This is a genomic window from Luteimonas sp. J29, from assembly GCF_000472505.1.
GTDB lineage: Bacteria > Pseudomonadota > Gammaproteobacteria > Xanthomonadales > Xanthomonadaceae > Luteimonas.
Map to the genome: position 1 here is coordinate 166,785 of NZ_AWZR01000006.1, position 57,027 is coordinate 223,811.

Consider the following 57,027-nt stretch of genomic DNA (forward strand, 5'->3'; position numbering starts at 1 on the left):
TCCGGGTGTCCGACGGTTCCCAGGCGCTGTCGGTCATGCTCGGTCGCGAGGCGACGTTCCGGCCGGACCGCAACCTGCGTGCGAACGAGGCGAGGATCGACGGGCACAAGGTGCGCTGGTACCGCGGCGAGGTGGCCACGCGGCGCGACGTGCACGTGCGCGAGACCGTGGTCGAACTGGGCAAGCGCAGCACCGCGCACATCGTGGTGCGCGCCGATTCCGAGGACGCCCTGGCGCAGAACCTGCGGTTGGCCGAGCGCATGCACTTCCGTGCCACCGCGATCGGCGGGGACTGATCCGCGCCTGTTTTCCCGTGTTTTCCGGCCCGCCCGGCCGGTGGACGGCGCGCCCGGGGCGGCCCGCGCCGCGCGGCCCGGCATGCGCGCCGCAAGCGCGCGCACGCGATCGCGCGGGCCTGTCAGTTGCTGCCGATGCGGCTGTCGTTGAAGCGCATCTGCTCGGCGAGGCGGAGGCTGTCGGCCAGCTGCGCCTCGTCCTCGACCCGCAGCATGATGTGCGCCTTGAGGTCCTTGCCCAGTTCGATCAGCGTCTCGCGCACGATGGCTTCCTCGTTGGGGAGCTGGCCGCGGTACCAGCGCACCTTGTGCCCGTCGATGCGGCCGGCCTCCTCGCGCAGCGACATGCGCTCGCGAAACGGCGAGTCGGCACGCAGCATCACCGAGAAGGCCTGGAAGCCGTCCTCGCGCACGGCCTTGCAGAACAGGAAGTCGTCGCCGGCGACGGTTTCCCAGGCCAGTCCGGTCGTGGCCGGCAGTTCCGGGCAGGTGGTCGGCAGTTCGGCCAGGGCCTGGAGCGGCAGCAGCGCCGCCATGCAGAAGAGAAGTCGTCTGGTTCGCATGGTGACCGTCCTTGAGTGGTGGCCCGACCATGCCATGCCGCCGTTCATGATGCAACGCACAAAAGTTTGAAGTGCGTCACTGTCTTGCGCTGTCAGGCCAGTCGCCGCGTGCGGGACCGACGCGGCGGGTCAGCCGGCCGTCCGGGTTCGGGCGGTTCTCAGGGGGCGGCGGCGTCCTGGCGCGCGACCTGGAGCGAGGCCCGGCCCGCGGCATCGACGCGGACCACGCTGAGCCGGTCGTACTCGTCCTCGTCCATCGGCTCGGCCGGGCAGGCGCACAGCGCCGACACGATCTCCGGAACGGTATTGCTGTGACCGGCCACGAGCACCGTGCCGCGCGGATGGTCCGCACGCAGCCTGGACGCGAACTCGCCGGCCGCCAGGTGCGCGTCGTACGCCACCGGCTCCAGCCCATGGCGGCGGGCGGCGGGTCCGATCGTCTCCTGTGTGCGCCGGTAGCCCGTCGCGTAGGCGGCGACCAGGGGTTCGGCGGCCATGCGGTCGGCGAGCCGGTCGGCGCGGGCCCGTCCGGCCTCGGACAGGCCCGGGTCGGCGCCTCCCGCGGAGTCCTTCTCGGCGTGGCGGACCACAACGAAGGTCGCGCCGGCGGCGTCGTCGGGGGGCGGGGTCGCGGCGCAGGCGGCCAGTGGCAGGAGCGTCGCCAACAGGGCGGCGCGGAGGCGGATCGGGTGCATGCCGCCATTGTGCGGCATTCCCGGCCCGGTCCGGGCGCCTCAGTGGTGCCGGCGGGGGCGCCAGCGGCCCTGCTCGTCGCGAGCGTAGTTGCGCTTGACCGCGGCCCAGGCCACGCGGCGCGCGGCTTCCTCGCGGGTGGCTGCGACGCTCCCCCCGTCGGGGTCGATGTAGTGGTCCCAGGCGCTGTTGAACGCTTCCAGCCAGGCCAGCTGGGCGGGCCGTGGCACCTGGTCGCGCACCGGCGCGGGCAGTTCCTTCAGGTGTATGTAGGGCACCGTGATGCCTCCGGGAGGGGGGGCGGGGATTCTCGCGCCGCGCCGGTGAGAACCGGGTGAGGCTGGACGTGGCTCAGGCCACGCCCGCCGCCGGCGCGAGCGCGATCAGCAGGCCGCGCGCCGCCTTGAGCCGGGTGTCGAAGTCGGGCAGCTCGAGGGTGATTCGCAGCTTGTCGGGGCCGTCCATGCGGTAGTGGCGGGGTTGGCCCTGGATCAGCCGGATCACCGCCATCGGGTCGACCTGCGGCTTGTCGACGAACTGCAGCCGCCCGCCCGACTCGCCCAGGTCCAGCTTGCGGATGCCCAGGCGGGTGGCCTGGAGCTTGAGTTCGGCGGTCGCGAACAGCTGCCTGGCCGGCTGCGGCAGCAGGCCGAAGCGGTCGATCATCTCCACCTGCAGTTCGCGCAGCTCGCCCTCGTCGCGGGCCGAGCTGATCCGCTTGTACAGGGTCAGGCGGGTGTGCACGTCGGGCAGGTAGTCCTCGGGGATCAGGGCCGGGACGTGCAGTTCGACCTCGGCGCCGCGGTCCACGGGCTCGTCGACGTCGGGCAGCTTGCCCTGGCGGATCGAGCGCACCGCGCGTTCGAGCAGCTCGGTGTAGAGGCTGAAGCCCACCTCGGCCATCTGCCCGCTCTGCTCTTCGCCCAGCAGCTCGCCGGCGCCGCGGATCTCGAGGTCGTGGGTGGCCAGGGTGAAGCCGGCGCCGAGCTCGTCCATCGAGGCGATCGCGTCCAGGCGCTTCTGCGCATCGCTGGTGATCGAGCGCCCGTCGGGCACCACCAGGTAGGCGTAGGCGCGGTGGTGCGAACGGCCGACGCGGCCGCGCAGCTGGTGCAGCTGGGCCAGGCCGAACTTGTCGGCGCGGTTGATGATGATGGTGTTGGCGTTGGGGATGTCGATGCCCGACTCGATGATGGTCGAGCACAGCAGCACGTTGAAGCGCTGCTTGTGGAAGTCGAGCATCACCTTCTCCAGCTCGCGTTCGGGCATCTGGCCGTGGGCGATGCCGATGCGCGCGTCCGGCACCAGTTCCTGCAGCTGGCGCTGCATGCGGCCGATGCTCTCGACGTCGTTGTGCAGGAAGTAGACCTGGCCGCCGCGCGCCAGCTCGCGCTGGAAGGCCTCGCGCAGCATCGCGTCGTCCCAGGCGTGGACGAAGGTCTGCACCGCCAGCCGGTGCGCGGGCGGGGTGGCGATGATCGACAGGTCGCGCAGCCCGGCCATGGCCATGTTGAGCGTACGCGGGATCGGCGTGGCGGTGAGGGTGAGCAGGTGGACGTTGGCGCGCAGCGCCTTGAGCGCCTCCTTCTGGCGTACGCCGAAGCGCTGCTCCTCGTCGACGATCACCAGGCCCAGGTCCTTGAACCGCACGTCCTTCTGCAGCAGGCGGTGGGTGCCGACGATGACGTCGATCTTCCCTTCCGCCAGCTTGTCGAGTTCGGCCTTGATCTCCTTCGTGCTCTTGAACCGCGACAGCACCTCGACCCGGATCGGCCAGTCGGCGAAGCGGTCGCGGAAGTTGCGGTAGTGCTGCTCGGCGAGCAGGGTGGTTGGCACCAGCACCGCGACCTGCCTGCCGGCCGCCGCGGCGACGAAGGCCGCGCGCACCGCGACCTCGGTCTTGCCGAAGCCGACGTCGCCGCAGACCACTCGGTCCATCGGCTGGCTGGAACCCAGGTCGCGGATCACCGCCTCGATCGCGGCGTGCTGGTCGGGCGTTTCCTCGAACGGGAAGGCCGCGGCGAAGGGCTCGTACATGGCGCGGTCGAGCGGCAGCGCGAGGCCGGCGCGGGCCTGGCGCCTGGCCTGGATCTCGAGCAGCTCGGCGGCGACGTCGCGTACCTTCTCCTGCGCCTTGCGCTTGGCCTTGCTCCACTGCTCGCCGCCGAGGTTGTGCAGCGGTGCGGTCTCGGGCGAGGCGCCGGAGTAGCGGCTGACCAGGTGCAGCTGCGCCACCGGCACGTAGAGGCGGTCGCCCTTGGCGTACTCGATGTCGAGGTATTCGCCGGGCTGGCCGCCGGCCTCCAGCGTCACCAGGCCGCGGTAGCGGCCGACGCCGTGGTCCTCGTGCACGATCGGCGCGCCCTCGGCGAGCTCGCCCAGGTCGCGGATGATGGCTTCCGGCTCGCGGCCGGCGCGGCGCCGGCGACGCGGTTGCGCGGCGCGTTCGGGGAACAGCTGGCGCTCGGTGAGGATCGCCAGCAGCGGATCGTCCAGTGCGAAGCCGTCGTCGAGCGGCGCGACCGCGATCGCGAAGCGCGACGCTCCACCGCCGGCGACGAATGCCGTGAAGTCGGGAACGACGTCCGGCTTGAGCCCGGCGGCGTCGAGCATTTCAAGCAGCGCCTCGCGGCGGCCCGCGGAATCGGCGGCCACCAGCGTGCGGCCCGGATAGCTGGCGAGGAAATCCTTCAGGGCGGTGCCGGGCGCGGACTCGCGCAATGCCAGCGGCAAGGTCGGCGCCGGCTGGTCGCCGAGCGCGGCTGCCTGCGCATGCCGCGGATGGCCGGCGCCGCACAGCTCGATGCGGCTGCCCTGGTTGAGCCGCTCGCGCAGCGCGTCAGGCGGCATCCACAGCTCGTTGGGCGGCAGGATCGGGCGCTCGATGTCGTGGCGCAGCTGCTCGTGACGCTCGCCGGCCTGGGTCCAGAACGCGTCCGCCGCCTCCAGCGCACCCTCGTCGACGAGGGGCAGGGTGCCGTCGGGCAGGTAGTCGAACAGGGTCGCGGTGTCGTCGAAGAACAGCGGCAGGTAGTACTCGATGCCCGCCGGCGCGATGCCGGCGCGCAGATCCTGGGCGAGGGCGCTGCGGCGGGTGTCGATGTCGAAGCGTTCGCGCAGCACGTCGAGCACGTCGCCGAGCGCCTCGGCGTCGGTCGGGACCTCGCGGCCGGGCAGCATGCGGATCGCCTCGACCCTGTCGAGCGAGCGCTGGGTCTCGGGATCGAAGGCGCGGATCGATTCGATTTCCTCGTCGAACAGCTCGATCCGGAACGGGCCCGCGGCGCCCATCGGGTACACGTCGAGCAGTCCGCCGCGCACCGCGAAGTCGCCCGGGTCGTAGACCTGCGGCACGTTGCGGTAGCCGGCGCCCTCGAGCCGCCGCTTCTCCGCATCGAGGTCGAGGGTCTGGCCCACCTTCATGTCGAACGCGCCGCCGACCGCGTAGCGCAGCGGCGGCAGGCGCTGGAGCAGGGTCTGCACCGGGACGATCACGACCGCGGCGCGGTCGAGCGACGGCAGCCGCAGCAGCGTGGCCAGGCGCTGCGAGACGATGTCAGGATGCGGGCTGAAGCGGTCCCAGGGCAGGGTTTCCCAGTCGGGGAACAGCACCACCGGCAGGTCCGCGTCGCGGCCGAGCAGGGTGTGCAGGTCGGCTTCGAGCTGGTGCGCGGCATGGGTATCGCGCGCGACCAGCAGCAGTGGCGCGCCGTGGGCCCGCGCCGCGCGCGCCGCGTGCCAGGCCAGGGCGCTGCGGCTGGCGGGAACGCGCCACCAGGCGCGGGGCTGGCCGCTGCGGGGCAACGGCGGGGCGGGGGACTTCGCGGGCATCAATGGAATCCGGACAAGCACGACTGCGCCGGCAACGGCGTTGCCAGCGTGCGAAAGCGCGGATCTTACCGTGCCCGGGCGTGGGGGTCAGGGCATGTCCGCCCGGTCGTCACGTTTCCTCGCGCAGCCACTGCAGGCGGTGCGCGCCGCGCCCGGGCGCCAGCGCGGCCTGCAGCGCGGGCAGCAGGGCCTGGAGCGTGGCGTCCAGGCGCCAGGGCGGATTGCACACCAGCACGCCGCTGCCGTTCATGCGCAGCACCGATTCCTCGGCCCGCACCATCAGTTCGGCCAGCAGCACCGATTTCGCCGGCAGCTGCGCCGCGCGGCGCAGGAACGGCCCGAGCGCCGCGCGCTGCTTGACCGGGTACCAGAGCATGAACATGCCCTGCGGCCAGCGGGCCAGGCCTTCGCGCAGGGCGGCCAGCACCGGGTCGAACTCCCCGCGCTGGGCTTCGTACGGCGGATCGACCAGCACCAGGCCGCGACCGATCCGCCGTCCGCCGTGCCTGGGCGGCAGCAGGGCGCCGACCGCGGCATAGCCGTCGCGCTGGTGCACGCCGATGCGGCGGTCGCCGGCGAAGCAGCGCCGCAGCGCGGCGGCCTCCTCCGGCTGCACTTCGCAGCACGCGATCGCGTCCTGCGGGCGCAACGTGTGGGCCAGCAGCCAGGGCGAACCCGGGTAGGCGCTGCCGCCGTGGGCTGCGCGGCAGGCGGCGATCGCGGCGCGGTAGGGCTCGAGGGCCGGGGGCCGCGCATCGTGGCCGAGCAGGGCCTCCACGCCCTCGTTGGCTTCGCCGGTCCGGCGCGAGGCCTCGTCGTCGAGGAAGTACAGCCCGCGCCCGGCATGGGTATCGAGTGCGAAGCACGGCGCCGGCTTGGACGCCAGCGCCTCGCACAGCGCCAGCAGCACGCTGTGCTTGAACACATCCGCGTGGTTGCCGGCGTGGAAGGCGTGGCGGTAGTTCATCGGGGCGCAGACTCGAAAAGGCGTGCGGCGCGGCGGACGAGCGCCGGCGTTGCGGGCATGATGGCATCGCGCGCCGTCCACGGTCAGCTCCCCGCCCGCGCACTCCGCCCGGGTTCCATGCCTGCGACCCCTGGTCGCGAGCGGGCCTGCCATCGTCGCACGTGCCATGCGCATCGCGCAGGGAGGGCGCCAGGCCCGGCGCTGCCAGGCCGGCCGCGACGGCCGGAGGACGATGCGCGGCCGCTCGGCGTGGTGTTGCCGTTCCAGGTCCCGGCGCCGACGGGCGGTAGAATCGCCGCCATGCAAGCGCTCGGCGGCCTCGTCCTCCACCGCATGACCGGTGATCGCGCGCGGCGGCATCTGGCCGATGTCGCCGCGCTGCGCATCCGCGTGTTCGCGGATTGGCCGTACCTCTACGCCGGCGACCTGGACTACGAGCAGGACTATCTGGCCGCCTACGCCGCCTCGCCACGCGCCGTGTTCGTGCTGGCCCTGGACGGCGAGCGCGTGGTCGGCGCGTCCACCGGGCTGCCCCTGGTCGATGAAGCGGCCGCGTTCCAGGCCCCGTTCCTCGATCGCGGCCTCGATCCGGCCCCGGTGTTCTACTTCGGCGAGTCGGTGCTGCTGCCGGAGTATCGCGGTCGCGGCGTCGGGCACGCGTTCTTCGATGCCCGCGAGGCGCACGCGCGGGCGCTGGGCGGATTCACCACCACCGCCTTCGCCGCGGTCGACCGCGATCCGGACGACCCCAGGCGCCCGGCCGGCCACCGCGACAACGAGGCGTTCTGGCGGGGCCGTGGCTACGTGCGCCAGCCCGGGCTGACCATGGCGCTGGACTGGGACGAGGTGGGTGTGGGTCCGACGACCCACGCGCTCACGTTCTGGACCCGTCCGCTGGAGCCGGCGGGGTGAAGATCGCCGTCGCCCGCCATGCCATCGGCGCGCCCGGCTCGTTCGACGAGTTCGCGCGCAGGCAGCGGCGCCTGCTTGGGGACGTGGCCGCGCAGGGCGCGGAGATCGCGGTGCTGCCGGAGTACCTGTCGCTGGAGCTGGGCGCCAGCTTCGAGCCTGCCGTGGCCGGTGACCTTGCCGCATCGCTGGCCGCCATCCAGCGCTACCGCGACGACTGGCTGGCCCTGTTCTCGGGCATCGCCCGCGACACCGGCATGCTGGTTGCGGCGGGGACCTTCCTGCTCGATGTGGGCGGTGGGCGCTACCGCAATCGCTGTGACCTGTTCGCGCCCGACGGCGGCCACGGCTGGCAGGACAAGCTGCAGCTGACCGGCTTCGAGAAGCGCGCGGGCATGATCGACGGGGGCGACGCACTCAAGGTGTTCGAGCACCGCGGCCTGCGGTTGGCGGTGGCGGTCTGCTACGACAGCGAGTTCCCGCTGCCGGTGCGTGCGCAGTACGAGGCCGGTGCGCGGCTGCTGCTGGTGCCCAGCTGCACCGACAACGCCGCCGGCGCGACCCGGGTGCGGGTGGGCTGCCTGGCACGGGCGCTGGAGAACCGCTTCTTCGTCGCCCAGTCGGTGACCGCCGGCGAGGCGCCGTGGAGCCCCGCGCTCGACGTCAACACCGGCGAGGCGGCGGTGTTCGCGCCGATGGACGCAGGCTTCCCGGCCGACGGGGTACTCGCGTCCACGAGCGGCGAGGGAGAGTGGGCGCTTGCCGACATCGACCCGCTCGCGCTGGAGGCCTCGCGCGAAGATGCGCAGGTGGCGAACGACCGCGACTGGCCGGGGCAGCTGCTGCCGCCGCTGGCGGGCGCACGGGTCGAGCGGTTGGATTGAGGCGCGCCGGGGCACGGCGCCAGCGGGCCGATGCGCAGGCGCAGGCGGGGACCCGCCGGACGGGAGGACGCAGGCCGGAGGCCACCTCAGGCGGCGATCCCCTCACCGGCCCATGCATGCCGCATGCATATCCTGGCCAGCAGCCGGTCCAGTTCCGCGGTCATCTGCTGTGGCGACAGCGCCCGGACCGCGTTGCGGGCCGCGACGCCCATCGCGCGCAGACGCGGCAGGTCGCCGCCAAGCTCCGCCGTCGCGGCCAGGAACCCGAACGGGTCGCCCGGATCGACCAGGACGCCCTGCCTGCCGTCGACGAGGTGTTCGCGCGCAGCGCCACGATCGAACGCGACCACCGCGACCCCGCTGGCCATGGCCTCCAGGGTGACGTTGCCGAAAATGGTGTCCAGGCAGGGTTGTATGCACAGGTCGGCGCTGGCCAGGAGTCGCGCCAGGGCGTCGCGCCCCAGGAAGCCGGTGAAGGTGCACTCGGGGAATTCCCGCTCCAGGCCGCGACGCATGGGACCGTCGCCGGCCACGACCATGCGGGCGCCCGGACACGATCCGCGGAGCACCCGGTATGCCTGCAAGGCCAGCCGTATGTTCCGCCCCGGTGCAAGCCGTCCCACGTGGATCAGGAGCGGGGCCTCGGGCGACGCGCCCAGGGCCGCGCGCAGTTCGGGGCTGCGCTTGCACGGGTGGAAATGGTCGGGATCGACGGCTCGCTGCAGCAGGCACGGCCGCGGGAAGCCCGCGGCATGGAGCGCCGTCCACGCCACCCGGGTCGGGACGAGGGTGGCGTCGCCCTGTTCATGGAAGCGGCGAAGCCTCGCCAGGGCCGATGGGAGGCGGGCGCACGCGTCGGCACCTTGGAGTCGGCCATCCGGCCAGGCGTGGAAATCCGTGGCGACCGGCAGGCGCAGGCGGCGGGCGACGTGCACGGCCGACCAGCCCAAGGGTCCCTCGGTGGCGACATAGACCGCATCGGGGCGCGCGCGTGTCCACGCCTCCATCAGGCGTCGTCCAGCCAGGGAAGGGATGCGGTTCCGCGGCCAGAAGGCGCGGGGCGCATGGCTGCGCGCGGCAGTTCCCTGTCCCGGCTCGACGCAGGAGACGCGATGGCCCCGTTGCCGCAGCCCACGATGGAGCAACTCGACGGTCTCGCCCGCCCGGCCGGGGGAAGCAGGGCAGGTGTCGGTGACGATGGCGTAGTGCATGCGGGCCTCCTCTCCGGCCCCATTCATGCTAGACACAGACGATGACGCGCATATGGCGCATGCATGACCCGCCCATGACGCACGGTGCCGACGGCCTGGCTGCGCGTCGGCTCAGGTGGTGGCGATCTCCAGCTGCACGCCCAGCGCCGCGATCTGCGGGGGCTCGCCTTCCAGGTCGGCGCGCAGCAGGGGGCGGTTGTGCAGCCAGCGCCGGTCCAGGCCCAGCACCATGCGCGGGCCGTCGACCAGCAGGTCCAGCCGCGGGATCTCCTCCGAGTCGCGCGAACGGTGCAGCAGGGCCGCGATGCGCAGCAGCGCGGCCGTCCGGCGCGCCGACGGCAGCAGGCGGTCGGGCAGCGCGTCGAACGCTGACTTGGGGATCTTGCGCCGGTGGGTACGCACCAGGGCGGCAAGGAACTGTTGTTCCTGGCGCGAGAAGCCGGCGATGTCCGAGTGCTCGATCACGTACGCGCCGTGGACCTGGTACTGGCTGTGCGCGATCGCCAGCCCCAGTTCGTGCAGGCGCGCGCCCCAGGCCAGCATCAGCAGATCGTCGGGATCGAGCTTCCACGCCGGCGCGGCCTGTTCGAACAGGCGGATGGCGGTGCCTTCCACGCGCGCGGCCTGGGCCTCGTCGATGCCGTAGCGCTGGGTGAGGGCGAGGATCGAGGCCTCGCGCGGGTCGTGGCCGCTGCCGCGGCCGAGCATGTCGTACAGCACGCCCTCGCGCATCGCCGCCTTGCTGACCGCCATGCGTTCGAGGCCGAGTGCGTTGAACGCGGCCTCCAGCACCACCACGCCGCCGGCGATGATCGCGCGGCGCTCGGCGGACAGGCCGGGCAGGTCGATGGCATCGATGCTGCCGGCCTCGAGCAGGCGGTCGCGCACCTGCGGCAGCGCCTGGGCCGTGACGGCGCCCTTGGTGAGCTTCATCGCGACGCAGATCTCGCTGATCGCCTTGTTGGTGCCCGAGGCGCCGATCGCCTCGTTCCAGCCCAGCGCGCGGTAGGCGTTGGCGAACTGCTGGAACTCGGCGCCGACCTCGATCACCGCCTCCTGCCACTTCCTGGGCGACAGCCTGCCGCTGCCGAAGAAGCGGCGCGTCGTCGCGATGCACCCCACCTGCAGGCTCTCGCGCTCGATGGTCTGGAAGCCGCGGCCGATGATGCATTCGGTCGAGCCGCCGCCGATGTCGATCACCAGCCGCAGGTTGCCCGGCTTGGGCGGCTGGGCGTGGGCCACGCCGAGATAGATCAGGCGCGCCTCCTCGCGACCGGAGATCACCTCGATACCGTGCCCGAGCGCGGTCTCGGCCGGCACCAGGAACGACTGCGGCGCGGCCATCAGGCGCACGGTGTTGGTGGCCAGGGCGCGCACGCGGTGCGGCGGGATGTCGCGGATGCGCTGGCCGAACCGGGCCAGGCAGGCGATCGCGCGTTCGCGCACCTCGCGGTCCAGCCCGCCCTTGGCGTCCAGCCCCTCGGCCATGCGCACGGCCTCGCGCAGGCGGTCCACGATGCGCAGCTGGCCCAGGGTGTAGGCGGCCACGACCATGTGGAAGCTGTTGGACCCGATGTCGATCGCGGCCAGCATGTCGCCGTCGCGCAGCGGCGCCACCAGCGATCCGGCTCGGGCGAGGGCATCCATCATGCGCAGATTTTCGCGAGCAGCGCGGACTGCGCCGAGTGCGGAGGGGCGTCGTCGGAAGGCAGGACTTTGCGGTAAACGCCGTCCGCATGCAATTCCCATGCGTTCAAGGTGTCGGCCAGGCAGTTGTCCAGCACCTCCTCCCTGACCCGCGCCGCCAGCTCCGGATCGAGGATCGGGAAGCAGGTCTCGACCCGCCGCAGCAGGTTGCGTTCCAGCCAGTCGGCGCTGGCGCAGTACAGCTCGGGTTGGCCGTCGTTGCCGAACCAGTACACGCGGTGGTGTTCGAGGAACCTTCCGACGATCGAACGCACCCGGATGTTGTCGGAGATGCCCGGCACCCCCGGGCGCAGCGAACAGGCGCCGCGCACGATCAGGTCGATCGAGACGCCCGCCTGGGAGGCCGCGTACAGCGCGCGCATCACCTGCGGCTCGTTGAGTGCGTTCATCTTGGCGATGATCCGCCCGGGACGGCCGTTTCGCGCATGCCCGGCCTCGCGCTCGATCCGCGCCAGGATCCCCGCGTGCAGGGTGAACGGCGACTGCAACACGCGGCTGAGCGAGATCGCCGGCGCCAGGCCCGAGAGCTGCTGGAAGATCATGTGCACGTCGTTGCCGATGTCCGGGTCCGCGGTGACCAGGCCGATGTCGGTGTACAGGCGCGCGGTGCCGGAATGGTAGTTGCCGGTGCCCAGGTGCACGTAGCGCCGCAGCTTGCGGCCCTCGCGACGCACCACCAGCAGCATCTTGGCGTGTGTCTTGTAGCCGACCACGCCGTAGACCACCTGCACCCCGGCCTCCTGGAGGCGGTCGGCGAGGCCGAGGTTGGCCTCCTCGTCGAAACGCGCGCGCAGCTCGACGACCACCGTGACGTCCTTGCCGTTGCGCGCGGCCTGGACCAGGTGCTCGACGATGGGCGAGTCGCGCCCGGTGCGGTAGAGGGTCTGCTTGATCGCAAGGACGTTCGGGTCCTCGGCCGCCTGCTTGATCAGCTCCAGCACGGGCGCGAACGAATCGTAGGGATGGTGCAGCAGCAGGTCGCCGTCGGACACGAGGTCGAAGATCGCCTCGGTGCCCTTGGGCATGCGCGGCTGGAACGGCGGGAACTTCAGTTCCGGCCGCTGCACCAGGTCGTAGACCTGGATCACGCGGTTGAGGTTGACCGGCCCGTCGATGCGGTAGACCGCGTTCTCCGGCAGGTCGAAGTTCTGCAGCAGCGTGCGCACGATCGGCCGCGGGCAGTCGGCGGCGATCTCCAGGCGCATGGCGCGCAGGTAACCGCGCTGGGCGAGTTCGTCGCGCAGCGCCAGGGCGAGGTTCTCGACCTCGTCCTCGTCGACGAATACCTCGGAGTTGCGCGTCACACGGAACTGGTAGGCGCCCTTGACCTGCATGCCCGGGAACAGCTCGTGCACGAACTCCGACAGCACCGCCGACAGGAACACGAAGTCGTACTCGCCGCCCGAGGCCTTCTCCGGCAACTGGATGATCCTGGGCAGCGAACGCGGCGCGCGCACGATGGCAAGGTGGCCGGCCCTTCCGAAGGCGTCGCGGCCCTTGAGCACGACCACGACGTTGAGCGACTTGTTGAGGATCTTCGGGAACGGGTGGGCCGGGTCCAGCCCCAGCGGCGAGAGCACCGGCAGGATCTCCTTGCGGAAGTAGGCGCGCAGCCAGCGCGTCTGGCGCGCGTTCCACTGGCCGCGGCCGAGTACCCGCACGCCCGCCTCGGCCAGCGCCGGGCACAGGACCCGGTTCCAGCAGTCGTACTGCGCGTCGACGAGTTCGGCGGCGCGTTCGTGGATGCGGCGGAGCACCGTCGTCGGTGCCATGCCGTCGGGCGGCGTGGGTACGGTGCCGAAGTCCTGCGCGTGGCGCACGGTCGCGGCGCGGATCTCGAAGAACTCGTCGAGGTTGGTGCAGGAGATGCACAGGTAGCGCAGCCGCTCCAGCAGCGGCACCGACTCGTCCATGGCCTGGGCGAGGACGCGGAAGTTGAAGTCGAGCTGGGACAGTTCGCGGTTGAAGTAGAGCGAGGGATCGCGAAGCGGGTCGCCCTCGTCGCCACTGGTGGCCGGGGGTTCGGTCGCCGGCGCGGGCGCGCCGCGGCCGCGCGCCCGGGGCGGACGTGTCGGGCGTTGCACGGGTCGGTTCAAGGCTCGGCTCCGGAAGGAAGGGCGGCGCGCGGCCGGACCCGCGCGGCGCCGAAGTGACAGGAAAAGATGCTGCCGCGCCCGACTTCGCTGGAGATCCCCAGCCGGGCATCATGCAGGTTCAGCACGTGCTTGACGATGGCCAGGCCCAGGCCGGTGCCGCCGGACTCGCGCGAGCGGCTGGTGGACACGCGGTAGAAGCGCTCGCTCAGCCGCGGAATATGCGGGGCCGGGATGCCCTGGCCCGTGTCCTCCACCGCGAGCGCCGCGCCGTCGCCTTCGCGCGCGAAGCGGATCGTGACGGTGCCGCCGGTGGGCGTGTAGCGCACCGCGTTACTGACCAGGTTGGAGAACGCGCTGTGCAGCTCGCGCGCCGAACCGACGAGGTCCAGGGCCGCCAGGTCCTCGACCACGATCCGGTGCCGGCCCTGGCTCAGGGCCTCGGCCTCGCGCCGCAGCGCCGCCAGCATCGGGGCCACTGCCACCGCGTCGTCCTCCACTCCCTCCTGGGCTTCCAGCCGCGACAGGGTCAGCAGGTCCTCCACCAGCCGGGTCATGCGCTGCGACTGGCGCTGCATCTCGCGCAGCATCGGCGCCCATTCCGGCTGCTCGTCGGGATCGAGCATGTCGAGGTAGCCGTGGACCACCGTCAGCGGCGTGCGCAGCTCGTGCGAGACGTTGGCGACGAAGTCGCGGCGCACCTGTTCCAGCCGCATGAGCTTGGTGACATCGCGCGCCACCACCAGCCACAGGTCCTCGGAGTACGGGATCAGGCGCAGGTTCAGGCGCACGTCCGGCGCGACCGGGGACGGCACGTCGGGCAGCGGTTCGGCATTGCGGCCGGCGGCGAGCCAGTGCGCGATGCGCAGGCCCTGCAGTCGCTCGCCCAGCGGCGCCTCCACGTCGCGCGGGTATTCCAGGCCGAGCAGGGTGGTGGCGGCGGCGTTGAACCACTGCACCCGCTGGCTGTTGCGCTCGATCACGACCACCGCGTCGGGCAGGGCCGCGGCGACCGCGCGGTAGGCGTGCAGCATCGCCACGAGCCGGCGGTTGCGTGCGCGCATGCCATCCTGGTTGCGGCGCAGCAGGCGCTCCAGCGCGTCCCAGGCGCCGGCGCCGGTCGGACGCGACGCGCGCTGGTGCGACTCCAGCCGCGCCAGGACGCCACGCAGCTTCCAGCAGTGCCAGCCGGCGAGGCACAGCGCGGCGACGGCCAGCGCCGGCCAGGGGTGCCCGCCGAGCAGGCCCGCCAGCATCGCGATCGCCAGCAACAGGGCCTGCCGGCCCAGCGTGTGGTTCCAGGCGGATCGGGTCGGGGCGGACATGTCTTTGGCGTGGCCGGTGGCGGAGCGTCGGGTCATGGGCGTTTCCCCGATCTTAGCCCCGGGTGCCGCGCCTGGCCCCGGGCCCACGCGCCGCGCGCGCTCAGGGCGCGGCCGAGAAGCGGTAGCCCGCGCCGCGCACGGTCTGCACCATGCCCTCGCAGCCGGACGGCTCGAGCGTCCTGCGCAGGCGGCGGATGTGCACGTCGACGGTGCGCTCCTCCACGTACACGCTGCCGCCCCAGACGTGGTCGAGCAGCTGCGCGCGGGTGTACACGCGTTCCGGGTGGGTCATGAAGAAGTGCAGCAGCCGGTACTCGGTCGGACCGATCGGAACCGGTTCGCCATGGGCGAACACGCGATGCGCCGCGCCGTCGATGCGCAGGGCGCCCACGCTGACGTTGCCGTCCTCGTCCTCGCCGCGCGCGCGGCGCATCACCGCGCGGATGCGCGCGAGCAGCTCGCGCGCCGAGAACGGCTTGACCACGTAATCGTCGACGCCGGCCTCGAGCCCGCCGACGCGGTCGTCCTCCTCGCCGCGCGCGGTGAGCATGATGATCGGCACCTCGCGCGTGGGATCCTCGCGGCGCCAGCGGCGGGCCAGTTCCAGGCCGCTGGTGCCCGGCAGCATCCAGTCGAGCAGGATCAGGTCCGGCACCCGTTCGGCGATCGACGCCTGCGCCTCGCGCGCGTCGCCGGCATGCGCCGGCTCGAATTCGCCCTTGCGCAGGGCGAACGCCACCATCTCGCGGATCGCGGGCTCGTCGTCGACGATCAGGATGCGCTTCTGCAACTCAGGCTCCTGCCCAGTCACGGCCATAGCGGCCGGCGTCGGCATTGGACGACAGATTCATGACGGTATTGTGACAGCGGCTGGGGTCGTCCGGCCGCGGCGGCTCAGAAGCGCCGGTTGAGGTCCGGATCGCGCACGCCCTGGCGGCGCAGTTCCAGCACCACCGGCGTGATCTGGGCGATGCGCGCGTCGATCCTGGCGCGGGCGTAGTAGTCGAGGTCCTCGCGCTTCTTGAGCGTGTTGAGCTGGACCAGCGCCTGCTCCTCGCGGCCGCTGAGGAAGGCCGCCTCGGCCCAGGCCTCGCCGGCGCGCACCGGATCACCGGCGATCTCGTTGGCCCGGGCGAAGGTGCGCTGGAACGCGGGATCGCTGACGTTGCCGGCCATCAGCGGGCGCAGCACGTCGCGCGCCCGGCGCCCGGCCTCGGGAGTGTTGCGCGCCACCAGCACCTCGGCATACGACAGGGCCACGGCGGGATGCCGCGGCATGCGGTCGAGCAGGGCCTCGAAGCGGCGGTCGGCAGCCTCGTGGCGCCCGGCGTGGGCCTCGGCTTCGGCCAGTCCGATCGTGAGCCAGACGTCGCCCGGATGCTGCTCCAGGAGCGCCGCGAACGTGGCCACCGCCTGCTCGGCGCGGCCGGTGCGCAGCTGTGCGAAGGCCAGTCCGTAGCGCTGGGCGTCGTCGAGCGGACGCGCGGCAGCGAGCCGCTCGTACTCGCGCAGGGCCGCCTCGGGCGTGTTGGCGCTCAGCACCCGCAGGCGCTCGCGCGCCCAGCCGAACTCGTCGCGGCGGGCCGCGGCCAATCCACCGTCCAGGGACAGGCCCGGGGGCAGCAGCGGGTTGTCGCCCAGGCGCGGGCCCTCGGGCACCGTCGCCCCGCCGATCGGGATGCGCTGGGTGACGGTGGCGGTCGGGGTCGACACGGTGCCCTTGACGGCGCTCGCGCCCAGGCGCTCGGCGCGGTCCTTGGCCTCGCTGATGCGCACGGTCGTGACGGGATGGGTCTTGAGGTAGTCCGGCAGCCGTTCCCGCTCGCCGCCCTGGTTGGTGCGGGACACGGCGTGCATGCGTTCGAACATGCTGGCCATCGCGCCCGGGTCGTAGCCGCTGCGGGCGAGGGTGCGGATGCCGATGCGGTCGGCCTCGGACTCGTTGGAGCGGGTGTAGTTGATCTGGCGCTGCGCGGCCAGGCCCTGGGCGGTGGCGATGGCGGCCATCGAGGCGTCGTCCGCCGAGTTGCCGCCGGCCGATTGCGCGATCGCGATCGCGCCGAGCATCGCCAGCAGCAGCGGGATGCTGTCGCGCTGCGCCCGTTCCACGCTGCGCAGCACGTGCGCCTGGGTGACGTGGGCGACCTCGTGGCCGAGCACGGCGGCCACCTCGTCCTCGGTCTCGGCCGCCAGCACCAGGCCCGCGTTCATGCCGATGTAGCCGCCCAGCGTGGCGAAGGCGTTGATGCTGCGGTCCTTCATCATGAAGAAGGTGAAGGGCTGCTCGGGGTTGTCGCTGGCCGCGGCCAGGCGGTTGCCGGTGGACTGCAGCCAGCTCTCGACCAGCGGGTCCTCCAGCACGTAGCCGTAGTGGCGCAGCTGGGCCAGGAGCATGCGTCCGTACTCCGCCTGCTGCGCCGGACCCAGCACGGTGCCGGCCGAGGACCCGATGTCGGGCAGCCGGCTCTCCTGGGCGCGGGCGCCGGCGCCACCCGCCAGCACCAGCAGGGCGGTGGCAAGCAGGGTGCAGAGTCTGGCGAGGCAGGCGGGCATGGCGGTCCGGTGGCGTGGAAGTGGCGGGATCGCCCTGGGCAAGCATGCCGGGGCGTCCCGCGCGGGGAGTGAATCCGATGTTAATCGTTTGCAGCGTTCCATCGCCCGCGGTGGAAAAGCGCCGGCGGGGTACCCAACATTCGACCCATCCCCGCAAGCAAGGTTCCGACCGATGGATGCCCAAGAGCGCGCCCAGCCGCCGATCACCCTCTACACCAGCGCCATCTGCGGCTACTGCACGGCGGCCAAGGCCTTCCTGCGCAGCCGCGGACTGGAGTGGAACGAAGTCCGCATCGACCTCGACCCGTCCGAGCGCGAGCGCATGGTCGCGCGCACCGGCCGCACCACCGTGCCCCAGATCTTCGTCGGCGACGTGCACGTGGGCGGCTACGACGACATGATGGCCCTGCACCGCCAGGGCAGGTTCGATCCCCTGCTGGCCGGCTGAAGCGGCCCGGCGGGCCCGGTGGGGCCCGCCCCGCCGGGGCGTCCGGGCGGCCCGGCGCGCGGCGGGCCCGCTCCCGACCGACCTTGGTCGAGTTGGGGCCGGCCGGCGCTTTCGGGCATAATTTCATCTTCAACCAACTCCTGCGCCGCGCGCTCCCGCGCGGCGCGTTTGCATGGAAGTCCCCCACCCATGACCCAGACAATCACGGTCATCCGCGGCGACGGCATCGGCCCGGAGATCATGGACGCCACCCTGCACGTGCTCGACACGATGCAGCTCGGGCTGGCCTACGAGGAGGCCGACGCGGGCCTGGTCGCGCTCGAGAAGCACGACGAGCTGCTGCCCCAGGCGACCCTGGACTCGATCACCCGCAACCGGATCGCGCTCAAGAGCCCGCTGACCACGCCGGTGGGCGAGGGCTTCTCCTCGATCAACGTCGAGCTGCGCAAGCGCTTCGACCTGTACGCCAACGTGCGCCCGGCGAAGTCGTTCCCGAACACGAAGTCGCGCTTCCCCACCGGCGTCGACCTGGTCACGGTGCGCGAGAACACCGAGGGCGCGTACATCGGCGAAGGCCAGTCGATCACCGAGGACGGCGAGACCGCGACCCTGGTGCAGAAGATCACCCGCAAGGGCTCCGACCGGATCGTGCGCTATGCCTTCGACCTGGCCGTGCGCACCGGCCGCAGGAAGGTCACCGTGGTCCACAAGGCCAACATCCTCAAGACCACCTCGGGCCTGTTCCTCAAGGTGGCGCGCGAGGTCGCGGCCCAGTACCCGCAGATCGAGTGCAACGAGATGATCGTCGACAACACCTGCATGCAGCTGGTGATGCGGCCCGAGCAGTTCGACGTCATCGTGACCACCAACCTGTTCGGCGACATCATCTCCGACCTGTGCGCCGGCCTCGTCGGCGGCCTGGGCCTGGCCCCGGGCGCCAACATCGGCAAGGACGCGGCGATCTTCGAGGCCGTGCACGGCACCGCGCCGGACATCGCCGGGCAGGGCAAGGCCAACCCCTGCGCGCTGCTGCTGGGCGCCGCGCAGATGCTCGACCACCTCGGCAAGCCCGAGTACGCCACCCGCCTGCGCGACGCCATCGTCGCCACGCTCGAGGCGAAGGACAGCCTGACCCCGGACCTGGGCGGCAGCGGCAACACGATGTCGTTCGCCAAGGCGATCGCCAGCCGGATCTGATCCGGCGTCCGCCGTTGGCGCACTGGACGGGACGCTTCGGCGTCCCGTCTTCGTTCCGGCGCCGGACATGCGCCCACGGCCGGCGCGGTGATGCCGGTGCCGGCCGGGCCGGGCGATCGACGCGGCGGGCGGGTGCGCGCCGCATGACGGGCCTGCAGAAACGCCGCACAATCGCCCCCTTTCCCGGATCCCGCGCGATGACCCCCACACGCCCGAGCGCGCTGGCGCTGATCCCGCTGCTGCTGTTCCTGGCCATCTTCTTCGGTGCCGGCCTGTACTACACGGCCGCCGGCGAGGAGATGGGCTTCTACCAGCTGCGCGCGCCGGTGGCGATCCTGCCGGCGCTGGCACTCGCGGCGCTGGTCGCCTGGCGCCGGGGCGTGCGCCCGGGCGAGACCCTGCTCCAGGGCATGGGCGACCCGAACATCGTGCTGATGTGCCTGATCTTCCTGCTCGCGGGCGCGTTCGCGCAGGTGTCGAAGACGATCGGCGCGGTGGACGCGGCGGTCTCGCTGGGCCTGGCCATCCTGCACCCGTCGCTGCTCGTACCCGGGCTGTTCCTGATCGCCTGCGCCGTGTCGCTGGCGGTCGGCACGTCGATGGGGACCATCGCGGCGGTGATGCCGATCGCGGTCGGGGTCGCCGACGCCGCAGGGCTCGACCGGGTGCTGGTGGCCGGCGCGGTCGTGGGCGGGGCCATGTTCGGCGACAACCTCTCGGTGATCTCCGACACCACCATCGCCGCCACCCGGACCCAGGGCGCGCAGATGCGGGACAAGTTCCGCGAGAACCTGCGCATCGCCTTGCCCGCGGCGCTGGCCACCCTGGTCCTGCTTGCCTTGGCCGGCGAACCGGCCCCCGTGCAGGCGCCGGCCGCGGCCCCGGCGTGGCTGGCCCTGCCATACCTGGTGGTGCTGGCGCTCGCGGTGGCGGGGCTGGACGTGCTGCTGGTGCTCGGCATCGGCCTCGCGCTGTCCGGGGCCTTCGGCCTGCTCGCGCTGGAGGGCTACGGCCTGGAGCGATTCGCGGCGGACATCTGGACCGGATTCGAGGGCATGGTCGAGATCCTGCTGCTCGCGCTGCTGGTCGGCGGCCTGGCGGGGCTGACGAAGGCCAGCGGCGGGCTGGCCTGGCTGGCGCAGCTGATCGCGCGCATCGCGCGCGGCCACGTGGGCCGCCGCACCGGCGAGTTCAGCATCGCCGCGCTGGCGGCCGCGGCCGACACCTTCACCGCCAACAACACCGTCGCGATCCTGGTCGGCGGCGGCGTGGCGCGCGACATCGCCGCCCGCCACGGGATCAGCCCGCGCCGCGCAGCCAGCGTGCTCGACATCTTCGCCTGCGTGCCGCAGGGCCTGCTGCCCTACGGTGCGCAGCTGCTGCTGGCTTCGTCGCTGGCGGCGGTGTCGCCGATCGCGCTCGCGGGCGGGGTCTGGTACTGCTGGCTGCTGGCGCTCGTGGCGATCGGGTTCATGGCCTGGCCGCGCCGGCCAGGGGCGGATCCGGCGCCGGCGGCCACGCCGCCCTGAGCGCCGGGCGGGCACGAAAAAGGCGCCACCGGGGCGCCTTTTCCGCTTCGACCGCGGTGCGGCGTCAGTCGCGCGACTGCAGCTTGGCCAGCAGGCGCAGGAACTCGATGTACAGCCACACCAGGGTGACCATCAGCCCGAACGCCGCGTACCACTCCATGTACTTCGGCGCGCCATGCTCGACGCCGCTCTCGATGAAATCGAAGTCCAGCACCAGGTTCAGGGCCGCGATCACCACCACGAACAGGCTGAAGCCGATGCCGATCAGGCCGTTGTCGTGGATCATCGGGATGTCCTTGCCGAACATCCGCAGCACGATCGTCGCCAGGTACACCAGGGCGATGCCGCCGGTGGCCGCGACCACCCCGAGCTTGAAGTTCTCGGTGGCCTTGATCAGGCCGCTGCGATAGGCGAAGAGCAGGGCGAACAGGGTGCCGAAGGTCAGCATCACCGCCTGCATCACGATGCCTTCGTACAGGTGGTTGTACAGCGCCGAGATCGCGCCGAGGAAGAAGCCCTCGACCAGCGCGTACAGCGGACCGGTGACCGGCGACCATTCCTTCTTGAACGCGGTGACGATGGCCAGCACCAGGCCGCCGATCGCGCCGCCCCACACGTAGGCGGAGAAGCCCGGGGCCGGGGTGCCGTCCGGACCAAGCGCCTGGTTCCAGGCGAACGTCGCCGTGAGCACGGTCAGGAGCAGCAGGAAGCCGGTCTTGTTGACGGTCCCGTTCAGGGTCATCGCCCCGGCGTCGCGCGAGACGACCGCACCGCTGCCCAGGTCGAGGAACGTCGATTCTTTGAGGACGGGATTGCCGCTGCGCATGGATGTGCCTGTTCCTTGGAGTTGGAGCCCGTTCCAGCATACACGGGCCGCGGGGCGGTGGAACGGGCGCGTTGACAGCCTTCGGGGCGGTCCCGGACAATGCCCGGCTCGCCGGTCCACCGGGCCGGCGGATCGACCGCCTGTCACCGGCCGGGGTATAGCGCAGCCTGGTAGCGCGCCTGCTTTGGGAGCAGGATGTCGGGGGTTCGAATCCCTCTACCCCGACCATCGTCTCCTCCCGGGACGGCTATCATGCGCCCAGGCGCCCGTAGCTCAACCGGATAGAGCATCGGCCTTCTAAGCCGGTGGTTGCAGGTTCGAGTCCTGCCGGGCGCGCCAGTCGCAGGCGGGAGGCAGCGGCGCCCGGGCGCGGACTCGGGTATCCTGTGTGGTTCCAGTGGTGGCTGTAGCTCAGTTGGTTAGAGTCCTGGATTGTGATTCCAGATGTCGGGGGTTCGAGTCCCCTCAGCCACCCCATCCATCCGTGGCGGTTTCCTTCGGTCGATCGGGAAGGGCATTGCCGTGGGGCGGGCGTTCCGGATACACTGCGCGCCCGCGTTTTTCCGGGCCGTTAGCTCAGTTGGTAGAGCAGCTGACTCTTAATCAGTAGGTCCTAGGTTCGAATCCTAGACGGCCCACCAGTGTCGACCACCGCCCGGCCCAGCCGGGCGTTGTCGTTTCGGGGCACGCATTCGCAGCTGGCCCGCCAGGGCGGCCGGCGTGCCGCGCCGGCGCTAAGATGCACCGGCGCGAAAGTGGCGGAATTGGTAGACGCCCTGGATTTAGGTTCCAGTGCCGCAAGGCGTGGGGGTTCGAGTCCCCCCTTTCGCACCAGCCCGGCCCTGCGCGCGCCGTCGGGAGCGACAGACGGTCCCGCGCGCTGGCGAGGGCAGGAGGGGAAATCGCCGCGCCGACGCATACCGGCCCGGGCCGCGTCGCCGGCCATGGTGGTTCGCGAGGGTTCGCGAAGGCAGGAGTGTCGGCCGCCGCCATCCGCCACCCCGGCGCATGGGTCGAACGCCCCGGGCACTGGCGAGGCAGGCCGTCCGGCCGCCACCGGGGCGCCGGGTGCCGGCGGGCCGGGCCTGCGGCCCAAGGTCCACCCCGTGCCGCGCCCGGCAACGGTCCGGCCCCCGCATCCGCCCCACCACGCCACTGGCGGCCGCCCCTCGATTCCGCCAAAATATCGCGTTCCGCCGGCCCGAAGCCGGCCTGCCGAGGCAGGCCCTGGCGCGGGCCCCCTCCGGTCCAGGAATCCACAGAGAGAGTTGCGGCCATGGCCGCGATGCAGGAGTCGAATTCAATGCAAGTGTCCGTCGAATCCGTCGGCAATCTCGGGCGCCGCCTGACGCTGCGCGTGCCGACCGAGCGGCTCGAGACCCAGGTCGGCGGGCGCCTGCGCGAGATCGCGCGTACCGCCCGCATCAAGGGCTTCCGCCCGGGCAAGGTGCCGGCGAAGGTGATCGAGCAGCGCTTCGGCCAGCAGGTGCGCGCCGAGATCCTCGACGGGCTGCTGCGCGAGCGTTTCGACGAGGTGGTGCGCAGCAACGAGCTGCAGCTGGCCGGCCGGCCGACCATCGAACCGGTCGAGGACAAGGCCGAGGGTGAGCTCGCCTACGTGGCCACTTTCGAGGTGGTGCCGGACTTCGGCGACCTCGACATGTCCAAGCTGAGCGTGACCCGCCATACCGCCGAGGTCACCGAGGAAGACATCGACCGGATGATCGACAACCTGCGCCAGCAGCGCCGCAGCTGGAACGTGGTCACGCGCCCGGCGCAGGCCGGCGACGCGGTCGAGGTCGAGACCTGGACCCGGCTGGGCGACGAGCGCCTCCCCGCCGAGGGCGTCGAGCGCGGTACCACCGTGCTCGGGACCGGCAGCATGATCAAGGCCGTCGAGGACGCGCTGGTCGGCGTCGACACCGGCGCGGAGACCAGCGTCGAGGTCGAGTTCCCGGCCGACTGGCGCGTGGCCGCGCTCGCCGGCAAGACCGCGACCGTGCACCTGAAGGTGGTGCGCATCTCCGAGCCGCACCTGCCGGAGGTCGACGCCGCGTTCATCCGCAGCTTCGGCGTGCGCAGCGGTGAACTGGAGCAGTTCCGCGCCGACATCCGCACCAACCTCGAGCGCGAGCTCAAGGGCGCGCTGATGAACAAGCTGCGCCGCGAGGTCGGCGAGCAGCTGGTCGCCGCCTACGCCCACGTCGAGCTGCCGCCGCGCCTGGTGGAGAACGAGGCGCGCGCGCTGCTGGCGCAGCAGGTCGAGCAGGCCCGCCGCAGCGGCCGCGACCCCGGCCAGGTGCCGGCCGATGCCCACCTGAACTTCGTGGAGCCGGCGCGCAAGCGCGTCCTGGTCGGCCTGCTGGTCGGCGAGGTCGCCCGCCGCAACGAGCTCCGGCTGGATCCGGCGCGCCTGAACGAACACCTGCGCCTGATCGCGTCGACCTACGAGCAGCCCGAACAGGTCATTGAGTTGTATCGTAACGATCCCCAACTCATGTCCGGGCTGCAGACCCGGGTGATGGAGGAGCAGGTGATCGACTGGATCGCCGAGCGCGCCCAGCACACCGAGAAGCAGCTCACGTTCCAGGAAGCGATCACGCCGTAGGCCGGTCCGCCCGGCCGCGGCCGCCGCGCCAACCAGGGCCCGCCCGCCGGGCGCCGCCCCACGAACCGAGCGAGAACCGAATACATGAGCAGCTACGAGACCAAGGCCCTGAACCTCGTCCCGATGGTGGTCGAGCAGACCGCCCGCGGCGAGCGCGCCTACGACATCTATTCGCGGCTGCTCAAGGAACGGGTGATCTTCCTGGTCGGCGGCATCGACGACCACGTCGCCAACGTGATCGTGGCGCAGATGCTGTTCCTCGAGGCCGAGAACCCCGAGAAGGACATCAACCTCTACATCAACTCCCCGGGCGGCATCGTCACCGCCGGCATGGCGATCTACGACACCATGCAGTTCATCAAGCCGGACGTGAGCACCATCTGCGTCGGCCAGGCGGCCAGCATGGGCGCCCTGCTGCTGGCCGCGGGCGCGGCCGGGAAGCGCTACGCGCTGCCCAATTCGCGGGTGATGATCCACCAGCCGCTGGGCGGCTTCCAGGGCCAGGCGACGGACATCGACATCCACGCCCGCGAGATCCTGGCCATGAAGCAGCGCCTGAACGAGATCCTGGCCCGGCACACCGGCCAGTCGATCGAGACGATCGCGGCCGACACCGAGCGCGACAACTTCAAGAGCGCCCAGGCGGCGCGCGACTACGGGCTGGTGGACCAGGTGCTCGAGCGGCGCCCGGAAGAGACCATCCAGCCTGCCTAACTCATTGATTATGCGAATGAACAGGGTCCCGGAGCCGCTGCCGTTGCGGCGCCGGGCGCTGTGCTATTCTCGCCCCGTGACCGCACCAGCAAGACAGATCCGTTCATGACCGAAGACCGTCAGGGCCGCTCCGACAGCAGCAAGATCCTCTACTGCTCGTTCTGCGGGAAGAGCCAGCACGAGGTCCGCAAGCTGATCGCGGGCCCCAGCGTGTACATCTGCGACGAGTGCGTCGAGCTGTGCAACGACATCATCCGCGAGGAGCTCGAGGAGAAGGCCCAGTCGGCGCGCAGCTCGCTGCCCAAGCCCAAGGAGATCCTCGAGGTCCTGGACCAGTACGTGATCGGCCAGAACCGGGCCAAGCGCACCCTGGCCGTCGCGGTCTACAACCACTACAAGCGGATCGAGAGCCGGCAGAAGAACGACGAGGTCGAACTGGCCAAGTCGAACATCCTGCTGATCGGCCCGACCGGCTCGGGCAAGACCCTGCTGGCCGAGACCCTGGCGCGCCTGCTCAACGTGCCGTTCACGATCGCCGACGCCACCACGCTGACCGAAGCGGGCTACGTGGGCGAGGACGTCGAGAACATCATCCAGAAGCTCCTGCAGAAGTGCGACTACGACGTCGAGAAGGCGCAGCAGGGCATCGTCTACATCGACGAGATCGACAAGATCTCGCGCAAGAGCGAGAACCCGTCGATCACCCGCGACGTGTCCGGCGAGGGCGTGCAGCAGGCGCTGCTCAAGCTGATCGAGGGCACCACCGCCAGCGTCCCGCCGCAGGGCGGCCGCAAGCACCCGCAGCAGGAGTTCCTGCAGGTCGACACCAAGAACATCCTGTTCATCGTCGGCGGCGCGTTCGCCGGGCTGGACAAGATCATCCAGCAGCGCAGCACCGAGGCCGGCGGCATCGGCTTCAGCGCCAAGGTCAAGAGCGCCGAGCGCAAGGCGGACGTGGGCAAGGTGCTCGCGGACGTCGAGCCCGAGGACCTGATCAAGTTCGGCCTGATCCCCGAGTTCGTCGGCCGGCTTCCGGTGGTGGCCACCCTGGAGGAGCTGGACGAGGCGGCGCTGGTCAAGATCCTCACCGAGCCCAAGAACGCCATCACCAAGCAGTTCAGGAAGCTGTTCGAGATGGAGGGGGTGGAGCTGGAGTTCCGTCCCGACGCTCTGACCGCGATCGCGCGCAAGGCGATCAAGCGCAAGACCGGCGCGCGCGGCCTGCGCACCATCGTGGAGGCGGTCCTGCTCGACACCATGTACGAGCTGCCGTCGATGGAGAACGTCAGCAAGGTGGTCGTGGACGAGTCGGTGATCGAGCACAAGTCCGAGCCGTACCTGATCTACCAGACCCCGCCGGCCCAGGCCAAGGTCGCCTCGGCCGAATGAGCCTTCGGCGCCCCCGCGGGGCGCCGCTTCCCGTTGCCTGACCCCGGCCCGGCGACCGCCCGGCCGGCGGGATGCTGCGTTGGTGCCGGGGCGCTTGCATCGGCAGGCGGCGGGCCCCATAACGGATCCCATCGGGGCGCCTGGCGCCCCGGACCACCTGCAGCCTGGAACAGTGCAATGACGACCCCCGACCGTAGCGAATCGCTCGAACTGCCCGTGCTGCCCCTGCGCGACGTGGTGGTGTTCCCGCACATGGTGATCCCGCTCTTCGTCGGGCGGGAGAAGTCGATCCGCGCGCTCGACATCGCGATGGAGGGCGACAAGCGGATCCTGCTGGTCGCCCAGAAGTCGGCCGAGATCGACGACCCCGAAGCCTCCGACCTGCATGCGATGGGCACGCTCGCCCAGGTGCTGCAGCTGCTCAAGCTCCCCGACGGCACCATCAAGGTGCTGGTGGAAGGCGTCGCGCGCGTGTCCGTGTCCCAGGTGCGCGAGGTCGACGGCACCCTGGCCGGCGTCGGCGAGGTGGTGGAGTCGACCACCCGCCGCGAGCCGCGCGAGGTCGAGGCCATCGCCCGTTCCCTGGTCTCGCTGTTCGAGCAGTACGTCAAGACCAACCGCAAGCTGCCGCCGGAGCTGATGCAGACGCTGGCCGGCATCGACGAGCCCGCGCGCCTGGCCGACATCGTGTCCGCGCACCTGACCGTGCGCCTGGCCGAGAAGCAGCGCCTGCTGGAGACGGTCGACGTCGCCGACCGGCTGGAGCTGCTGATCGGCCTGGTGGACGGCGAGATCGACGTGCAGCAGATGGAGAAGCGCATCCGCGGCCGCGTGAAGTCGCAGATGGAGAAGTCGCAGCGCGAGTACTACCTCAACGAGCAGATGAAGGCGATCCAGAAGGAGCTGGGCGAGATCGACGACACGCCCAACGACCTGGACGAACTCGCTCGCAGGATTTCCGAGGCCGGCATGCCCAAGGCGGTCGAGGCCAAGGCCAGGGCCGAGCTCAACAAGCTCAAGCAGATGTCGCCGATGTCGGCCGAGGCCGCGGTGGTGCGCAACTACCTCGACTGGCTGCTCGGCGTGCCGTGGAAGAAGCGCAGCAAGGTGCGCAAGGACCTCAAGGTCGCGCAGGACGTGCTCGACGCCGACCACTACGGCCTGGAGAAGGTCAAGGAGCGGATCCTCGAGTACCTTGCCGTGCAGGCCCGCGTGTCCAAGATGAAGGGCCCGATCCTGTGCCTGGTCGGCCCGCCGGGCGTGGGCAAGACCTCGCTCGGCCAGTCGATCGCCAAGGCTACCAACCGCAAGTTCGTGCGCATGAGCCTGGGCGGCGTGCGCGACGAGGCCGAGATCCGCGGCCACCGCCGCACCTACGTCGGCTCGATGCCCGGCCGGATCGTGCAGAACCTCAACAAGGCCGGCACCAGGAACCCGCTGTTCGTGCTCGACGAGATCGACAAGATGTCGATGGACTTCCGCGGCGACCCGTCCTCGGCGCTGCTGGAGGTGCTCGACCCCGAGCAGAACAACGCGTTCAACGACCATTACCTGGAGGTCGACCTCGACCTGTCCGAGGTGATGTTCGTCGCAACCTCCAACTCGCTCAACATCCCCGGCCCGCTGCTCGACCGCATGGAAGTGATCCGGATCCCGGGTTACACCGAGGACGAGAAGATCAGCATCGCCACGCGCTACCTGGTGCCCAAGCAGCTCAAGGCGAACGGCCTCAAGCCGGAGGAGCTGACGATCGCCGACGACGCGATCCGCGACATCGTGCGCTACTACACGCGCGAGTCGGGCGTGCGCAACCTCGAGCGCGAGATCGCCAAGATCTGCCGCAAGGTCGTGAGGCAGATCGCGCTGGCCGGCCCGGAGGCGCAGGCGAAGCCGGCCAGGGCCGCGAAGAAGGGCAAGGGCAAGTCGCATCGCAAGCCCAAGCCGGTCAAGGTCGACTCGGCCAACCTCGACGCCTACCTGGGCGTGCGCCGCTACGACTTCGGCCGCGCCGAGGAGGACAACGAGATCGGCATGGTGACCGGCCTGGCCTGGACAGAGGTCGGTGGCGACCTGCTGCAGATCGAGTCCACCCTGGTGCCGGGCAAGGGCAACCTGATCCTGACCGGCCAGCTCGGCGACGTGATGAAGGAATCGGCGTCGGCGGCGCTGAGCGTGGTGCGCGCGCGCACCGAACGGCTGGGGATCGAGGTCGATTTCCTGCAGAAGCACGACGTGCACGTGCACGTCCCCGACGGCGCCACGCCGAAGGATGGCCCGAGTGCGGGCATCGCCATGACCACCGCGCTGGTCTCGGCGCTGACCAGGATCCCGGTGCGGGCGGACGTCGCCATGACCGGCGAGATCACCCTGCGCGGCAAGGTCACCGCCATCGGCGGTCTCAAGGAGAAGCTGCTCGCCGCCCTGCGCGGCGGCATCTCCACGGTGATCATCCCGGAGGAGAACCGCAAGGACCTGGCCGACATCCCGGCCAACGTCACCGAGCACCTGGAGATCGTCCCGGTGAAGTGGATCGACGAGGTCCTCGACCTTGCGCTCGAACGGCCCCTGACCGGGTCGGGCAGCCCCCGCAGCGAGCCGGCGCCCAAGGCCAGCCGGCGGGCGGTGGCGCGGCGCCGCAAGGACGCCCCGGCGCGACCGGCCATCAAGCACTGACCGGCTTCACGCCAGGCTCACGAATCCCGCCCCGGAGGCCCGGACCGGCAGATTCGTGCCGTGTCAATGTCGTATTCGCGCCCGCCACCGCGTAAAATGCGGCGGATTCGCGCATTCTCATCCTCAGGCCGGAAGGCGTCGCGGGCACCCGCGGAGCGCCCGGCCTTCCCAGCAAGGCGGACCGCGGGTCCGCACACGGAGTGTCCAACATGCCAGTGAACAAGAGTGAGTTGATCGACCAGGTCGCCGACAAGGCGGGCCTGTCCAAGGCCGACGCGGGCCGCGCGCTCGACGCCGTGATCGACGCCGTCACCGCCGCCCTCAAGCGCGGCGATTCGGTGAACCTGGTCGGCTTCGGTTCCTTCTCGGTCAAGGCCCGCGCCGCGCGCACCGGCCTGAACCCCCGCACCAAGGAGCCCCTCCAGATCCCGGCCTCCAAGAATCCGGTGTTCAAGGCTGGCAAGGCGCTCAAGGATGCGGTAAACTGAGCGGCTCCTGAGTTCGTCCCCTCACGGGTGCTTAGCTCAGCGGTAGAGCGTCTCCTTTACACGGAGAGGGTCGGGGGTTCGAAACCCTCAGCACCCACCACGGGGTGGACGCTGGGCCGCACAACAGGTTCAAAGGCGCGGAGCGGTAGTTCAGCTGGTTAGAATGCTGGCCTGTCACGCCGGAGGTCGCGGGTTCGAGTCCCGTCCGCTCCGCCATCTTTTCCCGACGGACCCCGCAGCGATGCGGGGTCCGCTCGTTTCCGGGCACCGGAACGCCGGCGCCGGCGCCGCGCCGCGGGTCGGCGGAACCTGCCTGGCCGGCACCGGCGCGCGCGGCGCCCGCAGCGGTTAAACTGCGCGGCTACGTCCACAGCCCGCCAGTCCATGCTGCAGACCCTGCGAGAAAAGATGTCCGGCTGGATCGCGATCGTCATCGTCGCGCTCCTGTGCATTCCGTTCGCCTTCTTCGGCATGGAGCAGTACCTGTTCCAGACCGGTGCCAGCGAGCCGGCGAAGATCGAGGTGCGGCCCGCGTGGTGGAAGTCGGCGCCCGACCTGTGGCTGGTGCGCAAGCTCGTGTGGAAGTCCGCCGAGGTCACCACCGAGGAATTCCGCCAGGCGTTCGAGAACGAGCGCCAGCGCCGCCGCGAGGCCGAGGGCGAAGCGTTCGACGCGCGCGCGTTCGAGACCATCGAGGCCAAGCGCGAGGTGCTCGAGGCCCTGGTCGACCGCAAGGTGCTGCAGCTCGCCGCCCAGCGCGACGGCATGGTGGTGGGCGACGGCCGGGTGCAGGAGGCGATCAATGCCATTCCCGCGTTCCAGGTCGACGGCGTGTTCGACCAGCAGCGCTACGTCATCACCCTGCAGTCGCAGGGCTACACGCCGCGCATGTTCCAGGAGATGGTCCGCGAGGACCTGCAGGCTTCGCTGCTGGCGGGACAGGTGGCGCGTTCGGCCTTCACCACCCCCGGCGAGACCGAGCGCCTGATGCGCCTGCTGTCCGAGCGCCGCGACGTGTCGTTCGTCATCCTGCCCGCGCGCGAGCCCGACACCGGCGCGGTCGAGGCCGAGGAGATCCAGGCCTGGTACGACGCCCACCGCGACGAGTACCAGGTCCCCGAGCGGGTCGCGATCGAGTACGTGGTGCTCGATGCGGGCGCGCTGCCGCCCATCCCGGATCCCGACGAGGACACCCTGCGTCGCCGCTACGAGCAGGAGAAGGCGCGTTTCGTCGAGCCGGAGCAGCGGCTGGTGTCGCACATCCTGGTGCCGGTGGAGGAGGGCGCGGACGAGGCGGCGCAGAAGGCGGCCGAGGACAAGGCCAGGCAGATCGCGGCGCAGGCGCGCGCGCCGGGTGCCGACTTCGCCGCGCTGGCGCAGGCCAACCCGGGCGATCCGGGCTCGGCGGCGAACGGCGGCGACCTGGGTTGGATCCGCCGCGACGGCAGCATGGTCAAGCCGTTCGAGGACGCCGCGTTCGCGACCGCCGAGGGCGCGGTCAGCGACCCGGTGCGCAGCCAGTTCGGCTGGCACGTGCTGTACGTGCGCGAGGTGCGCGCCGGCCGCCAGGCCGCGTTCGAGGACGTGCGCGACACGCTCGTGCGCGAAGTGCTGCAGGCCGAGCGCGAACGCGCCTTCAACGACATGGTCGGCGCGTTCGTCGACCACGTGTACCGCAATCCCACCGAACTGGCCTCGGCGGCCAAGGAAGCCAACCTGGAAGTGCAGACCGCCGGGCCGTTCGCGCGTGGCGAGGCCGAGGGCATCATCGCGGCGCCCGCCGTCCAGCGGGCCGCGTTCTCCGAGAGCCTGGTGCAGGACGGCACGGCAAGCGATCCGATCGAGATCGACCAGGACCGCAGCGTGGTGATCCGGGTGACCAGCCACGAGCCCGCCAGGGCCATGACCGTGGCCGAGGCGCGCGACGGCATCGTCGCCGCGATCCGTGCCGACCGTGCGCGCAAGCAGGTCGAGGCCGAGGCCGACGCGATGCTCGAGGAGATCGCCGGCGGCAAGACGCTAAGGGAAGTGGCGGACGCGCGTTCGCTGCAGCTGCAGGACATCAAGGGCATGCCGCGCGGCGTGCCGGTGCCGTCCCCGGCCGCGGCCGAGGCCTACTTCAAGGCGCCCGCGCCCGCCGAAGGCGAGGTGTCGACCGGCAAGGTGGCGCTGGAGGACGGCGGCATGGTCGTGTTCGCCGTGGAGAAGGTCATCCCGGGCGATCCCTCCGAGGCCGAGGAGGTCGAGCGCGACATGTTCCGCCAGCAGATGGCCGGGCTGCTGGGCCGCGAGGATGCCGACACCCTGCTGCGCGCACTGCGCGCACAGATGCGGATCACGATCTCCGAAGCGCAGCTCTAGCGGCGTCAGGTTCCCGCCCGGCAGGGGCGATGCCAGGCAGGCGTCGTCCCTCTTACGTTGTCGCGCCGGAGGCGGTGGCGGATGCGGCGCATCCTGCCGGGCGATCCGCAGCTGCGCGCGATGGCGCGGCGGCAAAGCAAAGCCCGGCAGGCGCCGGGCTTTTTCGTGGCCAGGGCCGGCGCTGGATCAGTCCCCGTCGATGCCCGCCATGCCGATGATGTTGTAGCCGCCATCGACGTAGGTGATCTCGCCGGTGATGCCCGAGGCCAGGTCCGAGCACAGGAACGCGGCGGCGTTGCCCACGTCCTCGATCGTGACCGTGCGCCGGATCGGCGCGTTCGCTTCGACGTGGCCGAGGATCTTGCGGAAGCCACCGATGCCGGCCGCGGCCAGGGTCTTGATCGGACCCGCCGAGATCGCGTTGACGCGGATGCCTTCGGGGCCGAGGTTCAGCGCCAGGTAGCGCACGCTGGCCTCGAGCGCGGCCTTGGCCACGCCCATCACGTTGTAGCTGGGCAGCGAGCGCACCGCGCCGAGGTAGCTCAGGGTCAGGATCGCGCCCTTGCGGCCCTGCATCAACGGCCGCGCGCCCTTGGCCAGGGCCGAGAGCGAGTAGGCCGAGATGTCGTTGGCCATGGCGAAGTTCTCGCGCGTCAGCCCGTCGAGGAACTCGCCGGCGATGGCCTCGCGCGGGGCATAGGCGATCGCGTGCACGAGGATGTCGAAGCCGTCGCTCCAGTGCCTGCCGAGCTGCTCGAACAGCGCCGCGATCTGGGCGTCGTCGGTGACGTCGAGCGGGTACGACGGACCGCCCCCGAGCTTGGCCGCCACTTCCTCGACGCGACCCTTGAGCTTGTCGTTCTGGTAGGTGAAGGCCAGCTCCGCGCCCTCGCGGTGCATGGCCTCAGCGATGCCGTTGGCGATCGATCGCTGGCTGGCGATCCCGGTGATCAGTGCACGCTTGCCCTGCAGGAAACCCATGGACGACTCGCGATGTGGACCGGACGCTATTCTGCCACGGCGCTCGCGGTGGCCGCCGGATCGGCGTCGATCGCCAGCTCCATGCCCGGGCGCAGCACCGCGCGGGCGTCCAAGGCGTTGCGCTCGAGCAGGTCGTCCAGGCGCACCCCGTAGCGGCTGGCGATGCGCCAGAGCGACTCGCCGCGTGCAACCACGTGGCGCCTGGGGGCCTGGTCCACCAGTGCCGAGGCGTCGGCCATCGCATCCGACAGGTCGTCGTCCGCGACCAGCGTGCGCGCCGATACCGACGCGCGCGTCGCGGCCGGCGGATGGGCGGCGAGCAGGCGCTCGGCCGGTGCGGCGGGCAGCAGCACCCGCACCGGGCCCCCCGGGCGGGCGAGGCGGCCGTCCGCGAAGACCGGGTTCAGGCGCCGCAGCTGGACCGGATCGGCGCCATGGCGGCGGGCGAGGACGTCGAGGCTGCGGATCGCCGCCGGCACTTCGGCCGTGGTCAGCACCGGCACCGGGCGATCGAGCGCCTGCAGCCAGGCCTCGCGGTCCCCGGTCTCCTCGAGCAGGCACGCCAGCGCGTGCAGCTTGCGCACGTAGGCATGGGTGATCGCCGGCATCGGCAGGCTGTGCGGGTCGGCGCCGGCCGGGCGCTGGCCGGCCCGGCGCAGCGCGCCCAGCAGCCGGTACTCGCCGGCGTTGTAGGCCATGGCCGCCAGGCGCCAGTCGCCGGCGAACATGCCGTGCAGGGTCTTGAGGTAGCGCACCGCGGCCTCGGTCGAATCGACCGGCGACAGTCGCCCGTCGTAACCGGCCTGGACCGGGACCTTGTGGTTGCGTGCGGTCAGGGCGATGAACTGCCACAGGCCGGCCGGCCCCTGGGCCGAGCGCGCGCCGGGGCGGAAGCCGCTTTCGACGAACGGGATCAGGGCGAACTCGGTGGGCAGGTGCGCCTCGCGCAGGCGGTCGACGACATAGCCGAACAGCGGCAGCACGTCGCTGTGCGGCTCGGCCAGGCGCTGCGGCGCGTCGGCGAAATGGGCCCGCCAGCGGGCGCTGGCGTCCGGCGTGCATTCCGGTTCGGCCAGGCCGGTGCGGAAATCGCGGTAGATCTCCAGGCCGCTACGGGTGCCGGGCGGGAGCGCCGGTGCCGCGTCGGCGGGAATGGCGTCGGGCCGGGATTCCGCGGGCGGCCCGCCGGCGTCTGCGGCCGCATCGTCGCCTGGAGCTTCGGCCGCCGCCGGCTGCGCGGTGACCTCCCCGCCCGCCGCGCCAGGCGCCACGGCATCGCCCGCCCAGCCCGGGCCGGCCAGGCTGCCCACCAGGAGCAGCATGGCCGCGCTGGTGCGCGCCCTCATGCGCGGAATCCGTCCTTCCAGCGCCGCAGTTCGGCGAAGGCCTCGACCCGGTCGCCGGCCGCGGCCGGCGAACGCGCGGCGACGGCGGCGCGCACGGCCGGCGCGTCGACGCGCAGGAACGGATTGCAGGCGCGCTCCCCGCCTATCGTGGTCGGCAGGGTGGGACGTCCGGTTGCTCGCATGGTGGCGGCCTCTTCGTGGCGGCGCCGCAGCGCCGCGTTGTCGGGATCGACCACGCGCGCGAAGGCGGCGTTGGCCAGCGTGTACTCGTGCCCGCAGCAGACCAGGGTCGCGTCGGGCAGCGCGGACAGCCGGTCGAGGGAGGCCAGCATGTCGCCGGGCGCACCTTCGAACAGGCGTCCACAGCCGAGGCTGAACAAGGTGTCGCCGCAGAACAAGAGGCCATGGCCGTGGAATGCGATGTGGCTCACGGTATGCCCGGGCACGGCCAGGACGTCGAAGGCCCAGGGGCCGGCCTGGGCCCGGTCGCCGTCGGCCACCGGATGGTCGATGCCATCGATCCGCGGATCGGCCGGGCCGTGGACCGGCACCCCCGGCCAGCGCCGGAGCAGGTCGCGCACGCCGCCCACGTGGTCGGCGTGGTGGTGGGTGAGCAGGATCGCCGCCGGCGGTGGCCGGTCGCCGGCGGCGGCCAGGACCGGGCCGGCCTCGCCCGGGTCCACCAGCAGCCAGTCTCCCGACGGGTCCTCGAGGGTCCAGATGTAGTTGTCCGTGAAAGCGGGGATCGGACGCAGCTGCATCGGCAGGGCCGGCCTCCGGGGAGCCTATAGAATGGCGACCATGCCCGTTCCGCTCCCGGCCCGTCAAACCGGCCCCCACGTCCACGACTGGTTCGGCTCCGAGGCGGGGCAGGCCATCCTCGGCAGCGAGGAGGACGTGGTCCTGCACGCCCTGGGCGATCGCCCGGGGCTGCCGTGGCTGTGGCTCGGGCCGCTGCCGCGGGCGCTGCCCGACGGCACCGGGCGGGGCCTGTACCTGCATCCGGACGGCGAGGGCCGCTGGTCCGGGCCGGTGGCCTGCGGACTGCCGCTGCCCCTGCCGAGCGAGTCGTTCGGCGCGGTCGTGCTGCAGCACGTGGCGCGGCCGTCGGGCGAATGCGGGGCGCCGCTGCTGGAGGAGGCCGCGCGGCTGCTGGTGAACGGCGGCCGGCTGTCGCTGCTGGTGCTCAATCCGCTCGCGCCCTTCCGCTGGCGCTGGCGCGGCAGCGGCTTCAGCGCCTCCGAACCCCTGTCCTGGCGCCGCCGCCTGCGCGAGGCCGGGCTGGTGCCCGAGCCGGTGTCGCAGGGCCTCGGCCCGGCATGGTCGCTGCAGGCCTCGCCCCTGCCGCAGCAGGGCCCGGGGCTGCGCGCGGCCTACCTGCTGCGGGCGGAGAAGCGTGCGATTCCCCTGACCCCGGTGCGCCAGCGCCGGGTGGTGTCGATGGCCAAGGGCGCGGCGGCATGAGCGAGGTGGTGGTCCATACCGACGGGGCCTGCCTCGGCAACCCCGGTCCCGGCGGCTGGGCGGCGCTGCTGCGCTACGGCGAGCGCGAACGCGAGCTGGTGGGCGGCGAGCCCGACACCACCAACAACCGGATGGAGCTGATGGCCGCGATCATGGCGCTGGAAACGCTGTCCCGCCCATGCGACGTGGTCCTGCACACCGATTCGCAGTACGTGCGCCAGGGCATCACCCAGTGGCTGCCGAACTGGGTCCGCCGCGGCTGGAAGACCTCCGGCGGCGAGCCGGTGAAGAACCGCGACCTGTGGGAACGCCTGCACCGGGCCTGCGCCCGCCACCATATCGACTGGCGCTGGGTGAAGGGCCACTCGGGCGACCCCGACAACGAACGCGTCGACGTGCTCGCCCGCGACGAGGCGATGCGCCAGCGCGCGGCCATTGCCTGACCCCCGCAACCGACCTGCCGGCCCCACGTACCACGAGACCCGACCACGACCCATGCGCCACATCGTCCTCGACACCGAAACCACCGGCCTGGAGTGGCGCAAGGACCACCGCATCGTCGAGATCGGCTGCATCGAGCTGGTCGAGCGCCGTCCCACCGGACGCACCTTCCACCGGTACATCAACCCCGAGCGCGAGTTCGAGGCCGGCGCGCAGGAAGTCACCGGACTGACCCTGGAGTTCCTTGCCGACAAGCCCAGGTTCGCCGAGATCGCGGACGAGTTCATCGCCTTCGTCGACGGGGCCGAGCTGGTGATCCACAACGCCGCGTTCGACATGGGCTTCCTCGAATACGAGCTCGAGCGCCTGGGGGGCCGCTTCGGCCGGTTGCGCGACCGGGTCGGGGTCACCGACTCGCTGGAGCTGGCGCGGCAGCGCTACCCGGGCCAGCGCAACTCGCTCGATGCGCTGTGCAAGCGGCTGGGGGTGGACAACTCGCACCGCCAGCTGCACGGCGCGTTGCTCGATGCCCAGCTGCTGGCCGAGGTCTGGCTGGCGCTGACCTCGGGCCAGGGCGAGATCGGTTTCACCGCGCCGGAAGCGGCGACCGCCCGGCGCGGGCAGGTGGCGGTGCCGGTCGCGCCCGGCGGCCCGCGCCCGGCCCTGGTCGTGCCGGCGGAAGACCTGGCCCTGCACGAGGCGCGGCTGGAGGCGATCCGCAAGCGCGCCGGCCGCACCCTGTGGGACGCGCCGGAGATGGAAGCGGCGGTGGCCGCGGCGAACTGAGCGCGCCGGCGCGGCCGGGCGGCGGTGCCGCTCAGTGGCTGCGCACGAGCACCACGGTGACGTTGTCCGAGCCGCCGCCGTCGAGCGCCGCGGCGACCAGCCCGTCCACGCATTCCTGGGCGCTGCACTCGACGTGCGAGAGCACGCGCGAGATGCCCTCGTCGTCGACCTCCTCGGTCAGGCCGTCGCTGCACAGCAGCAGCTGCGAGCCCGGGAGCAGTTCGCCCGACAGCGTCTCCACGTTGAGCGCATGCGGCTCGGTCACGCCGAGCGCCTGGGTGACGACGTTGCGGTGCGGATGGCTGCGCGCCTGGTCGAGGCTGATCGCGCCCTGGGCGATCAGTTCCTGGACGTAGCTGTGGTCGTGCGAGAGCTGGGCCAGCTTGCCGTCGCGCCACAGGTAGGCGCGGCTGTCCCCGACCCAGGCGACCTCGAAGCGGCGGCCGAGCACCCGCGCGGCGACCACGGTGGTGCCCATCGGCAGGGCGTCGTTGCGCTGCCGCGAGGCGCGGATGATCTCCTCGTCGGCGATCCGGATCGCGTCCGGAAGCGAGGTGCCCTGGCGGATCTCGCGCACGATCGTCTCGCGCGCGAGCGCACTGGCGACCTCGCCGTACTCGTGCCCCCCCATGCCGTCGGCGACCAGCCAGAGGCCCAGCTCGCTGTCGCCGTAGTAGGTGTCCTCGTTCAGCTCGCGCCGCAGGCCGACGTGGGTGAGGTGTCCGAATTCGATCATGCGTGACCCGGCGGCAGCGGGCAGAGGGACGGTTCTTGCGCTGGAGTACGCAGAAAGCATGGAAGGCAGGTCAGCGGGCGGCACGGGCAGGGCCGGTGGGGACCAGCGCCCAACGCTAGCAGCCACGGGGTGAACGCGGAATGCCCGGCGGCCGGCCTCAGGGCCGCAGGGCCAGGGTGTGTCGGGGCGGGCCGGGCAGGAACGGCGTCGCACGGCCCTGGACCCAGTCGTCGTGGCCTGCGCCCCAGAACGGGGACAGGGGATGGCCGGACTGTCCGCCGGGCATGTGCAGGATGCCGTCGGTCTCGTGGCCCGGTGCGACGACCATGCGCTCCGACGCCCCGAAGGCCGGTCCCTGGACCCGCGGCACCATGCTGTCGCCCGGCAGCGGGTCGGGCGGCATGCACAGCAGCCGCCGCCCGAGCGGGATCGACCGGGCCAGCGGATGGCAGATCGCGGCGGTGTTGCGTTCGCCCCAGGTGCGCTCGTGGAGCGGGCCGTGGGCCGTGAGCTCGTCGTGGACCTGGCGCGCGGCATCCTCGAACAGTTCGCCCCAGGTTGCGAACCGCACCGGCAGCAGGTGCGCGGGGCGCTGTCGCACCAGCGGCCAGGCCACACCCTCGAACTGGCGCAGGCTGGGCGCTTCGAACCGCTCGCCCATGGCCGCGCGCGCGGGCGCGAGCAGGCCGTCGCGGAGCCGCTCGTGCACGGCGAGCCGCCAGGCGCGGACGACCCGGTAACCCGCCGAGCCGGGGCTGGCGCGGCCCTCCCAGTCTTCGGCGACCTCCGCCAGCATGCGCAGGGTGGGGCCTTCGTCGGCGAGCGCACGCAGCAGCTCGCGCCAGCGGTTCATCAGCACGGCGCGGTCGTCGAGCTGGATCGCGAGCAGGTCGGCCTCCGTGAAGCGCCCGCGCGCCTGCAGCAGGTCGCGGATCCGCGATGCGCGGGCACCGAGGTCGTAGCCCCCGTCGCCGATGCGGGCCAGGTCGTCGCCTCCCGCGACGCGGGCGTTGGCGGTCCACAGGCGGTCGTGGCCGGGCGAGGCGGCGAGCGGTGAGGCATTGCTGGCGACCGGCCAGGGCGTGCAGCCAGCTGCCTCGCCCGCGCCGTCGTACGCCGGTTCGTCGCGTGCGTCCGCCAGCGGCGTCGGCGCCACCGGGTTGCAGCCGTCGGCGCGGACCGGCAGCGGACCGAGCAGGCGCCAGGCGATGCGGCCGTGGCGGTCGCCGAGGACCAGGTTCTGGGTCGGGATGCCGGTGCGGTCGGCGAGCGCGAGGGCCTGGTCGAGGTCGGCGACCCGTGCGAATCCGGCCAGTCCCAGGTCCACCGCGCCCGGGAGGTGGGCGGTCCAGCGCAGGCTGAGCAAGCGGCCGTCGTCCAGCTCGTGCAGCACCGGACCCCAGCGCGTCTCGCGCACTTCCAGTTCGACCGATTCCCCGCGCGCCACCGCGATGCGTTCGCGGTGCACGTCGACCGCGGCGCAGGCGGTCGCGCCGGGGCGCGCGGCCCCGGACGCGGCACAGGGCGTTTCCAGCGCCCAGTCGGCGTAGTCGCCGTAGCTGTTGGTGAAGCCCCAGGCGACGTGCCCGTTGCTGCCGACGACCACTGCCGGCAGGCCGGGCAGGGTCACGCCCTGGACGTCGACCTGCCCGCCGGGCGCGGCCGCGTCGGGCCAGCGCAGGCGGGCGCGGAACCAGACGTTGGGCGCGCGCAGGCCGAGGTGCATGTCGTTGGCCACGATCGCGCGGCCGTCGATGGTCAGGCTTCCGGCGACCGCGAAGTTGTTGCTGCCGGGAAGCAACCCGTCCGCCGGCGGGGTGGTCGCCCATGGCGTCCATGCCTGGCGCGCGGATCCGGCCGCGACGGTGGTCGCGCCGTCCTGCTCCGCTCCAGCCGGGGCGGGCAGCCGGCGCAGGTCGACCTCGTCCGGTCCGGGCAGCGTGGCGTCGCCGAACGGTTCGCCCTGCAGCGGCGCGTCCCAGGCGCTGCCGGGATGGGTCAGCAGCGCGTACAGCGGTGGCGGCAGGTGTTCCTTGAGTCTCCACAGCGCGAGTTCGTCGGCGTTGGCCGCGTCCTGCAGGTCGAAGTACATCGCGTAGCCGGCGAGCACCGAGTCGGACGGACGCCAGGGCTCGGGCTCCCGGCGCAGCAGCAGGTAGGGCCAGGGACGCGCGCGCAGCGCCGCCAGACCGGCGTTGGCCCCTTCGGCGTAGGCGACGAGCTGCGGCATGCGTTCGCCGGCGATGTCGCCCAGCCGCGCTTCGACCCGCGCGCGCATGCGGTGGGTACGGTGGCCGCGGTCGAGGTCGAGCGCCACCGGGCCGAACAGCGCGGACAGTTCCCCCGCCGCCGTGCGGCGCAGCAGGTCCATCTCGAAATAGCGTTCCTGCGCGTGCACGAACCCGAGCGCGCGCATCGCGTCGGTCTCGTCGCCGGCCTCGATCGTGACCACGCCCAGCGCGTCGCGTTGCACCTGCACTGGCGCGGACAGTCCGGGCAGGGCCACTTCGCCGTCGAGCGCGGGCAGGCTGGCGCGCAGCAGCCACCAGGCGAGGAGCGCCAGCAGTACCGCCAGCACCGCGGCCAGCAGCACGATCCGCCAGAGCCATCGCCGCATCTTCCGTCCCGTGTCCCCGTCCGCCGGCGACTCTAACCGATCGCCCGGCGCCCTTGCAGCGGACCGGTCGGCGGCAACGGGTAGGCGCGACCGCGGCCGGCAGGGTCTAATGCGTGCGCTCCGGGGAGGAATGGCTTGGGCCCGAAACTGCGCATCATCCTGCTGGCCGTCGCGTGCGCGGCGCTGTCATGGTCGTTCTGGCGCGACGCGGGCTGGCTGCAGCTGTGCGCGGGCCTGGCCATGTTCCTGTTCGGCATGCAGTGCCTGGAGGAGGGGCTGCGGCAGCTGGCGGGCGGGCGCCTGGAGCTGCTGCTGGCGCGCAGCACCGGTACGCCCGCGCGCGGCCTGCTGTTCGGCATCGGCGGCACCATGCTGCTGCAGTCGAGCACCCTGGTCTCGCTGCTGACGATCGCCTTCATCAGTTCGGGCCTGATCCAGCTCGCCGGTGGCCTTGCGATCATCTTCGGCGCCAACCTCGGCGCGACCAGCGGCATCTGGCTGCTGGCGCTGGCCGGGCAGGGCTTCAGCCTGTCGCCGCTGGCGCTGCCGCTGCTGGTGTTCGGCGTGCTGGCCGGCGTCGCGGGGCCGAAGGGGCGCGCGGCCGGGCGCGTGGTGCTCGGCGTTGCCTTCGTGTTCCTCGGCATCGACCAGGTCCGCGCCGGTTTCGATGCCTTCGGCGGCGGTTTCGACCCGGCCGCGATCCCGGCTGGCGGCGCCGCCGGCGTGGTGCTGCTGGTAGCCGCGGGCGTGGGTGCGACGGTCGTGCTGCAGTCGAGCCACGCCACCCTGATGCTGATCCTGGCCGCGTTGTCGGCCGGCCAGCTCGAACTCGGCCAGGCGATTGCGCTGGCGATCGGCTCCAACGTCGGCAGCAGCGTGAGCACCGGCGTTGTCGGCGCGCTGGGCGGCAACCGCAGCGGCCAGCGCCTGGCGCTGGCGCACGTGCTGTTCAACCTGGTCAGCGCTGGGCTGGCCCTGCTGCTGCTGGCGCCGCTGACCTGGCTGGTGCTCGCGGCGAGCGGCGTGCTCGGGTTCCGCGACAACGCGCTGCTGCAGCTGGCCCTGTTCCACACGCTGTTCAACGTGGCCGGCGTGCTGGTGTTCTGGCCGTGGCAGGGCACGCTCGCGCGCTGGCTGCAGGCGTGGCTGCCGGATCGCGCCGATCCGCAGCTCGTGCCCGGCAAGGTGGCGACCGCGCCGGGCGAGGTGGTGCGCGCGCGCCACCTCAGCGGACAGGCACTGGATTCTGCCGATGCCGCGGCCGCCGCCGTGGCGCTGGAACTGCGCCATCTGGGCGAACTCGGGCTGGAGGTCGTCGCGCGCGTGCTCGATCTCCCGGCCGACGCGCTGTCGGGCAGGGAACCCGATCCCGCGCGGCTGGCGCAGGCGCCGCTGTCGCAGCCTGATGCCGACGCGCTGTACCGGCAGCGGGTCAAGGGCGTGTACGGCGAGCTGCTCGCGTTCATGGGCAGGATCGAGGTGTCGATGGACGAGGAGCACCAGCGCTACTGGGCCGCGGCGCAGACCGCGGCCGCGCAGGTGGTGGAAGCGGTGAAGGGCGCCAAGCACCTGCAGAAGAACCTGCTGGCGCGGCTGGCGGAGCAGGACTCGCCGCAGCGTCGCGCATACGTGGACCTGCGTGCCCACCTGCTGGCGCAGATGCGCGCGCTGCAGGCGCTCGACCCCGAGCAGGTTCCGCCCGCCGACCGCGCCGCGGAGTTGCAGCGGATCGAGGACCAGGCGGGCCGGTTCGACGTGGAGTTCCGCCATCGGGTCCTGGGAATGCTGCGACGGGGCGAGATCGACGGACTCCAGGCCGGCTCGCTGCTCAACGACCTGGGCTATGCCGACCGCATCCGCACCGGTCTGCGCGCGCCGGCGACCGCCCGGGAGCCGCGCTCGCTGCGCCGGCTGCGGCATCTTGCGCGCCAGGAGGAGGCGGCGCCGGCCGCGGACTGACCGCGGCCGAGAATGCGAACCGCTATTGCTTCCATCCGGAAGCCTCCAGGCCGCGTGGGCATACTTGCGCCATCCCCCACCCGAGGAGCCGGTGCCATGAAGGGTCATCCCGAGGTCGTCGACTATCTGAACTTCCTGCTGCGCGGCGAGCTGGCCGCGCGCGACCAGTATTTCCTGCATTCGCGGCGCTATGAGGACCTCGGCCTGCATGCGCTGTACGAGCGCATCAACCACGAGATGGAGGAGGAGACCCAGCACGCCGATGCGCTGCTGCGGCGGATCCTGTTCCTGGAAGGCGAGCCGGACATGCGGCCGGATGCGTTCGAGCCGGGACGCACGGTCGAGGAGATGCTGCGCAAGGACCTGGACCTGGAGTACCAGGTGCGCGGCAACCTGGCCAAGGGGGTCGCCCTGTGCGAGCAGCATGGCGACTACGTGACCCGCGACATCCTGGTGGCGCAGCTGGCCGATACCGAGGAAGACCACACGCACTGGCTGGAGCAGCAGCTGCGGCTGATCCGCATGATCGGGCTGGAGAACTACCAGCAGTCGCGAATGGGCCGGGAGTCGCCGCACGACTGACCCCGTCGCCCTGCAGTGCCGGTGCAGGAGCGGCTCGATCCACGACCGTCGATTCCGGGTTGCCGGGCAGCCGGGTCCGGTCGCGGTCGTCTGCCCGGCTGCACGGTTGCGCTGAGCGCCGGGTCGCGGCTGAAGCCGCTCCTACGGGGGCGTGGGGGTGCGGGTGAGGCGCCAGGCGGCGGTCGCCAGCGCGGTGACGCCGTCGGCCTGGAACGAGGGTTCGCTGGCGAGGATGTCGCGGCGTTCGAGCAGGGCGACGTTCCAGTCCGGCGCGAAGCGCGCGCGGACTTCGACGTCGTCGACGCTGAAGGGCGGGCCCTGCTTCTCGTGTTGCGGATACTCGAGCGTGACCAGCAGCCCGCGGCAGCCGGTGGGCAGTCGTCGCCAGATCGTGCGCGTGTAGGTGTCGCGCATGTCGGGCGGTAGTGCGATCAGCGCGCCGCGGTCGTAGACGCCGGCGCAGTCGGCCAGCAGCCCGGCGGGGAACGCGAACGCGTCGCCGGCCACCAGTTCCCACGGGCCGGCGGTGTAGTGGATGCCGCCGGGGCCCGGGCGGACCCCGGGCGTGAGGCCGCGCTCGTCGTAGAACTGCTCGATGGCCTGCGCCGCCAGTTCGATCCCGAGCACGCGATGGCCCTGTTCTGCCAGCCACACCATGTCCAGCGACTTGCCGCACAGCGGCACGCACACGCGGCTGCCGGCCGGCAGGCCGAGCGCGGGCCAGTGCCGGACCAGCAGCGGCAGGGGCGTGTCGCGATGGAAGCCGATGCGGTTCTCGCGCCAGCGTTCGAGCCAGAAGTCAGGGTGCATGGCGTGGGCAGGTTCCGTTGTTCTCCGCTGGCGTCGTCCAGCGCCAGGCTGTGGACCGGCGGCGTTTGCGCCCGCAGGGGTCCGGACCGTCGCAGCCCGGCATGCACCCCTTCCCCCGTTTGCGGGGGAAGGTCGGGATGGGGCCATGGGCCGACGCCGCGAGTTGCCGCGCGGCGACGGGAGCGTTGCCCCCACCCCGGTCCTCCCCCGCGCGCGGGGGAGGGGGCGTCGCACACGAACCTCGCGACGGCTTCACCGGCCGCGTCGTCGCCGCGCCATGAACCCTACGGTTCGACCGACAGGCCATCCACCTTCTGCCAACCCCTCGGCAGCAACCCGCCCCGGCTCGCCCGCGCCCCGAGGTAGTCGCCCAGGTCCTTGAACGACAGGCCCATCGTGCGTGCGCCCGACTTCACCGCGAGCGTGCCGCCCGGCGGCACCACGGCCACCGCGACCACGCGCTCGGTGCCGCGCCTGGCCTTGGGAATCTCGATCAGCTTGTTGCCCTTGCCCTTGTCGAGCTCGGGCAGTTCCGCCACGGGGAAGGCGAGCAGGTGGCCGGCGCTGGTGACCACCACCACGCGATCGTCGGCGGTGCCCGCCACCGGCGCGGGCTGCAGCACCCTGGCGCCCTCCGACAGGCTCAGCAGCGCCTTGCCCGCCTTGTTGCGCCCGGTAAGGTTCTCGAAGCGGGTGACGAAGCCGTAGCCGTGCGAGGACGCCAGTACGAAGCGGTCGTCCGGCGTGCCGCTGGCCAGGGCAACGAACGAGGCGCCCGGCGCGGGCGAGAAGCGCCCGGTCAGCGGTTCGCCGTTGCCGCGCGCCGAGGGTAGCGAGTGGGCGATGGTCGAGTAGCTGCGGCCGGTGCTGTCGAGGAAGGCGACCTGCTGCGTGGTGCGGCCCTTCACCGCGGCCAGCAGCCCGTCGCCCTCGCGGTAGGACAGGCCGGCGGCATCGACGTCGTGGCCCTTGGCCGCGCGCACCCAGCCCTTCTGGCTGAGTACCACGGTCACCGGCTCGCTCGGCACCAGCTCGGTCTCGTCCAGCGCCTGCGCCGCGCCGCGCGCGACCAGCGGCGAACGGCGCGCGTCGCCGTACTTCTTCGCGTCGGCCAGCAGCTCGTCCTTGACCAGCTTGCGCAGCTTCGCCCGGCTGCCGAGGGTGGCGACGATGTGCTCGAGCTCCTTCGACAGCTCCTCCTGCTCGCCGCGGATCTTCATCTCCTCCAGCCGCGCGAGCTGGCGCAGCCTGGTCTCGAGGATGTAGTCGGCCTGCTCTTCGGTGAGCTTGAAGCGGGCCATCAGCACCGGCTTCGGTTCGTCCTCGGTGCGGATGATCCGGATCACCTCGTCCAGGTTGAGGAAGGCGACCAGCAGCCCTTCGAGCAGGTGCAGGCGGCGCTCGACCTTCTCCTGGCGGTGCTTGAGCCGGCGCACCACGGTGTCGATGCGGAAGGTCAGCCACTCGTCCAGCAGCGTGCGCAGGTTCTTGACCGCCGGCTTGCCGTCCAGGCCGATCACGTTGAGGTTGACCCGGTAGCTCTTCTCCAGGTCGGTGGTCGCGAACAGGTGGCCCATCAGCTGCTCGGCGTCGACCCGGTTGGAGCGCGGCACCAGGGCGATGCGCACCGGGTTGGCGTGGTCGGACTCGTCGCGGATGTCCTCCAGCCAGGGCAGCTTCTTGGCCCGCATCTGTGCGGCGATCTGCTCGATCACCTTCGAGGGCGAGACCTGGTAGGGCAGCGCGGTGACGATGATGTTGGTGCCTTCGCGCGTGTAGGTGGCGCGGGCGCGCACGCTGCCGTTGCCGGTCTCGTACATCGCCCGGAGCTCGGCCGCCGGGGTGATGATCTCCGCCGTGGTCGGGTAGTCCGGGCCGCGCACGTGCTCGCACAGGTCGGCCACCGTGGCGTCCGGGTCCTCGAGCAGGCGCACGCACGCGCTCACCACCTCGTTGATGTTGTGCGGCGGCACGTCGGTGGCCATGCCGACCGCGATGCCGGTGGTGCCGTTGAGCAGCAGGTGCGGCAGGCGCGCCGGCAGCCAGCTCGGCTCCTGCAGGGTGCCGTCGAAGTTCGGCACCCAGTCCACCGTGCCGTGCGCGAGTTCGCCCAGCAGCACCTCGGCCACCGGGGTCAGGCGCGACTCGGTGTAGCGCATCGCCGCGAACGACTTGGGGTCGTCGGCCGAGCCGAAGTTGCCCTGGCCGTCCACCAGCGGGTGGCGGTAGGAGAACGGCTGCGCCATCAGCACCATCGCCTCGTAGCAGGCGCTGTCGCCGTGGGGGTGGAACTTGCCGATCACGTCGCCGATGGTGCGCGCCGACTTCTTGGGCTTGGCGGTGGCCGACAGGCCCAGCTCGCTCATCGCGTAGACGATGCGGCGCTGCACGGGCTTGAGGCCGTCGCCGATGAAGGGCAGGGCGCGGTCGAGCACCACGTACATCGAGTAGTCGAGGTAGGCGCGCTCGGCGTACTCGCGCAGGGGGATCTGCTCGTAACCGTGGAAGGCGGGGCGGACGGATTCGGACATCTGCGGGCTGCCGGGGGAAAGCGGGGAATTCTACCCGTGCAGCAGAACCGGCCACCGTCTCGCACGGCGAGACCGCGGCCTTCCGCACCCGTGCCCGCGCCGCGCAGTCGCCGGGACGGCGTGCCGGTGCGGGACGGTGATCGGCGCGGGACGACGTCCAATCCGCACGCGTCGACGTGGCGCCCCCTGTGTCGGCGCGCGTCTTTCCGCGTCACCGCGCGGTGCGCGGTGGCGACGCGTCCATTGCTGCCGGGCCGATGCCCGGCCGCCCGCGAACGATGCGCCGCCTGGAGGCACGCTGCCAGCCAGGGACAACGCGGTGCCCGCCCCGTGCCGCGCGGACGACGGGCCGCCGTCCGCCTGCCGCTCCCGGCCGCCGGTCCGTGCGGCGGCGCCCGGGGACGGGGCGCTTGTCCGGCCCACGGGGTCCGGATCGCGGGGGGGGCTGCGGGCAAGCGCGCAGGTACAGGGGACGGTCGTTGTCCGGTCGCCCCGGCACGCCACCGGGAGGTCCGAACGGGGAGCCGGAGACGGAGTCGGCGGCGCTGACCCGGGCGGACCGGTCGCGTATCAAACGGTCATGAGACTGGGCCCCGCAACTGTGCTGCAGCGCACCTGAAACCGAAAGAATGTGTTAACGCTAACTCCCGGGCGCCATTTCGGCTCTCCACGCCGTTGCGCAGTGCAGCAAGGCATTTGCCCTGCATGTGTGTACAGTCGCGACACGCCGCCGGGCCGGATCCGCCCGTGCCCCCGGTGTGCCGATGTTCGCGCTGCAGGGGAAGGCGTACGGCTTTTTTGGTAGCGCTAACTTTCTGGGGACTGGAAGATGGGCCTGTTCGTAGGACTGGATGTGGGCACCCAGAGCGTCAAGCTGGTGGCCTACGATCCGGATGCCCGCCACATCGTGGCCACCGCCGGCCAGCCGCTCGACCTCGCTGCCGGCGACGACGGCAGCCGTGAGCAGCGCGCCGACTGGTGGGTCGAGGCGGTACGCGCCTGCTTCTCGCGGATCGACCCGGCGATCAGGGCCCGGGTGGTGGCAATCGGCGTGTCCGGGCAGCAGCACGGCTTCGTCCCGCTCGACCGCACGGGCAGCGTGCTGGCCCCGGCCAAGCTCTGGTGCGACACCAGCACCGCCGCCGAGTGCGACGAGATCATGGACCGCGTGGGCGGTCCGGCGCGCTGCATCGAGGTGGCCGGCAACCCGATCCTGGCCGGCTACACCGCGTCCAAGCTGCCGTGGACGCGCAAGCACCGCTCGCAGGCCTACGCGCGCCTGGCCACGATCCTGCTGCCCCATGACTACATCAACTACTGGCTCACCGGCGAGCTGTGGATGGAGCACGGCGACGCCTCCGGCACGGGCTGGCTCGATGTGCGCCGTCGCGACTGGTCGCCGGAGATGCTGGCCGCGACCGATCCCGACCGCGACCTGCGCGAGTGCCTGCCGCCGCTGGTTCCCGCCCACCACCTGGCGAAGATCCGGGCGGCCCTGGCCGACGAGCTGGGCCTGCCGCATTCGGTCCAGGTCTCGGCCGGCGGCGGCGACAACATGATGGCCGCGATCGGCACCGGCAACGTGGTGCCGGGCGTGCTCAGCATGAGCCTGGGTACCTCGGGCACGATCTTCACCTACGCCGACCGCGCCGTGGTCGACGGGCAGGGCCGCTGGGCCGCGTTCTGCGACTCCACCGGCGGCTGGTTGCCGCTGATCTGCACCATGAACTGCACCGTGGCGACCGAGTCGGTCGCGCGCCTGTGCGGCTTCTCCACCCGCGACGGCGATGCGCTGCTGGCCAACACCCGGCCGGGCGCGGACGGATTGCTGATGCTGCCGTTCCTCAACGGCGAGCGCACGCCCGACCTGCCGCACGGCCGGGGCGGCCTGTTCGGCATGACCGCCACCAACCTGAGCCAGGCCAACCTGTACCGGGCGGCGATGGAAGGGGCGATGTACAGCCTCAAGTACGGCTACGACGGCCTGGTCCACGCCGGCCTGCGCTTCGAGGCGATCCGCCTGACCGGCGGCGGCAGCCAGAGCGCGGTGTGGCGGCAGATGGCTGCGGACATGTTCGGCCTCCCGGTCGACGTACCCGAGCAGGCCGAAGGCGCGGCCTTCGGCGCCGCGCTGCAGGCACTGTGGGCGGTGGAGCGCGCCGCCGGCGGCGACGCCGACCTCAACGCCCTGGCCGCGGCGCACGTGCAGCTCGACCCCCGCCTGGCCGCGCACCCGCACGCCGAGGCGACCGCCGCCTACCAGGCGCAGTACCAGCGCTTCCTCACCCACCTCGACGCGATCCGCCCGCTGTACGCGGATTGAGCGCGCCTTTCCACCACGACTCCACGGACACCACAGCAATGAGCAAGCCTTTCATCGGCGCGAAGGAATACTTCCCCGGCATCGGCAGGATCCCGTACGAGGGCCCGGATTCCGACAACCCGCTCGCGTTCAAGTTCTACGAGGCCGACCGCAGGATCGGCGGCAAGACCATGCGCGAGCACCTGCGGTTCGCGGTCTGCTACTGGCACACCTTCTGCAACGCCGGCGCGGACCCGTTCGGCCCGGGCACCCGCCGCTTCCCGTGGGAGAAGGGCGACCCGATGGCCACCGCGGAGGCCAAGGTGGACGCGGCGTTCGAGTTCTTCTCCAAGCTCGACGTGCCGTACTACTGCTTCCACGACGTCGACCTGGCGCCCGACGCCGACGACATCGGTACCTACGAGAAGAACCTCAAGCACCTGGTGGCGCTAGCCAAGGAGCGCCAGAAGGCCACCGGCGTGAAGCTGCTGTGGGGCACGGCGAACCTGTTCTCGCACCCGCGCTACATGAACGGCGCCGCCACCAACCCCGACTTCAACGTCGTCGCCCGCGCCGCGGTGCAGGTGAAGAACGTGCTCGACGCGGTGGTCGAGCTCGACGGCGAGCACTATGTGTTCTGGGGCGGCCGCGAAGGCTACGCCTCGTTGCACAACACCGACATGAAGCGCGAGCTGGCGCACTTCGCCCGCTTCCTCGCCATGGCCCGCGACTACGGCCGCAGCATCGGCTTCAAGGGCCAGTTCTTCATCGAGCCCAAGCCGATGGAGCCGATGAAGCACCAGTACGACTTCGACAGCGCCACCGTCGCCGGCTTCCTCAAGGAGCACGGGCTGGAGAAGGACTTCTCGCTCAACATCGAGGCCAACCACGCCACGCTGTCGGGCCACACCTTCGAACACGACCTGCAGGTGGCCTCCGACCACGGCCTGCTCGGCAGCATCGACGCCAACCGCGGCAACCCGCAGAACGGCTGGGACACCGACCAGTTCCCGACCGACCTCTACGACACCGTCGGCGCCATGCTGGTGGTGCTGCGCCAGGGCGGCCTGCCGGGTGGCCTGAACTTCGACGCCAAGCCGCGCCGCGAGTCCACCGACATGGAGGACCTGTTCATCGCCCACATCGGCGGCATGGACGCGTTCGCCCGCGGCCTGGAAGTCGCCCACGCGCTGCTCAACGATTCGCCCTGGGAGCAGTGGCGCAAGGAGCGCTACGCGAGCTTCGACAGCGGCCCCGGCGCCGACTTCGAGGCCGGCAAGCTCAGCCTGGCCGACCTGGTGGCGCACGCGGCGAAGCATGGCGAGCCGCAGCAGACCAGCGGCAAGCAGGAGCGTTACGAGAACCTGCTCAACCAGTACCTCCTGCGTCGCTGAGGAGGAGGCGACCGGTCGACATGGGAGCGAGCCCGCCCCTGCCTGCCGGTTCGACGCGCCCCTGCCGCGCAGGCCGGGGCGCCGCATGCCGGACCGCGCTTTCCGCGTGCCGCCGCGGGGTGGACGGGGCGCCGGGCGGGGTGGGGCGGTCGTGGGCCGGGCGCGTGGCCGTTGCGTGCCGGGCCGGACTGGCGGGTGCCGGCGCGTCAGCGCGCCGGCGGGGCCACCGAGTCGCGCACGACGAGTTCGTGCGGCACCAGGTGATCGACCACCGTGCGCGTGCTCTTGTCCTTGCGCCGGATGTTGCGCATCAGGATGTCCACCGCCGAATCGGCCATGGCCGCGATCGGCTGCCGGATCGTGGTCAGCTCCGGCCAGACCGTGGTCGCGGCGGAGGTATCGTCGAATCCCACGATCGACAGGTCGCGCGGCACGTCGAGCCCGCGCCGGTGCGCGACCGACACCGCAGCCGCGGCCATGTCGTCGTTGGCCGCGCAGATGGCGGTCGGCGGCCTGGGGTGGGAGAGCAGCTTCTCGCTCGCCTCCAGGCCGGAGCGGTAGGTGAAGAAGCCGCTTTCGACCAGGCTTTCGTCGACCTCGATGCCGGCCTGCGCCATCGCCGAGAGGAAGCCCTCGAAGCGCCGCACGCTGGCGGTCTGGTTGGGATTGCCCTTGATGTAGCCGATGCGGCGGTGACCGGCCGCGATCAGGTGCAGGGTGATGTCCTTGCTGGCGCGGAAGTCGTCGATGCGCACGCAGGAGATGTCCTGGTGGAAGCGGCCCGAGGCGATCGCCACCACCGGGATCTCCGCCTCGAGGAACTCGGACACGATGGCCTTGGACTCGCACAGCGGCGGCGGCAGGATCACGCCCGCGGCGCGCCGCGCGAGCGCGCGCGCGGCCTGGCGCTGGGCGCTGGCGCCGAGCGAATCCCAGGTGTCGACCACCAGCTGCGCCGCGGTGCGCGACGCCCCGCGCAGCGCGCCCACCAGGAGCTCGCGCAGGTAGGCCGAGCTGGGGTTGGTGTAGATCATCGCCACCCGCGTGTCCTGCGCGGTGGCCAGGGCACTCGCCGCGAGGTTGGGCGTGTAGCCGAGTTCGCGCACGGCGCGCATGACCCGGTCGCGGGTCGTGTCGCGCACCTTGCCCTGGCCGTTGACCACGCGCGAGACGGTCATCGGCGAGACCTTCGCCAGCGCGGCGACCTCGTCCAGGGTGACCGCCTGTCCCTTGCGGCGGGCAGCTTTCCTTGGCTTTTGCAAAGTCGTTTCCCCCGCCGCGCCGCGGCCGTCTGTGGTTCGAGCCGGCATGCGCGGCACCGTGCGACGGTAGGGACGCGGCGTCCTTCGCGACACGATCCGACATGAGGGCTGGCCGAATGTTACACACAACCGCCGACCGCACGCAGCAAGACGTCCCCGGGCCCGCCGGGCGCTGGCTGCGCCGCCTGGCCGCGCTCCTGCTGGCGCTGGCCGTGCTGCCTGCGGTGCAGGCCGAAGACGGCTACGAGCTGTGGCTGCGCTATCGGCCGCTGGACGCGGGGCAGCAGGCCCAATACCGGCCGCGGCTGGCGCAGCTGGTCGCGCCGGCGGCCACGCCGACCCAGCGCGCCGCCCGCGGGGAACTGCTGCGTGGGCTGGGTGGGCTGCTGGGCGGGGCGCCCGCCGTCGCCGAGGCGCCGTCGGCCCCCGGCGCCGTGCTCGTCGGCACGCCGGCGTCGCTGCCGGCGCTGGCCCGGCTCGGCCTGGACCTGGACGGGCTTGGCGAGGAGGGCTACCTGCTCCGCAGCGTCGAGCTCGACGGCCGTCCGGCGACGGTGGTGGCCGCCAATACGGATGTCGGCGCGCTCTACGGAAGCTTCCACCTGCTGCGCCTGCTGCAGAGCGGACAGCCGATCGACGCCCTGGACCTGCGCGAGGCGCCGAAGGTCAGGCTGCGGGTCCTCAACCACTGGGACGACCTCGACCGCTACGTCGAGCGCGGCTACTCCGGCCAGTCGATCTGGAACTGGCACCTGCTGCCCGACTGGCTCGACCCGCGCTACACCGACTACGCCCGCGCGAACGCCTCGATCGGCATCAACGGCGCCGTGCTCAACAACGTCAACGCCAACGCGCAGATCCTCACGCCGATGTACCTGGCCAAGGTCGCGGCGCTGGCCGGCGTGCTGCGGCCGTACGGGATCAGGGTGTACCTGAGCGCGCGCTTCAGCGCGCCGATGGAGATCGGCGGGATGGACACGGCCGATCCGCTGGATCCGGCGGTGCAGCGCTGGTGGAAGGACAAGGCCGCGGAGATCTACGCGCGCATCCCCGACTTCGGCGGCTTCCTGGTCAAGGCCAATTCGGAAGGCCAGCCCGGCCCGCAGGACTTCGGCCGCACCCACGCCGACGGCGCGAACATGCTTGCCGAGGTGCTCGCCCCGCACGGCGGCGTGGTGATGTGGCGTGCCTTCGTCTATTCCCACGAGGAACCCGACGACCGCCACAAGCAGGCCTACACCGAGTTTGTGCCGCTCGATGGCAGCTTCCGCGACAACGTGCTGGTGCAGGTGAAGAACGGCGCGATCGACTTCCAGCCGCGCGAACCGTTCCATCCGCTGTTCGGCGCGATGCCGAAGACGCCGCTGATGATGGAGTTCCAGATCACCAAGGAATACCTGGGCTTCGCCACCCACCTGGTGTACCTGGGACCGATGTACGAGGAGGTGCTGCGTGCCGACACCCACGCCGCCGGCCCGGGTTCGACGGTGGCGAAGGTCGTGGACGGCTCCCTCGACGGCCACGCGATCAGCGGCATCGCCGGGGTGGCCAACATCGGCACCGACCGCAACTGGAGCGGCTCCCACTTCGACCAGGCCAACTGGTACGTATTCGGGCGCCTGGCCTGGGACCCCTACCTGGATTCGCGCACGGTGGCCGAGGAGTGGGTGCGCATGACCTTCAGCGCCGACCCCGCGTTCGTCGAGCCCGTGGTGGCGATGATGATGGGTTCGCACCAGGCCGCCGTGGACTACATGACACCGCTGGGCCTGCACCACCTGATGGGGCTCGGCCACCACTACGGGCCCGGTCCCTGGGTGGAGGGCGGCCCGCGCGCGGACTGGACCTCGGTGTACTACCACCGTGCCACCCGCGAGGGCATCGGCTTCGACCGCACCACGTCCGGCAGCGACGCGGTGTCGCAGTACGCGCCGCCGGTGGCGGAGGTGTTCAACGATCCGGAGCGCGTGCCCGAGGACTTCCTGCTCTGGTTCCACCACCGGCCATGGACCAGCCGCGTGTCCTCGGGGCGGACCCTGTGGGACGAACTGGTGCACCGCTACTCGCGCGGCGTTGCCGCGGTCGGGAAGATGCAGCAGACCTGGGCCGGACTGCGCGACTACGTCGATGCCGAGCGCCACCACCAGGTCGCGCGTTTCCTGGCGATCCAGCGCAAGGAGGCGCAGTGGTGGCGCGACGCCAGCATCGCCTATTTCCAGACCTTCTCGCGGCTGCCGCTGCCCGAGGGCGAGGCGCCGCCCGAACATCCGCTCGAGTACTACATGTCGCTGGAATTCCCGCACGCACCGGGGGATACGCAATGATCCGCAGGACAGCCCTCGCATGGCTCGCGGCCGTGGCCGCGGTGCTGCTTCCGGTCGCCGTCGCGGCCGGGGAGGCGCCGCTGCTGCACGCGATGTTCTCCGACCACGCGGTGCTGCAGCGCGACCGGCCGATCCGCGTGTACGGCGAGGCCTCGCCCGGCCAGACCGTGCGCGTGGAGCTGGCCGGCCGCCGGGTCCGCGCGCGCGCCGATGGCGATGGACACTGGGAGGCCACGCTGCCCGCGCTGCGCGCCGGTGGTCCTTACGAGCTGGTGGCGACGGCCGGCGACCGCAGCCAGCGCGTGCGCGACGTGCTGGTCGGCGACGTGTGGCTGTGCTCGGGACAGTCGAACATGGAGCTGCAGGTCTGGCGCGCGCTCGACGCGCGGGCCGAGATCGCCAGCGCCGGCAACGACCGCATCCGCCTGTTCACCGTGCCGCAGGTGGCCGCCGTGGCGCCGCGCGCGACCTTCGACCAGCCGGTGGAGTGGCAGCCGGTGAGCCCCGAGTCGGTGCGCGAGTTCTCCGCGGCCTGCTACTTCTTCGCGCGCGAGCTGCAAAAGCACGTGGACGTGCCGATGGGCCTGGTGGAGGCCGCCTGGGGCGGTTCGCGGATCCAGGCCTGGACCAGCGCGCCGGCGCTGCGCCGCCTTGGCCGCTACGACGGCGAACTCGACGTGCTCGACCGCTATGCCGTCGATCCGGTCGGTGCCGTCGGTGCCTGGGGCGAACTCTGGCAGGCGTGGTGGAGCGGCCTGGAGGGCATCGCCGCCGACGACCGCCCGTGGGAGGGCGAGGGCGGCGGCCAGTGGCGCGACGCGCCGGCGCAGCTCGGCGCCTGGGAGCACTGGGGCGTGCCGGAACTCGCCGACTTCAATGGCATGGTCTGGTACCTCACCACGGTGGAGCTCGACGCCGCGCAGGCGGCGCAGGAGGCGGTGCTGGAACTCGGGCCGGCCGACGAGATCGACATGACCTGGGTGAACGGCGTGGGCGTCGGCAGCACCTACGGCGCCGGCGCCGGGCGCGAGTATCCGCTGCCGGCGGGCCTGCTGCGCGCCGGTGCCAACACCGTGTCGGTGAACGTGCTCGACACCTGGCGCGACGGTGGCCTCGCCGGCCCCGCGTCGGCGCATGCCCTGCGCCTGGCCGACGGCACCCGGATCCCGCTCGACCGCGGCTGGCGCTACCGGGTGGTGCCGCCGGACCTGGGCGATCCGCCCCGCGCGCCATGGCAGAGCGCGGCGGGACTGTCGACCCTGTACAACGGGATGATCGCGCCGATCGGTCGCTACGGCCTGCGCGGCGCGCTCTGGTATCAGGGCGAGTCCAACACCTTCGAGCATGCGTTCTACGGCGACCTGTTGCGCACGCTGCGCAGCGACTGGCGCGAGCGTTTCGGCGCCGGCCTGCCGCTGCTGGTGGTGCAGCTGCCGAACTTCGGCGCGCCGCCGACCCGTCCCACCGAGAGCGACTGGGCGCGGATGCGCGAGGCCCAGCGTGCGGTCGCCGCCGAGGACGACGCCACCGGCCTCGTGGTCACCATCGACATCGGCGACCGCTACGACATCCACCCGACCAACAAGCAGGAGCTGGCGCGGCGCCTGGCGCGCAACGCCCGCCACGTGGTGTACGGCGAGGCGATCCCGCCCTCCGGTCCGGTGCCGCGCTCGGTCGCGCGCAACGGCGACGCGGTAGTGGTGGAGTTCGGCGACGCCAGCGACGGCCTCGTCGCCTATGGCGCGGACGGCCCGATCGGCTTCGAGCTGTGCGGCCAGACCCAGGACAGCTGCCGCTACGCCACGGCCTCGATCCGCTTCGACCGCGTCACCCTGCAGGCCCCCGGCGCGCATGCCGCCACGCGCGTGCGCTACTGCTGGGCCGACAGCCCCGTCTGCACCCTGTTCGACGGTGCCGGCCTGCCGGCCGGTCCGTTCGAACTGCCCGTTCCCCCGATGATCGACGACGACCACGCCCGATGAACACCAACGACACTCCCGCCCACGGTTCGAGGAACGATCGCGAGATCGTCGACGCCAGGGTCATCGTCACCTGCCCGGGGCGCAACTTCGTCACCCTGAAGATCACCACGCGCTCGGGCGTGTACGGCCTCGGCGACGCCACCCTCAACGGCCGCGAACTGGCCGTGGCCTCGTACCTGCAGGACCACGTGGTGCCGAACCTGATCGGCCGCGACGCCGGCCGGATCGAGGACACCTGGCAGTTCCTCTATCGCGGCGCGTACTGGCGCCGCGGCCCGGTCACCATGAGCGCGATCGCCGCGGTCGACGTGGCGCTGTGGGACATCCTGGGCAAGATGGCCGGGATGCCGGTGTACCAGCTGCTGGGCGGGCGCTCGCGCGAAGGCGCGCTGGTCTACGGCCACGCCAACGGGCGCGACATCGCCGAGGCGTCCGACGCGGTCGGCCGCTTCATCGAGCAGGGCTTCCTCGCGGTGCGCGCGCAGTGCGGCGTCCCGGGCGTGAAGAAGCCCTACGGCGTGTCCTCAGGCCGTGCCTACGAGCCGGCCGAGAGCGAGCTGCCGGTCGAGACCGAATGGAACACGCCGCGCTACCTGGAGGTCGCGCCGAAGCTGTTCGAGCAGCTGCGCAAGGACCACGGCGACGAGGTGGAGCTGCTGCACGACGTGCACCACCGCCTGACCCCGATCGAGGCCGCGCGCCTGGCCAAGGCGCTCGAGCCCTACCGGCTGTTCTGGCTCGAGGACGCGACCCCGGCGGAGCACCAGAAGTCGTTCGAGCTGATCCGCAGGCACTCGGTCACCCCGCTGGCGGTGGGCGAAGTGTTCAATTCGATCTGGGACTGCAAGCACCTGATCGAGCACCAGCTCATCGACTACATCCGTACCACCATCGTGCACGGCGGCGGCATCACCCACATCCGACGGCTGGCCGACTTCGCCGCCCTGCACCAGGTGCGCACGGGCTTCCACGGCGCCACCGACCTGTCGCCGGTGACCATGGGCGCGGCGCTGCACTTCGACACCTGGGTTCCGAACTTCGGCATCCAGGAGTACATGTTCCACACCGACGAAACCGACGCGGTGTTCCCGCACGACTACGCGCTGCGCGACGGGCGCCTGCACGTGGGCGACACCCCTGGCATCGGCGTCGACATCGACGAGAAGCTGGCGGCGAAGTATCCGTACTCGCCCAGGCAGCTGCCGATCGCGCGCCTGGAAGACGGCTCGATGTGGGACTGGTGAACACTGGACGGAGAGGACGGAACATGACCATCACGCAACCACGCCGCCTGGCGGCCGGCATGCTCGCCGCCCTGGCCGCGCTCGCGCTCGCCGCGTGCAGCGGGCAGCCTTCGACCCCGGCGGCCGGGCAGGCGGCCGGGGAGGCGAGCGCCGACCCGGCGCCGCCGGTCCACTTCGACTGGTTCGAGTACACCGGCCGCGACGCTGCGTTCGAGGAACCGCTGCCGGAAGGACACTTCCGCAACCCCATCCTGGCCGGCTTCCATTCCGACCCCAGCATCACCGCGGCCAACGGCAAGTTCTACCTCGTGGCCTCGACCTTCTCGTTCTTCCCCGGCATCCCGGTGTTCGAGAGCGAGGACCTGGTGCACTGGACGCAGGTCGGAAACGCCATCCATCGCCCCGGGCAGCTGGACTTCGACGGCCTGGGCATGTCGCGCGGCGTGTTCGCGCCGGCGATCGAGTACCACGACGGCACCTTCTACGTGGTCAACACCTCGGTCGACGCCGGCGGCAACTTCTTCGTCACCGCCAAGGACCCGGCGGGTCCATGGTCGGATCCCGTCTGGCTGCCGACCATCGGCGGCATCGATCCGTCGCTGTTCTTCGACGACGACGGCAAGGTCTACATCCTCAACAACGACGAGCCGGAAGTGCCGGTGCGCTACGACGGCCACCGCGCGATCTGGCTGCAGGAGATCGACATCGCCAGCGGCAAGCCGTTCGGCCCGCGCAAGGTGCTGATCGACGGCGGAGTGAAGCCGGAAGAGAACCCGATCTGGATCGAAGGCCCGCACATCTACAAGGTCGACGGCTGGTACTACCTCAGCGACGCCGAAGGCGGCACCGGCCCGCAGCACTCGCAGGTGGTCCTGCGCAGCCGCGACGTGTGGGGGCCGTACGAGCCCTACGAGCACAACCCGATCCTCACCCAGCGCGACCTCGACCCCGACCGCCCGCTGCCGGTGACCAACGCCGGCCATGCCGACATGGTGCAGGGG

General features: G+C 71.7%; 43 protein-coding genes and 7 tRNA genes (2 of these 50 running past the window's edge). 30 read left to right on the forward strand and 20 right to left on the reverse strand.

All coding sequences use genetic code 11. The features are described from left to right. Positions 1–296: the 3' portion of a hypothetical protein gene (locus LUTJ29_RS18145; protein WP_144774662.1), read on the forward strand. 151 nt of this gene lie to the left of the window's left edge; the window shows 296 of its 447 coding nt (coding positions 152–447); the start codon falls outside the window, past its left edge; the stop codon is at positions 294–296. Between the two features lie 122 nt (positions 297–418). On the opposite strand, the gene LUTJ29_RS18150 is transcribed toward LUTJ29_RS18145, so the two are convergent. The 5 genes from LUTJ29_RS18150 to rlmJ form a co-directional block, all read right to left on the reverse strand. Then, the gene (locus LUTJ29_RS18150) at positions 419–859 is read right to left on the reverse strand and encodes a hypothetical protein (protein WP_156911571.1); all 441 of its coding nucleotides are present in this window, start codon (positions 857–859) and stop codon (positions 419–421) included. A 158-nt stretch (positions 860–1,017) separates the two neighbouring features. Then, a complete protein-coding gene (locus LUTJ29_RS17265) occupies positions 1,018–1,554 on the reverse strand; it encodes a histidine phosphatase family protein (RefSeq protein ID WP_051322956.1) in 537 nt (178 codons plus the stop codon). Positions 1,555–1,593: 39 nt separating this feature from the next. Continuing rightward, positions 1,594–1,830: a ChaB family protein gene (locus LUTJ29_RS0111590; protein WP_027072659.1), complete on the reverse strand. Its 237-nt coding sequence runs from the start codon at positions 1,828–1,830 to the stop codon at positions 1,594–1,596. A 73-nt stretch (positions 1,831–1,903) separates the two neighbouring features. Beyond that, on the reverse strand, positions 1,904–5,383 hold the full coding sequence (gene mfd / locus LUTJ29_RS0111595; protein ID WP_027072660.1) for a transcription-repair coupling factor: 3,480 nt from the start codon (positions 5,381–5,383) through the stop codon (positions 1,904–1,906). Positions 5,384–5,492: 109 nt separating this feature from the next. Beyond that, positions 5,493–6,350: a 23S rRNA (adenine(2030)-N(6))-methyltransferase RlmJ gene (gene rlmJ / locus LUTJ29_RS0111600; RefSeq protein ID WP_027072661.1), complete on the reverse strand. Its 858-nt coding sequence runs from the start codon at positions 6,348–6,350 to the stop codon at positions 5,493–5,495. Between the two features lie 300 nt (positions 6,351–6,650). Here rlmJ and LUTJ29_RS0111605 point away from each other — a divergent pair, with 300 nt between their 5' ends. Together LUTJ29_RS0111605 and LUTJ29_RS0111610 are read left to right on the forward strand one after the other, a co-directional pair. Next, complete coding sequence (locus LUTJ29_RS0111605; protein ID WP_027072662.1) at positions 6,651–7,262, forward strand: GNAT family N-acetyltransferase; 612 nt, start codon at positions 6,651–6,653, stop codon at positions 7,260–7,262. Further along, complete coding sequence (locus tag LUTJ29_RS0111610; RefSeq protein ID WP_027072663.1) at positions 7,259–8,143, forward strand: carbon-nitrogen hydrolase family protein; 885 nt, start codon at positions 7,259–7,261, stop codon at positions 8,141–8,143. Before LUTJ29_RS0111605 ends, LUTJ29_RS0111610 begins: the two co-directional genes overlap by 4 nt. An 86-nt stretch (positions 8,144–8,229) precedes the next feature. On the opposite strand, the gene LUTJ29_RS17270 is transcribed toward LUTJ29_RS0111610, so the two are convergent. The 6 genes from LUTJ29_RS17270 to LUTJ29_RS0111640 all read right to left on the reverse strand — a co-directional run bounded on the left by LUTJ29_RS17270 (position 8,230) and on the right by LUTJ29_RS0111640 (position 17,032). Continuing rightward, positions 8,230–9,354, reverse strand: coding sequence for a glycosyltransferase (locus LUTJ29_RS17270; protein WP_198012679.1), 1,125 nt, complete (start codon positions 9,352–9,354; stop codon positions 8,230–8,232). 111 nt (positions 9,355–9,465) lie between these two features. Next, positions 9,466–11,001, reverse strand: coding sequence for an exopolyphosphatase (gene ppx, locus LUTJ29_RS0111620; protein ID WP_051322958.1), 1,536 nt, complete (start codon positions 10,999–11,001; stop codon positions 9,466–9,468). Beyond that, positions 11,001–13,145: a polyphosphate kinase 1 gene (ppk1, locus tag LUTJ29_RS17275; protein ID WP_051322959.1), complete on the reverse strand. Its 2,145-nt coding sequence runs from the start codon at positions 13,143–13,145 to the stop codon at positions 11,001–11,003. The genes ppx and ppk1 overlap by 1 nt, the downstream gene beginning before the upstream one ends. An 8-nt stretch (positions 13,146–13,153) precedes the next feature. Beyond that, the gene (gene phoR, locus LUTJ29_RS0111630; protein ID WP_027072665.1) at positions 13,154–14,479 is read right to left on the reverse strand and encodes a phosphate regulon sensor histidine kinase PhoR; all 1,326 of its coding nucleotides are present in this window, start codon (positions 14,477–14,479) and stop codon (positions 13,154–13,156) included. Positions 14,480–14,579: 100 nt separating this feature from the next. Beyond that, on the reverse strand, positions 14,580–15,269 hold the full coding sequence (phoB, locus tag LUTJ29_RS0111635) for a phosphate regulon transcriptional regulator PhoB (protein ID WP_027072666.1): 690 nt from the start codon (positions 15,267–15,269) through the stop codon (positions 14,580–14,582). A 104-nt stretch (positions 15,270–15,373) separates the two neighbouring features. Beyond that, entirely contained in the window at positions 15,374–17,032 is a 1,659-nt protein-coding gene (locus LUTJ29_RS0111640) for a M48 family metalloprotease (protein WP_043741225.1), read from the reverse strand. Between the two features lie 172 nt (positions 17,033–17,204). On the opposite strand from LUTJ29_RS0111640, the gene grxC reads away from it, so the two are divergent. The 3 genes from grxC (at position 17,205) to LUTJ29_RS17280 (ending at position 20,206) form a co-directional block, all read left to right on the forward strand. Then, positions 17,205–17,480, forward strand: a complete 276-nt coding sequence (grxC, locus tag LUTJ29_RS0111645) for a glutaredoxin 3 (protein ID WP_027072668.1) — start codon at positions 17,205–17,207, stop codon at positions 17,478–17,480. Between the two features lie 189 nt (positions 17,481–17,669). Further along, positions 17,670–18,677, forward strand: coding sequence for an isocitrate dehydrogenase (locus LUTJ29_RS0111650; RefSeq protein ID WP_027072669.1), 1,008 nt, complete (start codon positions 17,670–17,672; stop codon positions 18,675–18,677). A 197-nt stretch (positions 18,678–18,874) separates the two neighbouring features. Next, complete coding sequence (locus LUTJ29_RS17280; RefSeq protein ID WP_043741228.1) at positions 18,875–20,206, forward strand: Na+/H+ antiporter NhaC family protein; 1,332 nt, start codon at positions 18,875–18,877, stop codon at positions 20,204–20,206. Positions 20,207–20,270: 64 nt separating this feature from the next. On the opposite strand, the gene LUTJ29_RS0111660 is transcribed toward LUTJ29_RS17280, so the two are convergent. Beyond that, the gene (locus LUTJ29_RS0111660; protein WP_027072670.1) at positions 20,271–21,032 is read right to left on the reverse strand and encodes a Bax inhibitor-1/YccA family protein; all 762 of its coding nucleotides are present in this window, start codon (positions 21,030–21,032) and stop codon (positions 20,271–20,273) included. A gap of 151 nt (positions 21,033–21,183) precedes the next feature. Between LUTJ29_RS0111660 and LUTJ29_RS0111665 the strand changes: the two genes are divergently transcribed. From LUTJ29_RS0111665 to LUTJ29_RS0111725, 13 genes are all read left to right on the forward strand, one after another. Further along, positions 21,184–21,260, forward strand: a tRNA-Pro gene (locus tag LUTJ29_RS0111665). A gap of 34 nt (positions 21,261–21,294) precedes the next feature. Next, positions 21,295–21,371: transfer RNA gene (locus LUTJ29_RS0111670), tRNA-Arg, on the forward strand. 61 nt (positions 21,372–21,432) lie between these two features. Further along, positions 21,433–21,509, forward strand: a tRNA-His gene (locus LUTJ29_RS0111675). 88 nt (positions 21,510–21,597) lie between these two features. Continuing rightward, positions 21,598–21,673, forward strand: a tRNA-Lys gene (locus LUTJ29_RS0111680). Between the two features lie 108 nt (positions 21,674–21,781). Further along, a tRNA-Leu gene (locus LUTJ29_RS0111685) sits at positions 21,782–21,866 on the forward strand. A 469-nt stretch (positions 21,867–22,335) separates the two neighbouring features. Next, the gene (gene tig, locus LUTJ29_RS0111690) at positions 22,336–23,640 is read left to right on the forward strand and encodes a trigger factor (protein ID WP_027072671.1); all 1,305 of its coding nucleotides are present in this window, start codon (positions 22,336–22,338) and stop codon (positions 23,638–23,640) included. A gap of 84 nt (positions 23,641–23,724) precedes the next feature. Continuing rightward, positions 23,725–24,354, forward strand: coding sequence for an ATP-dependent Clp endopeptidase proteolytic subunit ClpP (gene clpP / locus LUTJ29_RS0111695; RefSeq protein WP_043741231.1), 630 nt, complete (start codon positions 23,725–23,727; stop codon positions 24,352–24,354). Positions 24,355–24,459: 105 nt separating this feature from the next. Beyond that, positions 24,460–25,743: an ATP-dependent Clp protease ATP-binding subunit ClpX gene (clpX, locus tag LUTJ29_RS0111700; protein WP_027072673.1), complete on the forward strand. Its 1,284-nt coding sequence runs from the start codon at positions 24,460–24,462 to the stop codon at positions 25,741–25,743. A gap of 177 nt (positions 25,744–25,920) precedes the next feature. After that, positions 25,921–28,416, forward strand: coding sequence for an endopeptidase La (lon, locus tag LUTJ29_RS0111705; RefSeq protein WP_027072674.1), 2,496 nt, complete (start codon positions 25,921–25,923; stop codon positions 28,414–28,416). A 200-nt stretch (positions 28,417–28,616) separates the two neighbouring features. Next, positions 28,617–28,904 (forward strand): HU family DNA-binding protein, encoded by a 288-nt coding sequence (locus LUTJ29_RS0111710; protein ID WP_255327222.1) that lies wholly within the window; start codon positions 28,617–28,619, stop codon positions 28,902–28,904. Positions 28,905–28,929: 25 nt separating this feature from the next. Continuing rightward, a tRNA-Val gene (locus LUTJ29_RS0111715) sits at positions 28,930–29,004 on the forward strand. Between the two features lie 39 nt (positions 29,005–29,043). Beyond that, positions 29,044–29,120: transfer RNA gene (locus LUTJ29_RS0111720), tRNA-Asp, on the forward strand. A 168-nt stretch (positions 29,121–29,288) separates the two neighbouring features. Next, positions 29,289–31,265 (forward strand): SurA N-terminal domain-containing protein, encoded by a 1,977-nt coding sequence (locus LUTJ29_RS0111725; protein ID WP_027072676.1) that lies wholly within the window; start codon positions 29,289–29,291, stop codon positions 31,263–31,265. 186 nt (positions 31,266–31,451) lie between these two features. Here the strand turns inward: LUTJ29_RS0111725 and LUTJ29_RS0111730 are convergent, their stop codons facing one another. Genes LUTJ29_RS0111730 through gloB form a run of 3 tightly spaced genes read right to left on the reverse strand, consistent with a single transcriptional unit; the run spans position 31,452 to position 34,353 of the window. After that, the gene (locus LUTJ29_RS0111730; RefSeq protein ID WP_027072677.1) at positions 31,452–32,246 is read right to left on the reverse strand and encodes an enoyl-ACP reductase; all 795 of its coding nucleotides are present in this window, start codon (positions 32,244–32,246) and stop codon (positions 31,452–31,454) included. A gap of 26 nt (positions 32,247–32,272) precedes the next feature. Then, the gene (locus LUTJ29_RS0111735; RefSeq protein WP_232221204.1) at positions 32,273–33,592 is read right to left on the reverse strand and encodes a lytic transglycosylase domain-containing protein; all 1,320 of its coding nucleotides are present in this window, start codon (positions 33,590–33,592) and stop codon (positions 32,273–32,275) included. Then, positions 33,589–34,353 (reverse strand): hydroxyacylglutathione hydrolase, encoded by a 765-nt coding sequence (gene gloB / locus LUTJ29_RS0111740; RefSeq protein WP_027072679.1) that lies wholly within the window; start codon positions 34,351–34,353, stop codon positions 33,589–33,591. Before gloB ends, LUTJ29_RS0111735 begins: the two co-directional genes overlap by 4 nt. A 40-nt stretch (positions 34,354–34,393) precedes the next feature. Between gloB and LUTJ29_RS0111745 the strand changes: the two genes are divergently transcribed. The 3 genes from LUTJ29_RS0111745 to dnaQ are packed head-to-tail and all read left to right on the forward strand — an operon-like array spanning position 34,394 to position 36,283. Further along, complete coding sequence (locus tag LUTJ29_RS0111745; RefSeq protein ID WP_027072680.1) at positions 34,394–35,056, forward strand: hypothetical protein; 663 nt, start codon at positions 34,394–34,396, stop codon at positions 35,054–35,056. Then, the gene (rnhA, locus tag LUTJ29_RS0111750) at positions 35,053–35,499 is read left to right on the forward strand and encodes a ribonuclease HI (RefSeq protein ID WP_027072681.1); all 447 of its coding nucleotides are present in this window, start codon (positions 35,053–35,055) and stop codon (positions 35,497–35,499) included. The genes LUTJ29_RS0111745 and rnhA overlap by 4 nt, the downstream gene beginning before the upstream one ends. Positions 35,500–35,551: 52 nt before the next feature. Beyond that, positions 35,552–36,283: a DNA polymerase III subunit epsilon gene (dnaQ, locus tag LUTJ29_RS0111755; protein WP_027072682.1), complete on the forward strand. Its 732-nt coding sequence runs from the start codon at positions 35,552–35,554 to the stop codon at positions 36,281–36,283. A 31-nt stretch (positions 36,284–36,314) separates the two neighbouring features. On the opposite strand, the gene LUTJ29_RS0111760 is transcribed toward dnaQ, so the two are convergent. After that, the gene (locus tag LUTJ29_RS0111760; RefSeq protein WP_027072683.1) at positions 36,315–37,019 is read right to left on the reverse strand and encodes a protein phosphatase 2C domain-containing protein; all 705 of its coding nucleotides are present in this window, start codon (positions 37,017–37,019) and stop codon (positions 36,315–36,317) included. A 157-nt stretch (positions 37,020–37,176) separates the two neighbouring features. After that, the gene (locus LUTJ29_RS0111765) at positions 37,177–39,636 is read right to left on the reverse strand and encodes a penicillin acylase family protein (protein WP_027072684.1); all 2,460 of its coding nucleotides are present in this window, start codon (positions 39,634–39,636) and stop codon (positions 37,177–37,179) included. A 135-nt stretch (positions 39,637–39,771) separates the two neighbouring features. On the opposite strand from LUTJ29_RS0111765, the gene LUTJ29_RS0111770 reads away from it, so the two are divergent. Then, positions 39,772–41,595, forward strand: coding sequence for a Na/Pi symporter (locus LUTJ29_RS0111770; protein ID WP_051322961.1), 1,824 nt, complete (start codon positions 39,772–39,774; stop codon positions 41,593–41,595). Between the two features lie 96 nt (positions 41,596–41,691). Next, entirely contained in the window at positions 41,692–42,177 is a 486-nt protein-coding gene (bfr, locus tag LUTJ29_RS0111775; protein WP_027072686.1) for a bacterioferritin, read from the forward strand. 141 nt (positions 42,178–42,318) lie between these two features. Here the strand turns inward: bfr and LUTJ29_RS0111780 are convergent, their stop codons facing one another. Beyond that, on the reverse strand, positions 42,319–42,987 hold the full coding sequence (locus LUTJ29_RS0111780) for a thiopurine S-methyltransferase (protein ID WP_027072738.1): 669 nt from the start codon (positions 42,985–42,987) through the stop codon (positions 42,319–42,321). Positions 42,988–43,271: 284 nt separating this feature from the next. Then, on the reverse strand, positions 43,272–45,518 hold the full coding sequence (parC, locus tag LUTJ29_RS0111790) for a DNA topoisomerase IV subunit A (protein WP_027072687.1): 2,247 nt from the start codon (positions 45,516–45,518) through the stop codon (positions 43,272–43,274). Between the two features lie 829 nt (positions 45,519–46,347). On the opposite strand from parC, the gene xylB reads away from it, so the two are divergent. Beyond that, the gene (xylB, locus tag LUTJ29_RS0111795; RefSeq protein ID WP_027072688.1) at positions 46,348–47,841 is read left to right on the forward strand and encodes a xylulokinase; all 1,494 of its coding nucleotides are present in this window, start codon (positions 46,348–46,350) and stop codon (positions 47,839–47,841) included. 38 nt (positions 47,842–47,879) lie between these two features. Further along, positions 47,880–49,214, forward strand: coding sequence for a xylose isomerase (gene xylA, locus LUTJ29_RS0111800; RefSeq protein ID WP_027072689.1), 1,335 nt, complete (start codon positions 47,880–47,882; stop codon positions 49,212–49,214). Positions 49,215–49,420: 206 nt separating this feature from the next. On the opposite strand, the gene LUTJ29_RS0111805 is transcribed toward xylA, so the two are convergent. Next, a complete protein-coding gene (locus LUTJ29_RS0111805; protein WP_027072690.1) occupies positions 49,421–50,476 on the reverse strand; it encodes a LacI family DNA-binding transcriptional regulator in 1,056 nt (351 codons plus the stop codon). A 116-nt stretch (positions 50,477–50,592) separates the two neighbouring features. Here LUTJ29_RS0111805 and LUTJ29_RS0111810 point away from each other — a divergent pair, with 116 nt between their 5' ends. The 4 genes in view from LUTJ29_RS0111810 to LUTJ29_RS0111825 are tightly spaced (at most 23 nt apart) and all read left to right on the forward strand, a layout consistent with a single transcriptional unit that may run on beyond the window. Continuing rightward, a complete protein-coding gene (locus LUTJ29_RS0111810) occupies positions 50,593–52,800 on the forward strand; it encodes an alpha-glucuronidase family glycosyl hydrolase (protein WP_084524852.1) in 2,208 nt (735 codons plus the stop codon). Next, positions 52,797–54,782, forward strand: coding sequence for a sialate O-acetylesterase (locus LUTJ29_RS0111815; protein WP_051322962.1), 1,986 nt, complete (start codon positions 52,797–52,799; stop codon positions 54,780–54,782). The genes LUTJ29_RS0111810 and LUTJ29_RS0111815 overlap by 4 nt, the downstream gene beginning before the upstream one ends. Further along, on the forward strand, positions 54,779–56,026 hold the full coding sequence (gene manD / locus LUTJ29_RS0111820; protein WP_027072693.1) for a D-mannonate dehydratase ManD: 1,248 nt from the start codon (positions 54,779–54,781) through the stop codon (positions 56,024–56,026). The genes LUTJ29_RS0111815 and manD overlap by 4 nt, the downstream gene beginning before the upstream one ends. 23 nt (positions 56,027–56,049) lie before the next feature. Next, a protein-coding gene (locus LUTJ29_RS0111825; protein ID WP_232221205.1) for a glycoside hydrolase family 43 protein crosses the window boundary here: on the forward strand, positions 56,050–57,027 show its 5' portion. It continues 765 nt past the right edge of the window; 978 of the gene's 1,743 nt are visible here — the first part of the coding sequence; its start codon is at positions 56,050–56,052; its stop codon lies beyond the right edge, outside the window.

What these genes read in the sequence shown, in the direction of transcription:
- LUTJ29_RS18150 (WP_156911571.1), bottom strand. Translation starts at nt 859, where the DNA reads ATGCGAACCAGACGACTTCTCTTCTGCATGGCGGCGCTGCTGCCGCTC.
- LUTJ29_RS17265 (WP_051322956.1), bottom strand. Translation starts at nt 1,554, where the DNA reads ATGCACCCGATCCGCCTCCGCGCCGCCCTGTTGGCGACGCTCCTGCCA.
- mfd (WP_027072660.1), bottom strand. Translation starts at nt 5,383, where the DNA reads ATGCCCGCGAAGTCCCCCGCCCCGCCGTTGCCCCGCAGCGGCCAGCCC.
- rlmJ (WP_027072661.1), bottom strand. Translation starts at nt 6,350, where the DNA reads ATGAACTACCGCCACGCCTTCCACGCCGGCAACCACGCGGATGTGTTC.
- LUTJ29_RS0111605 (WP_027072662.1), top strand. Translation starts at nt 6,651, where the DNA reads ATGCAAGCGCTCGGCGGCCTCGTCCTCCACCGCATGACCGGTGATCGC.
- LUTJ29_RS17270 (WP_198012679.1), bottom strand. Translation starts at nt 9,354, where the DNA reads ATGCACTACGCCATCGTCACCGACACCTGCCCTGCTTCCCCCGGCCGG.
- ppx (WP_051322958.1), bottom strand. Translation starts at nt 11,001, where the DNA reads ATGGATGCCCTCGCCCGAGCCGGATCGCTGGTGGCGCCGCTGCGCGAC.
- phoR (WP_027072665.1), bottom strand. Translation starts at nt 14,479, where the DNA reads ATGTCCGCCCCGACCCGATCCGCCTGGAACCACACGCTGGGCCGGCAG.
- LUTJ29_RS0111640 (WP_043741225.1), bottom strand. Translation starts at nt 17,032, where the DNA reads ATGCCCGCCTGCCTCGCCAGACTCTGCACCCTGCTTGCCACCGCCCTG.
- grxC (WP_027072668.1), top strand. Translation starts at nt 17,205, where the DNA reads ATGGATGCCCAAGAGCGCGCCCAGCCGCCGATCACCCTCTACACCAGC.
- LUTJ29_RS0111650 (WP_027072669.1), top strand. Translation starts at nt 17,670, where the DNA reads ATGACCCAGACAATCACGGTCATCCGCGGCGACGGCATCGGCCCGGAG.
- LUTJ29_RS17280 (WP_043741228.1), top strand. Translation starts at nt 18,875, where the DNA reads ATGACCCCCACACGCCCGAGCGCGCTGGCGCTGATCCCGCTGCTGCTG.
- LUTJ29_RS0111660 (WP_027072670.1), bottom strand. Translation starts at nt 21,032, where the DNA reads ATGCGCAGCGGCAATCCCGTCCTCAAAGAATCGACGTTCCTCGACCTG.
- tig (WP_027072671.1), top strand. Translation starts at nt 22,336, where the DNA reads ATGCAAGTGTCCGTCGAATCCGTCGGCAATCTCGGGCGCCGCCTGACG.
- clpP (WP_043741231.1), top strand. Translation starts at nt 23,725, where the DNA reads ATGAGCAGCTACGAGACCAAGGCCCTGAACCTCGTCCCGATGGTGGTC.
- clpX (WP_027072673.1), top strand. Translation starts at nt 24,460, where the DNA reads ATGACCGAAGACCGTCAGGGCCGCTCCGACAGCAGCAAGATCCTCTAC.
- lon (WP_027072674.1), top strand. Translation starts at nt 25,921, where the DNA reads ATGACGACCCCCGACCGTAGCGAATCGCTCGAACTGCCCGTGCTGCCC.
- LUTJ29_RS0111725 (WP_027072676.1), top strand. Translation starts at nt 29,289, where the DNA reads ATGCTGCAGACCCTGCGAGAAAAGATGTCCGGCTGGATCGCGATCGTC.
- LUTJ29_RS0111730 (WP_027072677.1), bottom strand. Translation starts at nt 32,246, where the DNA reads ATGGGTTTCCTGCAGGGCAAGCGTGCACTGATCACCGGGATCGCCAGC.
- LUTJ29_RS0111735 (WP_232221204.1), bottom strand. Translation starts at nt 33,592, where the DNA reads ATGAGGGCGCGCACCAGCGCGGCCATGCTGCTCCTGGTGGGCAGCCTG.
- gloB (WP_027072679.1), bottom strand. Translation starts at nt 34,353, where the DNA reads ATGCAGCTGCGTCCGATCCCCGCTTTCACGGACAACTACATCTGGACC.
- LUTJ29_RS0111745 (WP_027072680.1), top strand. Translation starts at nt 34,394, where the DNA reads ATGCCCGTTCCGCTCCCGGCCCGTCAAACCGGCCCCCACGTCCACGAC.
- rnhA (WP_027072681.1), top strand. Translation starts at nt 35,053, where the DNA reads ATGAGCGAGGTGGTGGTCCATACCGACGGGGCCTGCCTCGGCAACCCC.
- dnaQ (WP_027072682.1), top strand. Translation starts at nt 35,552, where the DNA reads ATGCGCCACATCGTCCTCGACACCGAAACCACCGGCCTGGAGTGGCGC.
- LUTJ29_RS0111760 (WP_027072683.1), bottom strand. Translation starts at nt 37,019, where the DNA reads ATGATCGAATTCGGACACCTCACCCACGTCGGCCTGCGGCGCGAGCTG.
- LUTJ29_RS0111765 (WP_027072684.1), bottom strand. Translation starts at nt 39,636, where the DNA reads ATGCGGCGATGGCTCTGGCGGATCGTGCTGCTGGCCGCGGTGCTGGCG.
- bfr (WP_027072686.1), top strand. Translation starts at nt 41,692, where the DNA reads ATGAAGGGTCATCCCGAGGTCGTCGACTATCTGAACTTCCTGCTGCGC.
- LUTJ29_RS0111780 (WP_027072738.1), bottom strand. Translation starts at nt 42,987, where the DNA reads ATGCACCCTGACTTCTGGCTCGAACGCTGGCGCGAGAACCGCATCGGC.
- parC (WP_027072687.1), bottom strand. Translation starts at nt 45,518, where the DNA reads ATGTCCGAATCCGTCCGCCCCGCCTTCCACGGTTACGAGCAGATCCCC.
- xylB (WP_027072688.1), top strand. Translation starts at nt 46,348, where the DNA reads ATGGGCCTGTTCGTAGGACTGGATGTGGGCACCCAGAGCGTCAAGCTG.
- xylA (WP_027072689.1), top strand. Translation starts at nt 47,880, where the DNA reads ATGAGCAAGCCTTTCATCGGCGCGAAGGAATACTTCCCCGGCATCGGC.
- LUTJ29_RS0111810 (WP_084524852.1), top strand. Translation starts at nt 50,593, where the DNA reads ATGTTACACACAACCGCCGACCGCACGCAGCAAGACGTCCCCGGGCCC.
- LUTJ29_RS0111815 (WP_051322962.1), top strand. Translation starts at nt 52,797, where the DNA reads ATGATCCGCAGGACAGCCCTCGCATGGCTCGCGGCCGTGGCCGCGGTG.
- manD (WP_027072693.1), top strand. Translation starts at nt 54,779, where the DNA reads ATGAACACCAACGACACTCCCGCCCACGGTTCGAGGAACGATCGCGAG.